Genomic DNA, 57,671 nt, shown 5'->3' with positions numbered 1-57,671 from the left:
GCATCACGCATCATCCCTCCGGAATCGTGGTGGCCTGCCAGAGCGAACGTTCGCAGCACAAGAACCGGGCGACGGCCTGGAACATGCTGCGGGCGCGCCTCTACGAGATGGAACTTGAAAAGCGCGAGGCGGCCGCCAATGCCGATGCCGCCTCCAAGACGGATATCGGCTGGGGCCACCAGATCCGCTCCTATGTGCTGCAGCCGTATCAGCTCGTGAAGGATCTTCGCACCGGCATGACATCCGGCACGCCGGCCGAAGTGCTCGACGGCGACATCGATTCTTTTATCCAGGCGTCGCTGGCGCACCGGTTGACGGGGCGAAAGGACGATGTGGAGGATGTCGACTAGGGGCAGGTGTCGGGGACGAAACCGTAAGGGGGCGGCCCGACATCTCTGTCTCGCAGATCCGCCATCCCAGGCCACGGGACATGTGCCCGTGGCCTGGGATGGCGGCCTTTAAACCCAGCCCATCAGTTCGCGTTTGACGATCGCCTCGATCACCGCCATGCCGCCCGCCGAGTCGTTGAGGCAGGGAATGCGAGCGAACTTCTCGCCGCCGCCATGATGGAAATATTCGGCATTCTCGCCGCCGATCTCTTCGATGGTTTCGAGACAATCGGCTGAAAAACCCGGCGTGATGACGGCGAGCCGCTTCACGCCCCGCTTGGCCAGGGCCTTGATGGTCTCATCCGTATAGGGTTGAAGCCATTCGGCACGTCCGAAACGGGACTGGAAGGTCAGCCGGAAGGTGTCGGTGGTCATGCCCATGGCCTCGCGCAACAGCCGCGCCGTCTTGGCACATTGGCAGTGATATGGGTCGCCCTTGAGGAGATAGTCCTTCGGCACCCCATGGAACGATGCGATGACGACCTCCGGTTCGAAATCGAGCGCAGCGAGGCCTTCGCGCAGCGACACCGCCAGCGCGTCGATATAGGCGGGGTCGTCATGATAAGGCGGCGCCACCCGCAAGGCCGGCTGCCAGCGCATGGCCATCAGGGCTTCGAAGACCTTGTCGCAGGCGGTCGCGGTTGTGGCGGCGGCATATTGCGGGTAGAGCGGCACGAGCAGGATGCGGTCGCATCCTTGCGCCTGAAGTCGCTCCAACGCCGACCGGACGGAGGGATTGCCGTAGCGCATGCCCCAATCGACCGCGACGGCGTCCGCCGCCTCGGGGCCGAGGAGCCCGGATCGGACGGCGGACCCAAGCTTGTCCGATTGCGAGCGAGTGATGGTCTTCAGCGGGCTCTCGTTGAGCTCGCGGTTCCAGATCGTTTCGTAATCCTTGCCCTTGCGGCCGGGCCGGGTGGTGAGGATGATGCCGTTGAGGATCACCCACCAGAGCGCCCGCGGGGCCTCGATCACGCGCTTGTCGGAGAGAAACTCGGCGAGATAGCGCCGCATCGACCAATAATCGGTCGCGTCGGGTGTGCCGAGATTGCTGAGGAGAACGCCGATTTTTCGGGGCTTGACGATCGGGTGGCCGCTCGGGAGAGGGCCCGTCGCCATGGCGGCCGTGCGGCGCAGATCGACCTGAACGTTCACGTCGGACACCGCAAGCCGGCGCCTATCCGCCGGATTTCGGCCAGATCAGGCCGACCCGCCACTTCGTCCTGCCAGTCAGCCCTGGGGGCAGCAGGAAACACTGAGAGACACTCGATCATATGGCGCGCTTCATCTCGATGATGGCGTGGCGGGTGGCGGGCTGCCGTAGCCGCAATATGGGGCCGTTCGGCTCTCGCGTCATCTTGGGACTGATCAGCAATCGCCGGGCGCGTCACTGTAGTCGTTCGTGGTCGGTTTCGGGCCACAGCGCGTGAAAATGCTGCACGGGGCCATGGCCGCCACCGACCTTGAGACTGCCGCTGCGCAGAAGAGCCTCGGTGAGATAGTCTTTGGCGGCTTCGATGGCTTCGATCAGGTTCGCGCCCTGGGCCAGGCACGCCGCGATGGCGGCCGACAGGGTGCAACCAGTCCCATGCGTGTTGGGGGTTTCGACCCGCTCGGCCGAAAACACCGTGTGCTCGTGTCCGTCGAACAGGATGTCGGTCGATTCAGGGCCATTGAGATGGCCGCCCTTGATCAGCACGGCAGCGCCACTGTTTTCATGGATGATCTCGGCTAAATTCCTCATGCCGGCTACGTCATGAGGAATGGGCCGCTCGGCAAGGCGCGCCGCTTCCGGCAGGTTGGGCGTCACCAGGGTCGCGAGCGGCAGAAGGTCGCGCCGCAGGGCCTCGACGACATCGGGGGCGCCAAGACTGTCTCCGCTCGTCGCGACGAGTACGGGATCGATGACGATCAGGTTCTGCCCATACGTCTTCAATCGATCGGCCACGACGGAGACGATGGCGCCGGTGGCCAGCATGCCGATCTTCACAGCATCGACCCGGATATCCGCATAGATCGCGTCGATCTGTGCCTTGAGGAATTGCGGCGGGGGAACATGCACGGCGGTGACGCCGCGGGTGTTTTGCGCCGTGAGCGCCGTGAGCGCCGCCATGCCGTAACACCGGAAGGCCGAAAAGGTCTTGAGGTCCGCCTGGATCCCGGCGCCGCCGCTCGGGTCCGATCCCGCGATCGAGAGAAGGTTGGGGGTCATCGCGAGCCTGTGTGAGATCTTTCTGCCATTTGGCCCTCCTAGCATCCCTCGCCGTGGCCGCCCAGGGCCGAGCGCTTCATGTCCCGCGCTCGCGCCACCATAGATACAGGCCGGCCAGCACCACGATGCCGGCACCCGCAAGCGTCGATGGTTTTGGCACGTCGCCGAACACGACAAGGCCGGAAAGAGACGCCCAGATCAGTTGGGTGTAGGTGAAGGGTGCCAGGATCGAGGCCGGTGCCCGTGCATGAGCGAGGATCAGCAGCCAGTGCGCGAAGGCACCCACGACGCCGATGAAGACCATGACGGCCGTCACCTGCAGGCTGTCCGGTGCGACCCAGTGCGTGAGAACGATCGGCGTCAGCAGGATAGCCCCGACCAGCGTCGAATAGATGAGCGTCGTCAGCGCGCGGTCGCGCTGTGCCACGACGCGCGTCAGCATATTGTAGCCTGCCGACACGATCACGTTGGCGACGCAGAGGCCCATCGCGGGATGGAATGTTCCGGTCCAGGGGCGCACCACGACGAGCACGCCCGTGAAGCCCACAAGGATCGCGGCGAACCGCCGCGGGCCCACCCATTCACCCAGGATAGGACCCGCCGCGAGCGCGATGGCGAGCGGCAGTGCAAAAAAGATGGCCGTCGTTTCCGCGAGTTGCAGATAGCGCACGGCGATGAAGCTCAGAATCGTCGAGGTCAGCAGGAACAGGGAGCGCACCAATTGCAGGCCGAGCCGCTCGGGGCGCAGCATGTTGGGGTGCTTGATCGGATTGGCGAGGCAGAGTGCGAAAAGCGTGGCCCCGAGATAGCGCGCCCAAACGATCTGCCAAAGCGGCAGGTGAGGTGCCAGGAATTTCGCCGAAGAATCGGTCGCGGTGTAGCACGCCATGGTGACGCACATGAGCAGGATGGCGATCCGGCGCGAGCGCCGCTCTTCCCCGCTCCGGGCATCGAGCGAGGCGAGCGGAACGGCTTGAGTGGACATCGACCTGTCGGGGCACGAAGCGCGTCAGAGAGCCGCGCGGTCCGCGTGGTTTACGCCCCTAATTCGGGCTTGACCAGCTTTGGAGCCCGCGTTCCATTTTATTCAGGAAAGTGGCGCGTCGTTCTGGCGTGGTGTGGTTCATGTCGTAGCAGGCCAGATAGGTGCAAGGCTTGTTGAGGGGAATATATCCCCGCATGCCCCGCGTCATGAATTTGCGCGGCGGGTCCCCCATCAGGAAGGCCGTCCAGCGCGAGGCCCCGTAGGTGCAGATCGCGCCGTAGCGCTTCACATGGGTCAATTGTGGGGACAGCTTCCCATCCTGGTCGAGCCCGAACCCGATACCCGGAACGAAGACCCGATCGACAAAACCCTTGAGGATCGCCGGGAACCCGAAATTCCACACCGGATGGATGAACAGCAGAGCCTCCGCGTCCTGCAGCCGTCGGACATAGGGTGCAACGTTCCGGACGTTCACGGCCGTGTCGTGGTAGTCGATCCGATCCTGTCGCGACAGGATCGGATCAAAGGCTTCGGCGTAAAGGTTGCAATCGTCGACCACGTGCCCGCCGGCCCGCAAGATCTGCACCGCGCGGCCATGCAGGGCCGACACGAAGCTCGTTTCGACCGGGTGTGCCGCGACGACCAGGACCCTCATGCCAGCGTGGCTGCGAGGCTTGGATAAAGATAGGTCTTGCCGGTCGCGAAATCGAAGGCCGGATCGTCCCAGGCCACCATCTTGCCGGGGTTGAGCAGTCCCTGGGGGTCGGCCTCGCGTTTGAAGGCGAGCTGCAGCGCATCCGTCTGCTTCATGCCGCCCTCTTCCAGGGTGTAGCGGTGCGGGTTGAAGATCGGTGCGCCCATGTCCTCATGGATACGAATGATTTCGTCGAGGCGCGGCTCGGTGGTGAAGCGGACGAGCGGCAGGCCGAAACAGGTGATCTTGCCGTCGAAACGCACGAATTCGAGGTGGCCCATCACCTCGTCACCGAACCGCGCGTGGATCTTCGTCACGAGGTCGAGCTGATGCGGGAACGGGTAGAGCACCTGCAGATAGGTGATGGCCGGATCGACGCGGAGCGCCCGCAATGTCGTGTGGTTCCACGAGAGCTCGTTGTTGACCGGCAGCCCTTCACGATCCTGCTCCGGGATCTGGCTCGCATCGAACAGCACTTCGGCTTTGGAGAAGCGCCGCAGAAAAAGGTTGAAAGCGTCCTTGGCGTGATCGGCCACCATGACCAGGACAATCGATTTGCCGTCGGGCAGAAAACGCTTGTGGCGCAAAAAGTATCGCTGCGGAATGGGTGCGGCGATCGGTGTGATCAGCTTGGTGAGAAGGCCGTCCTGCTCGCCCAGCGCGTTGCCGAACCGCGCCGCCTCGGCGAAGTCGTCGAAACCGACGATGACGTCGACCCAAGGATAGGCGGCGGTCAGGGGCATCTCGACTTCGGTGATGATACCGTTCGTGCCATAGGCATGGGTGACCTTGGCCAAGTCGGCGCCGGTGAGGCGCAGGACCCGCGGCGCGGCTTCCATCGTGACGACTTCGACGCTGAGGATGTTGCCGAGATCGCGCAGGCCGCCCCAGTTGATCGAGCCGATCCCCCCTGAGCCTCCTGCGATGAAGCCGCCGATCGAGGCGGTCGCGTAGGTCGAGGGATGCATGCGCAGCTCCTGGCCCGAATGAGCCCGCGTCGCGGCATCGATGTCGGACAGGATGGCGCCCGGCTCACAGGTGACCCGGCCGGGAGCGATGCGGGTGATGTTGCGCATCTCTGCAAGGTTCAGGATGACGCCGCCCGAAAGCGGCATCGCCTGACCGTAATTGCCGGTGCCCGAGCCGCGCGGCGTGACCGGGACGCCAAGCCTGTGGGCTTCCGCAAGCGTCCGCACCACCTCGTCCCGCGTGCGCGGCGTGACGACGAGGTCGCCGACCACATGCTCCAGCTGTCGCTTGAGGACGGGTGAATACCAGAAGAAGTCGCGACTCTTCTGCTTCACGAGCGCAGCATTGTCTTCCGTCTTGATCCCGTCGAGGGCGGTCTTGAGGGCGGCGATATCGTACCGTGCGGTCATGGGCGCAGACCTACGAGGTGGTCGAGTGCGCTGTAGTCCGGCACGCGCGCCGTCAGCGTTTGGCCCTGCCGGATGACGGAGCGCGGCATGCCGGGCCGGGCCATGAACTCGGACAGGGAACGCGCCGGGAACACGACGAAGTCCGCGGATGCCCCGACCCGCAGGAGGCCCGCGCCATCGAGCCCGAGGGCTTCGGCTGGCGTGCTGAACACGGCGGCGGCCCAATCCCCGAACGGGTGATCGAACTGCGTGATGCGGGTGCCGACGCGCCAGACTTCCGCCATGTCGAGATCCCCATAGGCGTAAAAAGGGTCGCGCGTGTTGTCGCTCGCAATGGTCACAGGCACGCCGGCGGCCTTCAGCTCGTGGAGCGCCGTGATACCGCGCCAGCGCGGGGTGCGGCCGGGGTAGCGATCCTGCAGGTACATGTTGCACATCGGGAGCGACACGATGCCGATGCCGGCCCGGGCCACGAGATCGATGGTGCGTTTCCTTTCCTCCTCCGGCAGCAGCGAGAGCGTGCAGCAATGGCCGGTCAAGATGCGGCCGTTGAACTTGTGGTCGAGGGCCGTCTGGGCGATCACTGCGAGCGTGTTGACGGAGGGATCGTCGGTTTCGTCGACATGGAAGTCGAGCTCCCAGCCCTTGTCGCCGGCCAGCTGGAACAGAGTGTCGAGGCCGGCCTGCAAACCGGGACCCGGAAAGGTCGCGGCGCCGAGGCAGTGGCCGAACTCATAGACCATTTCGGTCACGTCGCGCAGATGTGCCGCGTCGAGCGCGAGGTCGATCGGAAACAGCGGGCTCGCCTGGAGATCGACCCGGTCGCGCCACTCCTCCCGGAGTGCGGCGAAGACCGGCCAGGAGATCCGCGTCTGCCGGTCCTTGCAATCGAGATGGGTGCGGATCGCGCGAGTGCCGTAAGCGTAAGCGGCCTCGATCGCGAAGCGCATGCGGGTCTCGACATCAGGTGCCGACCAGTGCGCCTCACGGTCTCGTGGGACGGCCTCGAGGGCACCCGCGAAAGTGCCGGACGTCGGTGCGCGGGGTGCGATATGGCCTTTGTCGAGATGGGTATGCGCATCGACGAAGGCCGGCACCACGAGGCCCGGCTGGATGAAGGCCGGGATTGCGGCGGGCTCAGTTGAAGCCGGGCTGATCGATTCGATCGTGCCATTGGCGATGATCATGTCCACGTCGACGAGCCCTTCCGGGTTCGGCGCGGCCACCGGTTTTTCAAGAAGGCAACCGGGCACGCGAGCGCCCTTCAGGCTCCAGCGGCGAAGGTGTGGGGGAACCCGGAGCGCGTCCGTCATTCAATCTGCTCCATCAGACGCCGCGTGAGCGGGCGCTGTCGTGCCATCGATACAAGAGCGCATAGCTCAGCATCGCGAAGGCCACATAAATCAGGATGCCGGTCAGTGAAATCAGAGTGAGGGCCGCGAACATCCGCGGGATGTTGAGCCTGAACCCAGCCTCGACGATCCGGAACGCCAATCCCGACCCTTGGCCGGCCGAGCCGGCCGCGATCTCGGCCACGATGGCTCCGATCAGCGCAAGTCCGCCCCCGATTCGAAGGCCCCCGAGGAAGAACGGCAGGGCGGCCGGTAATCGCAACAGGAGGATCTGCCGCCACTTCGGCGCCCTGTAGAGCTCCATCAGTTCGATCAGGTTGTGGTCGGCCGAGGCGAGGCCGAGGGCGGTATTCGACAGGATCGGGAAGAAGGCGACCAGAAAGGCGCAGACCAGCACGGCGGTTCTGGAATCGAGATAGATCAACAGAAGCGGCGCGATGGCGACCACCGGCGTCACCTGCATGACGACCGCGAAGGGGAAGAAAGACCGCTCGATCCATTTCGATTGCGCGAAAACGAGGGCCAGGCCCAGGCTTCCCGCCACCGCGATCAGCAAGGCTTCCACGGTGGTCCACAGCGTCACGATGAGGGAGCCGGACAGGATCGGCCAGTCCTTGACCAGGGTGGCGCCAATCAGGCTCGGGGCGGGCAGGATATAGGGCGGGATGCCACGAAGCCGGACGACCACCTCCCATGCCACCAGAGCCAGGATGAAAATGAGGGCCGGCAGCAGGATCTCGACCACTTTCTGCGGCCATAACCGACGCATGCCACGCGACGGTTGAACCGCGAAGCCTGCAGGCGGCTCGATTGCCGGATCGGCGGGATCGAGCGCACTCACAGCTGATCCTCGTCGGTCATCGCTTCATGCAGGGCCCGGGAGGCGCGCCGGCAGGTCTCGGTATAGACAGGCGTCGACCGGAAATCCTCGGTGCGCTCCAGCGGGGCGTCCACCCCGATTTCGGCAACGGCGCGGCCAGGGCGCGCCGCCATCACGACGATCCGGGTCGAGAGGTAAACGCTCTCGTAGACCGAATGGGTCACGAACACGACTGTGGTGCCGAGTTCGGCCGCCAAGCGGATCAGGTCGTTGTTGAGCTTGAACCGAGTGATCTCGTCGAGGGCGGCGAAAGGCTCGTCCATCAGGAGAAGGGGCGGGCGGAGCACGAGGGCGCGGGCGATCGAAACCCGCATCTTCATGCCGCCCGAGAGTTCGCGCGGGTAGCTCTTCGCAAAGGCACTGAGGCCGACCATGGCCAGCGCCTCGTCGATGCGCGTGCGCGCCTCCACCTTGCCGACGCCGCGGAGCCGTAGCGGAAGCCAGACATTGTTGAACACGCTCGCCCAAGGCATCAGTGTCGGCTCCTGGAACACGAAGCCGATCTCAGGCCGCGTTCCGTGCCACGCGATCTCGCCAGACGACGGCTCGGTCAGCCCGGCCAGCATGCGCAGAGCCGTGGATTTTCCGCATCCCGAGGGGCCGATCAGCGACAGGAATTCCCCGGCTCGCACGTCGAGATCGAGACGGCTGAGCGCGACAGTCCCGTTCGGAAAGGTTTTGGACACGCTGCGCAGGCTGACAAGACGTCGACCGACGTCCGACGCGTCGCCCGTCGGTGAACGTTCCAAGACGGTGGTCATCGTCGAAAATCCCACCGGGTCAGCGGGAGGCGGGACCGGTTCAATCACTTCGGCAGCAGATCCAGGCCAACCTTCTTGTTCACGAACTGCAGCGTGTAGGCTTTCCTGTAGTCGATGCCGGCCGGCAGGGCGCCGGCCTTGGACATCTCGTCGTAGAAGGCCTTTTGGCGGTCGTCCGTCATCGCGCCGATGCCGAGCGTCTTCGTGTCTCCCGAATCGACGATCCCGTAATCTTTCATCTTGGCGATCGCGAAAGCCAGTTGTGCGTCGGTGATGTCCGGATTGTCCTTTTTGATCGCCGCATTGGCCTTGGCATTGTCGTGGTAGAGATAATTGTACCAGCCAATTGCCGAGGCATCGACGAAGCGCTGCACGATATCCGGGTTCTTGGTGACGGTGTCGAGCCGCGCCTCGATGGTGGTCGCGTAGGTCGAGAAACCCTGGTCGGCCAGCAGGAAGATGTTGGGCTTGAATCCACCCTGTTGCTCCACCTCATAAGGCTCTGACGTCACGTAGCCCTGCTGCACGGAGGATTTGTCGGCGATGAAGGGTGCCGTGTTGAACGTATAGGGCTTGACGTCGTTCTCGGAGAAGCCGAAGGCGGACTGCATCCAGAGATAGAACGATGCAAGGCTTTCCTTACCAAGGAAGATCGGCGCGCCCTTCAAGGACGTGAACGTGTCGTGCCCGACGCCCGGATGGGCCATGAGGCACTGCGGATCCTTCTGGAAGAAGGCCGCGACGACCAGTGTCGGCACGTTCTGCTCCACGGCCGAAAAGGCCTGGATCATGTTGCCGCCCATATAGAAATCGATCTTGCCCGTGGGCAAAAGGAGCCCGTTGTTGGCTTGCGGGCCGCCTGGAAGGATTGTGACGTCGAGGCCGTATTTCGCGTAGGTGCCGTCGACAACGGCCTGGTAGAAGCCGCCATGTTCGGCCTCGGCCAGCCAATTCGTCCCGAAGGTCACCTTGTCGAGCGCCAATGCGGCGCCGGTCGGCAGAAGGCCCGCCAGCATCGCTGCGCCAAGCACGATGTTCGTCAGCTGTCTCACGTGATCTTGCCTCCTCGCACGCGCACGCTCCGACATGGCGCGTCGATGAGGTGCGGTCAAGCAAGGTGCATGCCTTGTGGAACTGAATGAAGGCTCGTTCAGCAGAGCTCGGTCGTACCGGCAAACCCTAGACCGCGTGCCGGCACACTTCTCGATGCCGGCACGTGACGTTCGATCTCGGCATGCCTCGTGGGATGGACGGCTTTCAAATGCGCCAGATAGGCAGCCAAAACCGCAGGCTCGGTTTCCGGTACGTCGTGTACGACCGGATTGCTTCCGGCCAGGTAGGCGCTTGCGGGATCCCGCTCGAGTTCCTTGGGAAACAGCGCGACGGCTGTTTCAGGCGGCAGCAAGGCCGTGTGCCCGTCCTGGGCCTGGCCCCTCACAAATGCCCTCACGAGATCATGCCCGAACAGCCGCCCCAAATGCGTGCTGCCGATAGGACGGGGGTTCATCTCGATGAGAAACGCACGGTTCTCCGCATCCACGATGAAGTCGAAGCTGACAAAGCCCGAGCAGCCCAGGGCCGCGACCATTCGCCGTGCCGACTCGGCCATCTCGGCGTGGATCGTGGCGCGAAGGATGGTGCTCGCCCGTTTCTGCGGATGGATCTCCACGGCCTCGAAGCCGATGCAGTCGATCACGTGCCCGTCCCGGCACGCAACGGTCTGCATCGCCAGGCGTCCCGCGACGACGTGCTGCAACAGGACCGGCGTGAGGGCCTGCCGGAACCCGGCAACGCGCATCAACCCTACTTTGGCGGCGGTCTTGAAACGCGCAGACCTGAGAGCCTTTTTGAGGTCTGCCTCGTTTTCCACGCGGAGAACACCTCCTGACCCTGAGGATTGGTCGCGCTTGACCATCAAGGGAAATGGGGGGCGTCCGATGTCACGACTCGAACTGAAAGCGGGTATTCGAACGCCTACTTTTTCAGCAACTCGCATCAGGGCGACACGCTGGCAGGCCGCGGGATAGCCTGCAGGCGCGCCGAACGACTCGATGAGCAGGTTGCGAAGAGGAGCTGGCGTCTGGTGGTCGCCGCCGATCGTTCGCAGCAGAGTCGCTGCGAGATCGTCGAGGGGGATCACCCGATCCGGACACCAGACATCGACCGCGGATTGAAGCGATCTCGACAGGTCGAATGCGGCGGCGATGCCACCCAATCCTCTCTGCAGTGGAAAATGCGCCATGACGCTTCGGACGAGCGTCGCGAAGGCACCCGGTGGAGCCAGAACCGCACAGCGCCCGCCCGCCCGCCTCATGTCGCCGATGAGGCGGTCTGAGCCGACGTCGTTCGTCATCGAGACGAATAGGACGCGAAGGCGGCGCATGTTGGTCAGGCCTCGCTTAGCGGCATGGCGCCGCGGGTGAGGGCCTGAGTGGCGGGCATGCGCTGGGCACCCTCCCGACGGCAAATCTCGCCGGCCGTTCTGCGGGCCGCGAAGGCGCTGCCGCAGACGAACCGGAGCATGGGGCCGAAGCTCGCAGCGGCAGGCGTGCCCACAACGTGGAGACCCTTGACGCGCGTCTCAAAGGCAGAGTTGAGCCGCAACGATTTGCCATCCTGCTGCAGGTCGGCACGCAGCGACGCGTCGAGGAGCGTCAGCCGGTCGATATCCACATCGTAGCCCGTCGCCGCGATCACGTGATCGACCGCGAGTGTCGTTGTGCCACCGGAGGCTGCGTTCATCGTGAGCGTAACTTGGTCGCCCGTGACTTCGGCCCGCGTCAAATGCGTGCTGAGGCGCAGGTCCACATGGTCGCGGACGATGTCGCGGACCGACCAGGCAGGGGAGGGACCGAGATAGCGGGCCACGATATCGAGCCGGACGCGCTGTGGCAGCGCGTGGAACAGATCGGGCCATTTGCAGCAGAGCTGCTTCTTCCAGCCCGGTCCCAGCGGGGTCAACGGTGCCAGGAAGCGGTCTCGGAAGCCGTTCGGTGCGTAGAAGCGGACCTCCGGGCGATGCGTGATGGCAACCGCCGTCGCGCCTGAGCGGTGCAGCGCGGCGGCGGCGTCCATCGCCGAGGCCCCGCCGCCGATCACCGCGACCTTGCATCCGCGAAAGCGCTCCATGTCGCCTTGATCGCCGCTATGTGTGACGCGGTCGGACGGCAGATCGGACAACAGCTGGGGCGAGGTCCTTGCGTAGGGGCGAATGCCCGTGGCCAGCACCACGTGGCGTGCCTCGACGGTTTCTCCCGTCGCCAGCGTAAGGGCCAAGCCATGATCCCCGCGGGCGATGTGGCGGACCTCGGTCTCTTCCAGTTGCGGCACGAACCGCTTCTGGAACGTTTCGCCATAGCCCGCGAAGACCTCGACCGGGACCGGCCATCCCGTGGCCTGGTAGGGAATCGATTGGTCGCGGCAATGCGCTTCGAGCGTGTAGCTTCCACTCGGGTCGGAAAGGTTCATGGCGAACCCCTCCGATTTAAGCACCATCCCGTTCGGCATGAAGGATCGCCATGTCTGCATGGCATCTCCAAAGATCCGCGGCCTCAAACCGGCGCCCGCAAGATGCGCTGCGACCGACAGCCCATAGGGGCCTGCACCTACAATCGCGACGGGGGTGGATGATCGCATGGCGCGGGGTCCGGAGATTGCCGAAAGGACAGCAAAGCTCCAAGACGGGCGGGTTGCAAACGGGTTCGGAAAACAGGCTCAAGGGCTGGTTGATGCGATCGATGCAAATGGCGTTAAACTGTGTTCACCATGCCGCTTCAACCTAGATGCCGGCACAATGGCGAGCGGATTGCAATCGCTCGCGGCGGTTTTGGTTACCTAAACCTTAAGATTGGTGAGATCGACGGAAGCGTCGTTTTGGGACCTTGGGGCAATCCGCATCTGTCGCCCGTCATATCAAGCCACCGGGTTGCGCCCCTCCCAAGCGCCGAAAGCCAGGAAATGCTGCAGCGGATCCACGCCAGCCGCCGCAACGTCGGGATTGGCGGTCTCGTAGCCGTGCGTGCTGAAAGCCGCGGATGGGTTTCGCCCCTCGTGCCACCCCGATGCTTCGTAATGGGTCAAGGGATCGACGCCAGCCGCAGCCACATCAGGATTTTGGGCGAGGTAGTAGTCCGTGTTGAAATAGGCGTCCGGGTTCCGGCCTTCATGCCAGCCTAAGGTACTGTAGTGCTGGTACGCGAAAGCATCCGGGTTTCCGGATGCCATGGCGGCGCGTGCCACGTCGGGATTCGCGAGCAGATAATAGTGCGGATCGAAGTCGCCGATCTCGTCGCCATGCCCTATGGCAGGCAAAGCCGTGCGCCCTTCCGCTTCGCCGAACGAGAGATAATGGCTGAGGGGATCGATGCCTGCCGCGGCCACATCGGGGTTTCGTTGCTCGTAGAGGATCGTGGAAAACTCTGCGGAAGGATCGCGCCCTTCCTTCCAGCCTGACTGGTCATAATGCTGGACCGGATTGACGCCGGCTCTTGCGACATCCGTATTGGTGTCGAGATATCCGTTCGTCGAGAATAGCGGATCTGGGTCTCGGCCTTCGTGCCACCCGGAGCCATTGTAATGAGCCACGGCCGAAACGCCCGCGTTTTCGACATCCGGATTGTTCAGGAGATAATAGGGGACATCGATCAAAGGTGATGGAAAGTCATCCGCATTGACCCAACCCCGGATCAGGCTCGCCGCCGCGGACGTGATTTGGGAATCATATCCGTTCGTGCCGTCGCCCGAGGAGACCACGCCGATGACCGTGGCCGCGCCGTTCTGGTCGTACCAAAGTGGACTGCCGCTCGATCCCGACCCGGTGTCTACCCCGTCGAAAAGGCTGTAGGTCGGATCCTTGCTGACGATTTCGTTGATGGTCGTCTGCGCACCTGCCGCGCTTGCCGGATAGCCGCTGACGTTGACATAGCCGCCCGGCACGTTGACGCCGAGTTGCATGGTGCCGGCCGCGACCGGGCGGCTGAGGTGGATGACGGCATAGTCCGACTGCGAGTCGGCGAGGCCGATGAGATCGTTGGCGTCGTTGACGGCATTGTAATGAAAATTCGTGCCTTCCAGGACGCCGTAAGGCTCGCTACCCTGATTGTAGCCGGGAGCGACCAGGACCGAGCTCGCCGTGCCAACCCCAGCCTCATAGACAACGTGCGAGGCCGTCAGCAATTCATCCGGAGAAATGAGAACGCCCGAGGCTTCGTAGGTTTGGCCGCCGATCTCGTCCTGCACCAGGGCGACGGTCGAATAGGGATATTCGGAGGTATAGGGCATCTGGCGCACCATAGCGTCGAACGTCATGCTTCTGATTATTGGGCGAGAATCTCGCCTAACAAGTTCACCCGGCCGGTCGACAGGGGTGAGAGTTTAAGGAGATCGCAGGCCGAGAGATCCCCGCAGGCACTAGTGCAGGCAGGCCAGCCATTGGTCGGCCGAAGCGGCCCGGGCCATGACGGTCGCGGTCAGATTGCGCTGCAGGCGATTCGGATGAGCCGGGTTGCGCAACAATGGGTTGGGCAGCGCGGTCGCGAGCAGCGCGGCTTCACGCGGGGTCAATTGGCTCGCGGCTTTCTTGAAATGAGCGCGGGCGGCCGCCTCCGCGCCAAAGATGCCGTCGCCCCACTCGGCGATATTCAGATAGGCCTGCAGGATCTCGCGCTTGCTCCAGATTTTTTCGAGCCCCAGCGCGGTCGGGATTTCCAATCCCTTGCGGATGTAGGACCGCCCCGGCCAAAGGAAGAGGTTTTTGGCGGTTTGCATCGTAATGGTCGAGGCTCCGCGCGAGGGGCCATCCGGGTCGTGCAGAACGCTGTCGATACTGTCCCAGTCTACACCGTGGTGGGCGCAGAACTGTCCATCCTCCGACATGACGACCGCGGCGATGAGGTTCTCCGAAATACCGGACAACGGCACCCACCGGCGGTCCACCGGCTCTCCACGGAGAAACCGGACGGCCATCAAATTAGAAATCGGTGGGCGGTCGCTGTCGTAGATCACCGTCGCCGCGATCAAACAGGCCAGGAGGATCACGAGGGCCAGACAAAGCCGCAGAAGCAACCGCAATCGCCGGAACACGCCAATCCCGTTTCGAGCTGCCGGTCATACCGGTCTTGCTCCCGACCATTGCCGGTTCCGCGCAGGAAGTCGAGGTTGCGTTCGAGCCGGGCCGCGACTGGACTTCGCTCCAACGCGGTCCACGACAAACCCGCACTTGCACGTGGGCCTCCGTCTTCCGAGCCGCGCGCAAAGGCCGGCCGGCCTCGTTCAATGAACTGCGGACGCCCCTGATCGAAGCTTGCTTCAGTGGCGCTGCAGCACCGCGTAGAGTCCGCGGGTCGGCACGCCGGCTTCCAGCCGGATATCGTCCTTGATCAAATCCAGCACCATGAAGTCCGAGGCCGCGAGCCTCGCGAGGTAATCTGGCGTGTGTGCGAAGCGTCCGGATGGCAGCAAGGTGAAGTCTGCGTCTTTTCCAATTTCGAGGGTTAGCGCGAGGAGCCCTCCGGACACCAAACTGCGAGCCGCGGCGGCGAGCAGTGGCGAGAGATCGCCGAAATAGATCAAAACATCAGCGGCAAAAATCAGATCGAACCGGGCTTCGCTTCGGGTCAGGAATTCAACGATTTCCGATTTGACGAGTTGGGTGTAGCGCCCCTTCTTTTCGGCCTCCGCCAACATGCCGGAAGAGAGGTCGACCCCGATCAGCACGGGGCCACCTGAGGAGAGAGCCTCGGCGGCGAGGCCGGTGCCGCATCCAAGGTCCAAGATGCACGAGAAGCGGGTCCGATGCTGGCGGACGCGGTCGAACAGCACGGTCGGCCCGATGTAGTGAAGTGCCTTCACCAACCTCTCATCGAATTGCGGGGCGAAGCGGTCGAAGTAGCTCTCGATATAGTCTGCAGGTGCCGCCGTGACCGCGGTCCCGCTCACGGCATCGAGCAAATAGCGGCGGACGGGGTCGTCAGGTTGTTCTGCGAGTCGAATCCGGCCAAGCTCCGCCGCGGCTTCAAGGTGGCCGCTGGCGCTAAGGACCGAAAAGGCATCACGAATGATCAGTGTCATGTCTTCTGGGTCACCGTCTGCCAGCGTCGGATAGTTCAAGAGCGCTTGCGCAACACTCCCTTCGATCATGGCCTGGAAGGTGAGCGCCCGGGCTCGCTTGCGTTTGCTTTCCGGGTCGAGCGGCCCCAAACGTGCCGCCGCATCGAAGGCTTGGGCGCTTCCCTCGAAGTCTGACCGGATGAAGAGCACGTGGCCGAGGCAGGCCTGGACAAGCCCGTTCTCCGGGTCGCGATCGGCGGCGATCGAGAGCGCGTGCTGGGCCTTTTCAAAAGCTTTCTGCTTGAAGTGCAGAAGCCCGAGACCGAAGTGCGCGGCGGCAATCGTCGCATCGAGGGCGATGGTGCGACGATAAGCGGCTTCGGCCGCGGCGGGATCATGGCGTCGGTCGCAGATCCCAGCCAGGATGAGCCAGGATTGGGCACTTTGGGGATCGAGCAGGAGCGACCTTCTGATCGCCGAATCCGCCGCGTCGATGTTCGCGGACGCGTTGTAGACGCTTGCGAGGTCACGCCACATGTCGGAGCTTTGCGGCTGGAGCGACAATGCCGCGAGAAGAGCCTCGATCGACGAGCCAAGTCGGCCCATCTGCCATTGCGTCAAACCGACATGGCGCAACGCCACGGCCGCATCCGCAAGCTCGTCGACGAGCGCACCGAATTCGGGCGACCTCTCGCGCAAGTGACCCACGAGAGCGAGGCTGGCTTCGGCGGTGGGAAGTTCAACGTTCGTCATGGCAAACCCGGTGACTCCCCGGTTTCGCGACGTGAGTCCCCCCGCTCCGGTGTCCGTTCTTCTACGTTCCGGGCGTCCCCGAAGTTACCGAGTGTCGATGAAACAATCGCAAGCACGGCCGCACCGAGGTTGCGCATGTCCCGGGCGATTGCTCCCGTTTCATCGAAGGAAGGAGACTGCGATCGGCGATTGGGCATTGTCTTGACGCCTCGCCTGTGAAGACCTGCTGCGCGAAGCTGACGCTTCTTTCATGTGAAATTGGTTGTTACATAGGCAGGTGGCCTTTGGCATCGCGCATACCAAATGGCTGTCGATCCCGAGGTGGGTATGCCCGTCGTTTTTGATCTGTTGCAACGAGACACCCGCGCGAAGCTCGATGGGCCGCGCCATCCCGAGAAGGCGCACCGGCCCGATCAGCCTGTGTTGAAAAAGCCGGACTGGATCCGGGTCAAGGCGCCGGGGAAGCCCGGCTATGCCGAGACGCAGGCGATTGTCCGTCAGCACGGGCTTGTGACCGTCTGCGAGGAGGCGGGCTGCCCCAATATCGGTGAGTGCTGGGACAAGAAGCACGCCACCTTCATGATCATGGGGGATACCTGCACGCGCGCCTGCGCGTTCTGCAATGTGCGCACCGGAATGCCTGGCGCGCTCGATGCGGACGAGCCCGCCAGGGTCGGCGATGCGGTCGCGAAGCTCGGGCTCGGCCATGTGGTGGTCACATCGGTCGACCGTGACGACTTGGCGGATGGCGGAGCCGAGCATTTCGCTCGGACGATCCGAGCCATTCGCGACGCGGCGCCCACGACCACCATCGAGGTGCTGACGCCGGACTTTCTTCGCAAGCCGGGTGCGCTGGAAAAGGTGGTTGAAGCCAAGCCCGATGTGTTCAATCACAATCTGGAAACCGTGCCGTCGCTCTATCTCACGGTTCGGCCCGGCGCCCGCTATTTCCATTCGATCCGCCTGCTGCAGCGAGTCAAGGAGCTCGACGCGACGATCTTCACCAAATCCGGGATCATGGTCGGACTTGGCGAAGAGCGAAACGACGTGCTGCAATTGATGGACGACCTTCGGACTGCCGAGGTCGATTTCCTGACAATTGGCCAATATCTGCAGCCGACCAAAAAACATCATCCGGTGATCAGGTTCGTGACGCCGGAGGAATTCGGCAGCTATGCATCGATCGCGACCGCGAAGGGATTTTTGCTCGTTTCGGCGTCGCCCCTGACACGGTCATCGCATCATGCCGGAGAGGATTTCGCCCGACTGAAAGCCGCGCGGCTCGAAAGAGCGCGCTTCTGATCAGCAGCGCCGCGGGATCAGGCGGCGCGCGTTTGAGCTTCGGGCGCTTCTTCGACCTTCTGAGGCAGCCGCGCAAAGACATCCAGCAAGGCGCGGTCGGCTATGAGGGCCATGCGCTCTTTGCGTTTCAGCCATTGTGCGGCTTCCTCGGCGGTCCGGGCTTCGCCGAGTTTGACGGCCGCCAGAGCGTGGTCGACCTCGATCTGTCCTCTTGGGCGCGGCTTGCCGTCGGGCAGGTAGGCATCATGCGCTTCCCGTAGGCGTGGGTCCGCGTGCAGAGCCGCAAGGCCGTCGGCGCCATCGAACCCACTGCGACTCAATTCGCGTGCGAGCGTGTTGGCCCGCACTGCGATCGGCGGCGGCAGCTTCTCTTCCGGGGTCTGCAGAAGGCCGAGGCGACGCAGTCCCAGACCGATGAAGAGTTGACCGCTTGCCCAGGACAACAGGATAGCCAGCAGAAGCCCGGCGATAGTTGGCGACATCCAGGCCACGAGGGACGGCGAAATCGCCAGACCGGCCACCAGCGACACTAGACCGAGCACCACATGCGACCGGTGCCGGCGCACGATATCGGCAAAAGGGATCGACCCATCGTCGCGGCGTTGCGGATTCCATCCCGTGTCGCGGCCGAAGACGATCTGCATGACCGAGCCTGATTGGATCAGCATCATGATGGGCGCAAAGAGAGCCGACATCACGACTTCCACCAGCGCGGAGATCACGAGCCGGATCGCGCCGCCACAGGCACGCCGCGTGACGCCATCGAAGAGTGCGAGCAGCAGGCCGAAAAGTTTCGGGGCGAGGAGAACCGCCATGGTTACGCCGAAGAGGTTCAGGGCCCGCTGTGCGTCGAAGCGCGGCCAAGCCGGGAACAAGGTGAATTCCTGCGTGAAATATTCCGGCCGGATATAGGCGGCCTGCAGCACAAGCACGATGCCGACCAACAATTGCATCATCCAAAGTGGCGACGATACGTAACCCATGATGCCGGTGGCAAAATGCTGTCGCGACGCGAGATGGAACCCCGAGGCGAACATCACCCGAATGTGCTGAAGGTTCCCCTGGCACCACCGCCGATCGCGGGTGCCGACGTCGATGAGCGAGGGTGGGCTTTCCTCAAAACTGCCGCCGAGGGTCGGCAGCATGTAAACCGCGTATCCGGCCCTGCGGATCATGGCGGCCTCGACGAAATCATGACTGAGGATGTGACCACCGAATGGCGGTTTCCCTTTAAGATCGGGCAAGCCGCAATGGGCCGCGAAGGCAGCCGTGCGGATGATCGCGTTATGGCCCCAGTAATTGCCGTCCCGTCCCATCCAGAGCGAAAGGCCCGAGGCAATGACGGGACCGTAGATCCGCGCGGCGAACTGCTGCAATCGCGCGAACAGCGTATTGCGGTTGATGATCAGTGGAAGCGTCTGGATAATGCCGGCATCGGGGTCCGCTTCCATCGCGGCCGCAAGGCTCACCATCGAATGCGCGGTCATCAGGCTGTCGGCGTCGAGAACCAGCATATGGTCGTAGGCGCCACCCCACCGGGTCACGAAGTCCGCGATATTGCCGGCCTTGCGGCTCGAATTCTTGGAACGATGCCGGTAAAAGACATTGACGCCGTCACCCACGCGGTCGCGCATGGCCAGAAAAGCGCGTTCCTCGGCCACCCAGGCATCCGGATCCGTCGTGTCCGACAGGAAGAAATAATCGAAGGCGTCCCCGAGCCCTGTCGCCTGCACGTCTTCGATCATGGCTTGCAGGGCGCCGAAAACCCGTGCCGTGTCTTCGTTGTAGATCGGCATGACGACGGCCGTCCGGGCAGACAATCGCGCAGGCAGTTCCGGTGCCTTCGGGGCGCGCACCATGAGCCACACGAAACCCGCGATGGCGCTCGTGAAGGCCAGGGCGATCCAAGAGAAATTCGCTGTGAACAGGATCAGCAGGATCCATTTCAGCAGGGTCACGCCGCCAACGTTGACCACGCGGTACATTTCTTCGATGCCATAAAGCGTCAGCAGCAGGGCGCCGCCGAACACCCACAATCGTGGCAAAACGGTGGTCGATGAGGATCGGGCTGGAACCCTCCGTTGTGCCGTGTCGTAACGCCGCAGCGATTGCACCGGCATTGCGAGGGTGGATTCAGGCGGCATCGCGGGTCGGATCGTGTACGACGCGCCGAACGGCGTGGCTTCGGCTGACCGTTCGACACTCATGCTGTCCATCGGTAGAGCCATGTTTCGCTGACAGGTTTGCCGTTTTGCTCGAGCACAAGACGCATTTCCGCCAAGCCCTCACTCCCGGGATCAAGCTCGAACAGGACGCGACAGGTTTTTCGTTCCTTGGAATAAAAAGTCTGGGTGGAGGTAATCGTTCCGACACTGGCTGAAAGCATCTGCTTCAGATTGGCCCAGGATTGATCGTTCGCAAAAATATCGCCGGTGAACTCGACAATGAACCGACGTCGCTTGCCTGTCGCGCCCTTCCCGCCGCGAGTCGTCGTGACGATGGCAAGAGGCGGTCGCGTCGGCGGCGACCAGCACCAGAATTGCCGGTACGCGAAGACAGTCTGGGCGCCGGGTTGCACGGGGGCCTTTGGCCGCCAGAAGCAAATGATATTGTCGTTCACCTCTGAATCGGTTGGGATCTCGACCAGCTGAACGCTGCCCTCACCCCAATCGCCGATCGGCTCGATCCACAGCGAGGGACGAAGTTCCCAATGCTGGTCATCATCCTGGTAGTGTGCAAAGCCGCGCTCGCGCTGCAGGAGCCCGAATCCACCCGGATTTGTGTCGACGAAGGCGGAGACCTGAAGGGTTTCGCGGTTCGATGCCGGACGCCAGATCCACTCGCCCTTGCCGTTCAGCATCTGCAGGCCGGAGGAGTCACAGACGGCGGACCGGACGTCGTCGATATTGCGCCGGTCGATCGCATTGAACAGGAACATGGCGGTCGTTCCGCCAAGGCCGTAATTGTCCACGGCGGCTCGGGCGAAGAGCGTGCATTCGGTGTCTACGATCGTGACGTCGCCTGGCCGCAGCGTGAACCGGTAGGCACCGGTCATCGTCTCGGAATCGATCAAAGCATGCACCACGAGCGCCGGCGTCGCCATCGACGGCCGCTCGATCCAGACGGTCCGGATAAACGGAAAGTCCTCGCCCTTGGGATCTGCCGTCCGGATCGAAAGGGCACGTGAGACGAGGCCGAAGCGCTGGCCTCGCGCGACAGCCCGCATGAACGTGGCGCCCTGGAACAGCGCCACCTCGAACGGAGGATCATTGTCGTGGGTTTGGAGCACGCGAAAGCCCGAGAGGCTGATCGGGGTCGTGGGGGCGGGCGCCTGGAGCTTGCCGAAATCGAAGGCGCTTGCCGTCAGCACGACCGGCTTCGCTACGCCATCCTCGACGACGTTCAGGGCGACCGGCGTTGTGAAGATGAACCCACGCGCCAAGGGCTCGATCGCGAAGCCCACATTGTCCTTCGCCCAGATGGCCGCATCCCTGTGCAGCGTCAGCCCGATATATTGGTCATAGGTCAGGTTGGCGAAGGGAGCCGGCACGTCGGTCGAGGGTGCCTTGTGCGGCTGCTTGGCCAGCAGACGTGCTTCCTCGACCACGGCGGCGGCGCTGAAAGGCGCCGGTGGCGCGGAAGCCGGAGATGGCGCCGGCTGTTGCGCCGATGCGGGATCGTCGAGGATCGCCAGGGCACTGACGCCGGTTGCGGCCCATACCAAAAAGTCGCGACGAGGGATCATGAACCGGGTGGAACGCCAGAGAACGCGGGGCCGCAGGGTTAACTCGCTTCTATACGGAAATTGCTGCATCAGCGAGGCCTTTCGCCGTGCCGCGTGCGGTTGCACAAGATTGGCCGATGACTCATGGTGCGGTTGCAACAATCGACCTGGCCGCCGGCCGCTTCAGGGGTTTTCTGATCATGACCGATCTGCCGTCGCGCCGCTGCCTTGCCGTCGTCCTGGCGGCCGGCGAGGGCACGCGGATGCGCTCCGCGATCCCCAAAGTGCTGCATGCCGTCGCGGGTCGGTCGATGTTGGGCCACGTCCTGGCCGCGGTTGCGGACGTGGGTGTCGATGGGGTCGCGGTCGTGATCGGGCCGGGTCGGCACGATGTGGCGCAGGCGGCCGTGAAAGCGTGCCCTACCGCGCGGATCTTCGTCCAAGCCGAGCGTCGTGGGACCGCCCATGCCGTGCTGGCCGCCCGGGATGCCCTCGACGAAGGGTACGATGACGTTTTGGTGCTCTATGCCGACGTTCCCCTGATCGAGGCCGACACACTGCGGCGCATGCGGTCGGCTTTGGCCGAGGGGGCCGCTGTCGTGGCTTTGGGGTTCGAAGCTGCGGACCCGACTGGCTATGGCCGTCTCATCACCCAGGAGGGAGCCCTCACGGCCATCCGGGAGCACAAGGATGCAAATGCGGCCGAACGGGCTGTGACGCTTTGCAATTCCGGTCTGATGGCCATCGACGGTCGCAAGGCCCTCGATCTGCTCGGCCGGGTTCGTCCCCATAACGCGCAGGGCGAGTTCTATCTCACCGATGCGGTGGAGATCGCATGTGCGGACGGCGAGCGCTGCGCGGCTCCGATCGCGAGCGAGGCCGAGGTGATGGGGGTCAATGACCGGGTGCAATTGGCCGCCGCCGAAGCCGTGGCGCAGATCCGACTGCGTGAGGCCGCCATGCGGGCCGGCGTCACCATGCAGGCCCCTGACACCGTACACCTCTCCTTCGACACGCGGCTCGGCCGCGATATCGTGATCGAGCCGCATGTTGTGATCGGTCCAGGAGTGGCGGTGGCGGATGGTGCCGTGCTGCACAGCTTCTCGCATCTCGAAGGCGCGACCGTCGCCGCAGGGGCGAATGTCGGCCCTTATGCGCGGCTGCGTCCCGGCGCGAAACTCGCCGCCGGCGCCAAAGTCGGCAATTTCGTCGAGATCAAGAATGCCGATGTGGGCGAGGGAGCCAAAATCAGTCACCTCAGCTACATCGGCGATGCTTCGGTCGGGGCAGGGGCGAATATCGGTGCCGGCACCATCACGTGCAATTACGACGGCTTCAACAAGGCTCACACGGCCATCGGCGCGGGAGCTTTCATTGGATCGAACTCCGCCCTTGTGGCCCCCGTCACGATCGGGGCAGGGGCTTTCGTGGGGTCTGGCTCAGTGATCACCGACGACGTGCCGGCAGACGCGTTGGCTTTGGCACGCGGACGGCAATTCGTTAAGGAAGGCTGGGCCAAGGATTTTCGGGCGGCGCGCGCCAAACCGAAGTGAGCCTTCGGGTCGGGAGAAGAAGATGTGCGGCATCGTTGGCATTCTCGGGACCAGACCGGTCGCGGCACAGATCGTCGACGCCCTCAAGCGGCTCGAGTACCGGGGCTATGATTCGGCCGGCGTGGCAACGCTGGAGTCGGGCCGGCTGACCCGCCGGCGCGCCGAAGGCAAGCTCCGCAATCTCGAAGTTCTTCTCTCCGAAGCGCCGCTGAGGGGCGCCATCGGCATCGGCCACACCCGTTGGGCGACGCATGGGCGGCCGAACGAGACCAACGCCCACCCGCACGCCACTGAGCGCCTCGCCGTGGTCCATAACGGGATCATCGAGAATTTCCGGGAGCTCCGTGAAGAGCTCACCGCCAAGGGGCGCGTCTTCGCCACGGAAACCGACAGCGAGGTCGTGGCCCATCTGGTCACCGACCTGATGGATGAGGGGAAGGCCCCGATCGACGCGGTCGCGGCGGCTCTCCCGCGCCTCAAAGGCGCCTTTGCGCTGGCGTTCCTGTTTGCCGGCGACGACGACCTCCTGATCGGTGCGCGTCGTGGGGCGCCCCTGGCCGTGGGGCATGGCGATGGCGAGATGTTCCTTGGCTCGGACGCCCTCGCGCTCGCGCCTTTTACCGACGAGATCACCTACCTCGAAGACGGCGATTGGGTCGTGCTCCGGCACAACGGCGCGAGCTTCCGCAACGAAGCAGGCCAGATCGTCGCGCGGCAGAAGCAGAAGACGGCGGCGAGCGCGCTGCTGATCGACAAGGGCAACTACCGTCATTTCATGGCCAAGGAGATCCACGAGCAGGCCGAAGTGGTCGGCCGCACGCTCGCCCATTACGTCGATCCGGCGGCCCTCAGCGTGCAACTGCCTTTCGTGTTTCCGTTCGACCCGGTCAAACTCGACCGGATCACGATCCTGGCCTGCGGCACTGCCTATGTGGCGGGCCTCACTGCCAAATATTGGTTCGAAAGCTTCTGCCGCATCCCGGTCGAGATCGATGTGGCATCCGAATTCCGCTATCGCGAAGCACCCATGCGGGCGGGCGGGCTGACGATCGTCGTTTCGCAATCGGGTGAGACGGCCGACACGCTGGCATCCTTGCGTTACGCGCGGCAGAACCGGCAGTGCATCGTGGGCGTCGTCAATGTGCCAACCTCGACCATGGCACGCGAAAGCGACATCCTGGCGCCGACGCTTGCGGGCCCCGAGATCGGCGTGGCTTCGACCAAGGCCTTCACGTGCCAGCTCGCGGTGCTGGCCTGCATCGCCGTGGGCCTCGGCCGGGCGATGGGCACGCTCGATCGGGAGCGTGAGCGCAGCCTCGTGGGCGAACTCATGGCGCTGCCGGGCCTCATCGTCGAAGCGACCAAGCGGGAGCACGAGATCGAGCACCTCGCCCGCACCCTGTCGCATGCCCGAGATGTGTTATATCTCGGCCGCGGCACCAGCTTTCCGCTCGCCCTCGAAGGCGCCTTGAAGCTCAAGGAATTGAGCTACATCCATGCCGAGGGCTATGCGGCCGGTGAGTTGAAGCATGGGCCCATCGCGCTGATCGACGAGGACATGCCGGTCGTCGTCATCGCGCCCCCCGATGCCGTGTTCGAGAAGACCGTGTCCAATCTCCAGGAGGTGTCGGCCCGGGGCGGGCGCATCATCCTGATCGGCGATGCGGGTGCGGCCGAAGCGGCCTCGGTTCATGTCGAGGCGGCCGTCGCCATGCCGCCCATGGCCCCGACCTTCACGCCGATCGTCTATGCGGTGCCGGTGCAACTCCTCGCCTATCATGTGGCGGTCGTCCTGGGGAAAGACGCCGACCAGCCTCGCAACCTCGCGAAGTCCGTGACGGTCGAATAGGCGAGCCGCGCGCCTCGACGAGGCGCCGGCGATGATCGACAAATTCGAATATTTGCTGGCGCTGTCCCGCGAGAGGCACTTCGGGCGTGCGGCAGAGTCCTGCGGGGTCACGCAGCCGACGCTGTCGGCGGGGCTGAAGTCGCTAGAGGAAGCTCTCGGCGTGCTGATCGTGAACCGGGCGTCACGGTTCCAAGGCTTCACGCCGGAAGGCGAGCGCGTGCTCGCCTGGGCTCGGCGGATCGTCGCCGACACGCAGGCAATGCGTCAGGACATCGGCTCGCTCAAACGCGGGCTGACCGGGCATCTGCGCCTCGCAGTAATTCCGACAGCCCTGCCGGTGGTGGCGCGCTTGACGGTTCCTTTCCAGGCCAAGCACCCGGACGTGCAGTTTTCGATCCTTTCCACGACATCGGACCGGATCCGCCAGCTCTTGCAAGATTTGGAGATCGATGCCGGGATCACCTATCTCGACAACGAGGCGCTGGGCCCGATGCGGACCGTCCCGCTCTATGCGGAACGCTACCGTCTTGTCACGTCCCTCGACGGTCCGTTCGCGGGCCGCGTTTCCGTGACCTGGGCGGAGGCCGGGCAGGTTCCGCTCTGCCTCCTCACCCCGGACATGCAGAACCGCCGGATCATCGACGACACGTTGCGGGCCTGCGGACGCGAGCCCGTGCCAACCCTTGTCTCGAACTCGACCATCGTCCTCGTTTCACATGTCAAGACAGGACGTTGGTCGACGATCCTGCCGCCCATCCTTGCCGAGAGCCTCGGCCATGCCGAACCGATCCGTGCCATCCCGATCACGGACCCGGACATCGCCCATGCGGTGGGGCTCGTGGTCTTGCGGCGGGAGCCGGCCACGCCGCTGGTCACGGCGCTTGTGGCCGAAAGTCGGGCAGCTGCACCGGCTCTGATGAAAACCTACACTTAATAGAATTTCTCTATCGCAACACGCGAGCATCCTCTTGATGTCGCGACGCGATCCGTGCCTCTTCCTTAGACCTGCTCTCATCTGGACGGCTTATGTCGCACGAAAGCTGGGCGCCTGAACGCGCCGCCGAGGTCATAGCCGCGCATGTCTCCCTCGACGGTGCAACGCTTCCGATCCTGCATGCGCTTCAGCACACATTCGGATATGTGCCGACGGACGCTGTCCCGATGATTGCCGAAGCCCTGAACCTGTCCCGTGCCGAAGTTCACGGGGTCCTCACCTTCTACCATGATTTCCGGCGCGAGCCGGCCGGACGCCACGTGGTGCGACTATGCCGGGCGGAGGCCTGCCAGGCAGTGGGCGCGGTTGCGGTCGCCAACCACGCCAAGGCACGGCTCGGCATCGACTGGCATGGGACGACGGACGACGGACGCTTCACGCTCGAACCCGTATTCTGCCTTGGCCTTTGCGCCTGTGGGCCGGCGGCGCTGATCGACGGCGAGCCGGTGGCCGGGCTCGATCCGGCCGCGCTCGACCTCTGTCTGGAGGCCTGCGCGTGACCCGGATCTACATCCCGGCCGACGCGCAGGCCGTCGCGCTTGCAGCCGATCGGGTTGCGGCCGCATTCGAGCAGCGGGCGCAAGGTCGCGATGTGACGATCGTCCGCACGGGCTCGCGCGGCCTGTTCTGGCTCGAACCGATGGTCGAGGTGGAAACGAAGGACGGGCGCGTGGCCTATGGGCCTGTGAAGCCGGGCGATGTCGGTGGCCTGCTGGAAGCCGGTGTGCTCGAAGGCGGTCCGCACCGCCTCCGTCTGGGCGATCCGGCAGCGATCCCCTATCTGGCGCGGCAGACGCGGCTCACCTTCGCGCGGTGCGGCATCGTCGATCCAGTGTCGGTCGAGGATTATGTCGCGCAGGTCGGCTATCGGGGTCTTAGCCAGGCGCTGTCCATCGAGCCGGTCGAGATCGTCGACATCGTCAAGGCCTCTGGCCTGCGAGGCCGGGGCGGAGCGGGGTTTCCAACCGGGATCAAATGGTCCACCGTGCAGCTCGCGGAGGCCGATCAGAAATACATCGTCTGCAACGCGGACGAAGGTGACAGCGGCACCTTTGCCGATCGCATGCTGATGGAAGGCGATCCTTTCGCGCTGATCGAAGGCATGACCATCGCGGGTCTCGCGGTCGGGGCCACGAAGGGTTTCATCTATATCCGTTCGGAATATCCGCATGCCATCCGGACGATGGATCGTGCCATCGCAACTGCCACTGCGGCCGGGTATCTCGGGCCATCCGTGGCGCAATCGGGTCGGGCTTTCACGATCGAGACCCGCACGGGAGCAGGCGCCTACATCTGCGGTGAGGAAACGGCGCTGCTCGACAGCCTGGAAGGCAAGCGCGGCATGGTACGGGCTAAGCCGCCGTTGCCCGCCATGAAGGGCCTGTTCGGCAAGCCGACCGTCGTGAACAACGTCCTGTCGCTCGCGACCGTGCCATGGATCCTCGATCACGGGGCGCAGGCCTATGCCGACTTCGGCATGGGCCGATCGCGCGGCACACTGCCGTTCCAACTCGCCGGTAACGTCAAACGGGGTGGGCTGATCGAGCTCGCCTTCGGGACGACGTTGCGTGAGGTCGTCGAAGAGTTCGGTGGCGGCACCCGCTCCGGCCGCCCCGTGCGGGCCGTGCAGGTGGGTGGGCCGCTCGGCGCCTATTTTCCGCAAAACCTTCTTGATACGCCGCTCGATTACGAGGCCTTCGCGGCCCAGAAGGGGCTGCTGGGCCATGGTGGCATCGTCGTATTCGACGACACGGTCGATCTCGCCGAACAGGCCCGTTTCGCATTCGAGTTCTGTGCCAAGGAAAGCTGCGGAAAGTGCACGCCGTGCCGCATCGGCTCAACGCGCGGCGTCGAAACGGTCGACCGCATCCTGGCGGGGATCGAGCGAGAAAAGAATCTCGACGTTTTGGTGGACCTCTGCGAGGTCATGACCGATGGCTCGCTCTGCGCGATGGGGGGGCTGACGCCCGTGCCGGTGCTGAGCGCCTTGACGCATTTTCCTGAAGATTTCCGGCGGTCGCCCGCGCGCGCCGCGGCAGAGTAGGGCCCATTATGGCTTTGATCCAGGAACTCGACACCGGAACCCCGATCCGCGTCGCCGACAGCATGGTGACGCTGACCATCGACGGCGAGGCCGTGAGCGTGCCGGCCGGCACCTCCGTCATGGCGGCGGCGTCGCTGATGGGCACGAAGATCCCCAAGCTCTGCGCGACGGACTCGCTCGAACCCTTCGGCTCCTGCCGGCTGTGCCTCGTCGAGATCGAGGGGCGACGCGGCACACCCGCCTCCTGCACCACGGTCGCCGAACCCGGCATGGCGGTGCGGACCCAGACCCCAAAACTCGCCAAGCTGCGGCGCGGCGTGATGGAACTCTATATTTCCGATCACCCGCTGACCTGTCTCACCTGTTCGGCGAACGGGGATTGCGAGTTGCAGGACATGGCGGGCGCGGTCGGCCTGCGCGAGGTGCGCTACGGCTACGCCGGCGAGAACCACCTCGATGCGCCGACCGACGCGTCCAACCCCTATTTCACCTTCGAATCCTCGAAATGCATCGTCTGCAACCGCTGCGTGCGGGCCTGCGAGGAAGTGCAGGGCACGTTCGCGCTGACCATCGACGGGCGCGGCTTCGCATCGAAAGTCTCGCCCGGCGGCACGGATTTCTTCGGCTCCGAATGCGTGTCCTGCGGGGCCTGCGTGCAGGCCTGCCCGACCGCGACCCTCAATGAGAAGTCCGTCATCGTCATGGGCAAGCCGGAGCATTCGGCGGTGACGACCTGCGCCTATTGCGGCGTGGGCTGTTCGTTCAAGGCCGAGATGCAGGGCGACAAGGTCGTCCGCATGGTGCCCTTCAAGCACGGCAAGGCGAACGATGGCCATTCCTGCGTCAAGGGCCGCTTCGCCTATGGCTATGCGACCCACAAGGATCGCATCACCAAGCCGATGATCCGCGAGAAGATCACCGATCCCTGGCGCGAGGTGACCTGGCCGGAGGCCATCGAGCGTGCGGCCTCCGAGTTCAAACGCATCCAGGCGAGCTATGGGCGCGAGGCCGTCGGGGGCATCACCTCGTCGCGCTGCACCAACGAGGAAAGCTATCTCGTCCAGAAGCTGATCCGGGCCGGGTTCGGCAACAACAACGTCGACACCTGCGCCCGCGTCTGCCACTCGCCGACCGGCTACGGGCTGAAAGTCACGGTCGGGACCTCGGCCGGCACGCAGGATTTTGCGTCCGTCGCCGAGTCCGATGTCATCCTGGTGATCGGGGCTAACCCCACCGATGGTCATCCGGTGTTCGGCTCGCGCATGAAGAAGCGGCTGCGTGCCGGGGCGAAGCTCATTGTGGCCGACCCGCGCCGGACCGATATCGTGCGTTCGCCTCATGTCGAGGCCGATTACCACCTTCAGTTGATGCCGGGCACCAATGTGGCGCTGATCAACGCGCTGGCCCATGTCGTGGTCACCGAAGGACTGATCGACGAGGACTATGTCCGCGCCCGCTGCGACCTGCGCGACTTCGAGGTCTGGGCGCGATTCGTGGCCGAGGCCCGCAATTCGCCCGAGGCGAGCGAGGATCTCACCGGTGTGCCGGCCGCCGACATGCGCGCCGCGGCGCGCCTCTACGCGACGGGCGGCAAAGCGGCGATCTATTACGGCCTGGGTGTCACGGAGCATAGCCAGGGCTCGACCATGGTGATGGGCATGGCGAACCTTGCCATGGCGACCGGCAATATCGGGCGGCCCGGCGTCGGCGTGAATCCATTGCGTGGCCAGAACAATGTGCAGGGCGCCTGCGACATGGGTTCGTTCCCACATGAACTGCCGGGCTATCGCCACGTGTCGGACGACGCGACGCGCGAGATGTTCGAAAGCCTATGGGGCGTGCCTCTGCAGAACGAGCCGGGCCTGCGCATTCCCAACATGCTCGACGAAGCCGTGCAGGGCCGCTTCAAGGGCATCTACATCCAGGGCGAGGATCCGGCGCAATCCGATCCCGACACCCAGCATGTGACGGCGGGCCTGCGCGCCATGGAATGCGTGGTGGTGCAGGATCTCTTCCTCAACGAGACGGCCAAATACGCCCACGTCTTCCTGCCGGGCGCATCGTTCCTGGAGAAGGACGGCACCTTCACCAATGCCGAGCGCCGCATCAGCCGCGTCCGCAAGGTCATGCCGCCGCTCGCAGGCTATGCCGATTGGGAGGTCACCTGCCTGTTGTCGGAAGCGCTCGGCTATCCCATGCGCTACGCTCATCCGGCCGACATCATGGATGAGGTTGCGCGCCTGACGCCGACCTTCGCGGGCGTGTCCTACGCCAAGCTTGATGAGCTCGGCTCCATCCAATGGCCCTGCAATGAAGCGGCGCCGAACGGCACGCCGATGATGCATGTCGACCGTTTCGTCCGCGGCCTCGGCAAGTTCATGATCACCGAATTCGTCCCGACGGAAGAACGCACCGGCGCGCGGTTCCCGTTGATCCTGACCACCGGCCGCATCCTGTCGCAATACAATGTCGGGGCGCAGACCCGGCGCACGGAGAACTCGCGCTGGCATGAGGAGGATGTGCTGGAGATCCATCCCTTCGACGCCGAGGTGCGCGGCATCGTGGAGGGCGATCTCGTGTCGCTGGAGAGCCGGTCGGGCGATATCTCCATCAAGGCCCGGATCAGCGAACGCATGCAGCCGGGGGTCGTCTATACGACCTTCCACCATGCCAAGACCGGCGCCAACGTGATCACCACCGACTATTCCGACTGGGCCACCAACTGCCCGGAATACAAGGTGACGGCCGTGCAGGTGCGGCGGACCAACCGCCCTTCCGACTGGCAGGCGAAGTTCTATGAGGAGGATTTCAGCCTGACCCGGATCGCGGCGGCCCGCCTCGATGCGGCCGAGTAGAGCCATGGACGCCGGAGCCAAGCTCGACCATATGGCGAACCAGATCGCCACCTTCTTCCGCTCCTACCCGGAGGCCGAGGCGGTGGCGGGCGTGCACGATCACATCGTGTCGTTCTGGTCGCCGGTGATGCGCCGCGACCTCATGGCGCGGGCCGAGACACGTGTCGGGAACCTCGACCCGCTGGTGGTTGCGGCTCTTCACACGTTATCGACTCGAAAAAGCCCGGCTCAAAGAGAGGCTGCAGGACCAAGCGAAGTGGGCGAGATCGGCGCGAGCGACGCGGGTTAGTCGCCGGGCTTTCAAGTTTGCGCACGACAATACGGTGCAAGTTCGCGGATCCGCGTTCCTTAACGGGAAATGAATCTTGCCCTGTAGTCTGTTTGCACCATGCCAGCCTGCGCCGTCTATGCGACGTTCCGTCTTGTTTCAGATGCTCATTTCATCACCCGGATCCCCGCCACCCGGAAGGATGGCGGGGATTTTTTCATCCGCGCAGTCAGCTGCTTACTGAGTTGCCGTCGTGGATTGCTGTTGCGCCTGGGCGGTTTGTTGCTGGGTCTCGGCCGCGGCCTGCTGGTCGTGGAACGCACAGGCCAGGGTCGGAGCCGCCGTGGCGGCGACAAGACCCAAGCCAAGGACGATGGTGGCAATTTTCGAGCGCATCTTCGACACTCCTGCGATCCCCTCGCCGGTCCAGGCTAACGCCGATCTCGTGCGACGCAAGATCATTGCGTCTCGGCCCGGCAGTACGGCGACGTCTTGAAGCGCCCGTCATGACGCCGAGCCGCCTTACAGCCCCGAAAGCATCGGCAGAGCCGCCCGGATCACGTCGTCCTGATGCGGCTGCAGGTCCTGACCAGGATATCGGCTGAAACTGCCGAGAAACGGGTCGACGACCGAAGTCCTGATCCCGCTGAGCTGTTCCATGACGGCGAGACCGCAATAGGGCACATAGGAGGCGGAATAGCCGCCCTCATGCGACATCGCGATCCGTCCGCCGCAGAGGTCGTCGGCCGCCTCCATGAGAAGCCGGGTCAGGCTCCGATAGCCGTCGCTGTGCAACATCATGCGGCCGAGCGGGTCGAGCGCCGATGCGTCGAAGCCCGAACACACGACGATCAGGTCGGGCCGGAAGCGCCTGAGCGCCGGAACCACAAGGCGCTCGAAAGCGGCCTCATAGGCGCCGACCCCCGACCCAGCCGGCAACGGGAGGTTGATGTTGAAGCCCTGTCCGGCTCCCGCACCCCGCTCGGCAAGCGACCCTGATTCCAGCGGGAAGAGGCCGTCCTGATGCAGCGAGATCGTCAGTGTCTCGGGGTCCTCATAAAAAGCCTGCTGGGTTCCGTTGCCGTGATGCACGTCCCAGTCGACCACGGCGACACGGCCGAGCTTGTGCGCCGCCCGCGCCTTCATGATGGCGATCGGAACATTGCCAAAGAGGCAGAAGCCAAGCCCGCGTTCGCGTTCGGCATGGTGGCCGGGCGGCCGAACAAGCGCATAGCCGTTACGCACCCGTCCGGTGACCACCGCCTCGATTACCGCCGTCGTGCCGCCGACCGCGAGACGGGCGATCTCGTAACTGCCTGGACCGAACGGCGTGAGATGGCTGGCGTCTCCACCTCGCCCAGCGCTCGCCTCCTTGATCCGCGCGATATAGTCGCCTGTGTGGAAGAGGGCGAGATCGCCCTCGTCGATCGGCACTGAGGGAAGCACCGCCAGTTGGTCCAATAGACCCGAAACCTCGAGGAGATTGCGGAAGCGCCTCTTGGTGGCGGCGTTTTCGGCATGTTCGCCGGGCTCGATCGTCAGACCGGCCGGATGAATCGACGCGGCATTGCCGGTGTCGTGCCAGAGGTAGAGTTCATGAAAATTCCAGCCCGTCGCCATGCCGGCTTCTCCTGCAGTCTGAATATCGTGGGCGTCAGTTGAAGGCCTCTGGATGGGCGGTCTCGAAGGCCTGCGCATAGTCGAGGACGCGCGCGTCCTCACCACGTGGCGCGATGATCTGGAGACCGACCGGCAAACCCGAGGCGGATCGTCCGCATGGGACGACCGCGGCCGGCTGCTGCGACAGATTGATCGGGAAGCTGAAGCCGGCCCACTCGACCCATCGCGACAGGCCGCCGCCCGGGGGCACTTCATGGCCGACCGCGAATGGGAGCACGGCGGTCGCCGGGGAGATGATGATGTCGAAGCGCGCCGCGAGCGACTCCATCTCGCGGCCGAAGTCGGCCCGCGCCCCCATGGCCTGGACGTAGCGCACCGCATCGAAGCGCTCGCCGGCCGCAATCACCTCGCGCAGGCCTGGGTCGAGTTTGGACCGTGCCTCAACCGGTAACGCGGCGGCACGGGTGGCGGCGCCTGAATACCAGAGCACGTTGAAGGTTTCGGTGACGTCACCTGCTGGCAGTTCGATCGGCACGATTTCAGCCCCGAGACGCGTCAGGCTGGCAACGGCCGCCTGTACCACCCTCGCGATCTCAGGCTCGACCGCGCCGCAGGGAGGCGTCGCCCAATAACCGATTCTGGCACCCTTGAAGTCGCGAGGCGCGGTATCGAGTGGCGGCCATTGGGCCGGCCCCTGCAGCCAGTCCTGCGGATCGGTTCCCGACATGACGCCCAGCATAGCGCGGCAATCGGCGACGCGCCGCGTCATCGGTCCGAGATGGGCGACCGTTCCGAAGGCGCTCGCCGGAAAGGCCGGCACCCGCCCATAGGTCGGCTTCAATCCGACGAGGCCCGTGAAGGCGGATGGCACGCGGATCGACCCGCCGCCGTCTGTCCCGAGATGGAAGACGCCGGCGCCCGTGATCGCCGCGACGGCGGCCCCGCCCGACGAGCCGCCGGGCGTGACATCCGGGTTCCAGGGATTGCGGGTGACGCCGGTGAGCGGCCCGTCGGTCAGCGCCTTCCAGCCGAATTCGGGCGTCGTGGTCAGGCCCAGGAATGTCAGGCCGGCGGCCCGCATCCTGGCCACGGCGGGGGCGTCGCGGCTGCACGGCGTGTCAGAACTGCTCGGGCTGCCATAGCGCACCGGCCAGCCCTCGACCCAAACAATGTCCTTGATTGTCGTCGGCACCCCGTCGACCTGCGACAGCGGCGTGCCGCTGCGCCAGCGGGCTTCCGATGCACGGGCCTGCGCGAGCGCATCGTTGTGTTCGATACAACGAAAGGCATTGTAGAGCGGCTGGATCGCCTCCGCCCGGGCGAGCGCGGCCCGGGCCACCTCGACAGGAGAAAACCGGCCCGTCCGGTAATCGGTGCAAAGGTCCGCTGCACTCATCCGGCAAAGCGGATCGGCATCCTCAATCGGCTTCACCCTGTTCGCTCCTCACTGCTTCACGCCGAATGGCTTTGGGTTTCCTGCGCAAGCTAACCAGGGCTGGAGCGCCCCGATAGCAACTTTTTCATCGGATGGCCGCCGAAGGTCGAAGGACCAAAAGGCGATGATGCGACTCTGCATGGACGGGAGCAGATCTTTTTCCGACATCGACCGAATAAACCGGAAGGCTGCCGTGTTCTCCGATCATCACCAGCAGGAGACCTGACGCATGCTTCTTCCCATTTTCACTCCGGTGGCGCGGCGACAAGTGAGTGTTTGTTTCGCGATCAGCCTGATGTGTTCGACCGGCGCCATGGCTATGGGCGGCGCTTCGGACACATCGAGCAGCAGTGAGCCCAAGGGTGCGGCGCCTCAAGGTAACGCGGCCGCAAGCGACCCCGTCGACCAGGACCTGACCACGTGTCGCAAAGGTGAAATCTGGAGCACGAGACAGAAGAAATGCGTCAAGATGCGCAGCGAGGCGCTCCCGGCCGACGAGATGACACACTATGCTTATGCCCTGGCCAAGGCGGAACGCTACGACGAGGCTCTGGTCGAACTCGATCTCCTCGCCGATCCCAACACGCCCGAGGCATTGAACTATCGCGGCTATGCCACGCGCAAGCTTGGCCGCACCGATGAGGGCATCGGATATTACTTGAAATCCCTGAACCTCGCGCCGCACTATGCGCAGGTGCGCGAATATCTTGGTGAGGCTTACGTGATCAAGGGCCGGATCGACCTCGCCAAGGATCAGCTCTCGACCATCGCGACCATCTGCGGTCGCGATTGCGAGCCCTACCGCGACTTGTCGGAAGCGATCGAGCATGCGCCAACGCTCTGACCCCGCCTGGAACACGCCCGGTCGACCCTCATGCCATCCATGCCCACAGATGTCGTGAGGGCCGGCCTCCGGGACCATCTCAAGCGGCTCTGGCGCTATGGCCTCGTTCTCAGTCATCGGCGCGACGTGGCGGACGACCTGGTTCAGGCCACCTGCGTGCGGGCGATCGAAAGGGCGGCGCAATTCCAGCCGGAGACGCGGCTCGACCGGTGGCTCTTCGCAATCCTGCATTCCATCTGGCTGAACGAAGTGAGGGCCCGCCAGATCCGCCAGGGTGCAGGTTTCGTGGACGCCGCCGAGGTCTTGAGTTTTGACGGTGCGGGACAGATCGAGACCGGGATCATGGCCGCGCAAGTGATGCGCGAAGTGCAGAACCTGCCGGAGGCACAGCGAAGCACCGTGTTCCTGGTTTACGTCGAAGGGCTGGCCTATCGCGAGGCTGCGGACGTTCTGGGCGTGCCGATCGGAACCATCATGAGCCGGCTTGCGGCCGCGCGCGAAACGCTGGGCCGCCGTACTGGCACCAGCGGCCCTTCGACCGTTGAGATCAACCGCCGATGACCATGACCACCAAGCCCGCCATGCCGAGCGATGCCGAACTTGTGGCCTATCTCGACGGTGAACTCTCCCCCGCCGACAGTGTACGGATCGCGCAGAGCGTCGCGGCCGACCCAAAGCTCGGCGCTCGCCTCGATTTGATGATGAAGGGGGCGCGGCCCTTCCGCCAAGCCTTCGAGCCCCTTTTGGCGCAGGCGCCCGCCGACCGGCTGGACTCGATGCTGGATGCCGTACTGCAGCGTCCCGCTCAACCTGCCGGGCGGGTCATGTCCCTCGTTCGTCAACACAGGTTGGCCGCGGTCGCGGCGAGCTTTGCGCTGATGGTGGCAGGGTCGAGTCTGGACCGGCTCGTCGTGTCACCGCTTCTCGCGACGGTTTCCCCTGTCGACGCGCAGGCCGACTGGCGTCGCGCGGTGGCGCAATACCTCTCGCTCTACACCACCGAAACTTTGTCCATCATCCCTGCTGGGACGGCTCAGCGACGGGAGTTGGCGAGCCTCGGACAAAAGCTCGGCCTCGACATGACCGATACACTCGTCAGCCTGCCTGACCTGACACTGAAACGCTCGGAGATGCTCGACTATGATGGCAGACCGTTGGGTTTTATGGCCTATCTCGATCCCGTGGCCGGCCCTTTGGCGCTCTGCATCATGACTGGGGTCGCTGGCGACACGATGCCCCGGGTGGAGCACCGCCGCGGGTTGGGCGTGGTTTATTGGTCTCAACACAATCGCGGCTTCATGTTGATTGGTCACGCGGGAGACGCGCGGCTGCAAGCGCTTGCGGCGACGGTCGCCGATCGGTTCGCCGCCGCCGCCCCTCTCCGACAGGGCGAAGACCGAGGCTGACCGAACTGACCTGCGTGTGACCGGGTTCAGGGTAAGTAAAGTTCTCCTCCATCTCCGGAACGTCAGAGATCCGCCTCCATTGAAGCCGAACGGGCACATATCGGTCGCGGACCCAAGTCGCGCGTTGACGTGAACCGGCGCGCAGCGGATCGATGCCGATCCGAAGCGCGTGTCGGCGCTCGCACCTTGGAGTGGCGTTTGAACAAATCCCGCAACCGACTCCGCCCGTCCCGGATCGGCTACGCGCTTGGAGCGGGCTTTCTCACCTTGAGTTTCTTCATCGCGAGCGCGGTCATCTTCTCGGTGCAGCAGCAAAGCAGCGATGCGGTGGTTCGCCGCGCCTTGGGCATCGAAATCGACCTCGCCGGAGTGTTTTCCGCTCTGCAAGACGCGGAGATCGGTCAACGCGGGCTTTTGTTGACGGGAGATGATGCGTTTCTCCAGCCCTATCGTTCGGCAAGCGCGCTGATCGATGCCCGGCTCGAGGCCCTTGGAAACGCGGTCGCGGGTATCGAGCAACTCCACGCGCCGTACCTGGCGCTGAAGGCGCTCGCGGCCGAGAAGCAGACCGAAATGGCGCACACATTGGCCTTGCACCAGGCCGGGCGGCAGGACGAGGCGCTCGCCTTCGTCCGGGCTGGCGGCGGGAAGCGGCTCATGGACGAGATTCGCGACCGCATCGCGGCGATGGATCTGCGCGAAGACGGGATCGTCGAGCAGCGGCAGGCCACGCTGCGGCGCATCGGGCTTCTTACTGCCATCAGCACCACGATCGCGGTTCTACTGCTCGGCGGCGTGGCGCTCGCGGCGATGCGTGAGGTCCGCCGGCGTGGCGAGTTGTCCCGCTTCTTGCCGGCCGAGATCGCGCCCCGCCTTGCCGAAGGCGACCGCTCTCTCACCGATGGGCGCGAAGTGCCAACCGCCATCGTCTTCGTCGATATTCGCGGCTCGACGGAACTGGCTGAGCAATTGCCCGTCGCTCAACTGTCGCGTCTGCTGTCGCGGTTTCGCGGTCATGTATCGACCGCAGCCCTGGCCCACAACGGACTGGTCGATAAATTCATCGGCGATGGCGCGCTCGTGGTCTTCGGCGTTCATGATGCCGAGCCGCGGGCCGCCGCCCAGGCGCTTGCCTTCGCGCGGGAACTGCGGCTCGACCATGCCGCCGCGCGCGGCACCGGGAACCTGCCTGGCTACGACATCGGCATCGGCATCCATTATGGCATGGTTTTCTGCGGCATCGTCGGAGCGCAGGATCGACTCGAATTCACGGTTCTGGGCGATGCCGTCAATGTGGCGGCCCGGCTCGAAAATGAGACCAAGACCCACGGCGTCGACCTGCTGGTCTCCGAAGCCGTCCTGCGCGAAGCCGAGGAGCCGCTGGAGCAATGGCGCAAGCTTGGCTGTGACGCCTTGCGGGGACGTCGGGAGCCTGTCGGCATTTACGCGGAGTGCGGAGCCTAAAGGAGCGCGTGTCCCTACGAGGACGTCGGCCACCACGGCATGTTATGGACGACGACGGCCTCGTCGCCGTGCGTTCATGCCGATGGATCGGGGCGCCGGTCCCAATGAAGATCGTCAGGGAGTCTCTTATGCGTGCTGTCGTCGTCCATGCCCCCAAGGACCTTCGCGTCGAAGAGGTGCCTGAGCAGGCGCTTGGGCCGAACGAGGTTCGGGTCGCCATCGCGGCGGGCGGCATCTGCGGATCGGACCTGCACTACTACAACCATGGTGGCACGGGCGCGATCCGCCTGCGTGAGCCGATGGTGCTCGGCCATGAGGTGGCCGGCACGGTTGTCGAGATCGGCCCTGACGTCTCGCGCGTCGCCATCGGCACTCGCGTAGCCGTCAACCCCAGCCGCGCCTGCGGGCGGTGCGTCCGGTGTCAGGAAGGCCTGCACAATCACTGCCTCGACATGCGATTTCTGGGCAGCGCCATGCGGTTTCCCCACGTCCAGGGAGGCTTCCGGGAAGATCTGGTGGTTCACGAGGTGCAAGCCGTTGCCATCGCGGCGCATGTGACGATGGGCGAGGCCGCCATGGCCGAACCCCTGGCGGTCTGCCTGCATGCCGTCGAACGGGCAGGCGCGTTGAACGGCCGCCGGGTTCTGGTCACCGGCTGCGGACCGATCGGCGCCCTTGTCATCATGGCGGCGCGCTTCGCCGGCGCAGGAGTCGTGGTGGCCACGGACGTGCAGGATTTCGCCCTCTCGACCGCGCGCGCGTCGGCCGCCGATGTCGCGATCAACACGGCGGCCGATCCGGACGCACTCGACCGCGAGGTGGCGAAAGCCGGACCGTTCGATGTCGCGTTCGAGGCGTCGGGCAATGCCGGCGCACTGCGGACCGCGCTCCTGCATCTGCGTCCGCGCGGTATCCTGGTGCAGCTCGGCCTCGGTGGCGACATCCCGCTACCGATCAACAGCGTGGTGACGCGCGAAATAGATCTTCGCGGGACCTTCCGGTTCGACACGGAATTCGATCTCGCCGTCGCCCTGATGAACGCCAAGCGTCTCGACGTCAGGCCGCTGCTCAGTGCCACGATGCCGTTTTCCGACGCCGAGGCCGCCTTCGGGCTCGCCGGCGACCGGTCGCGCGCCGTCAAGGTGCAATTAAGTTTCGTCTGAGGCGCGACGCCTCGGAAAATCGCCTCGGTCGTCAGCGCGGCTTCGGCCGCTCAGTCGTCCACGCCCTCGACGATCCGCATGTCGCGCTCGGCCCCGTCGCCGAGGGCCGCCAAAGCCTCCTGATAAGCTGGGCTTTCATAAAGCGAAAGGGCGGTCGCCAGATCTGGGAACTCGACCACGACGGTTCGTTGCGTCAGGCCGGCCTCGTAGGCCGCGCGTGCGGGAGCCCGCGCCAGAAAGCGTCCACCGACGGCCTGGACCGCGGGCGCGGCGAGTTTGGCGTAGGCGGCCACCTTGTCGGGGTTGGAAACCGCACGGTATTGCGTCACCAGATAGGCTTTGGGCATGGGCATCCTCCCTTTGGATTGACTCGGATGGGTTCGCTCGGCCTCGCGCGTTCAATCGTCCGCGTCGAGCGGCGTGACACCTGTCGGCGCCCCGTCTGCACCTAAGGTGATCTTCTCGATCCGCATTTCGGCGCTCTGTAGAAGCCTCTCGCAATGTTTGCGAAGCGCTTCCCCACGCTCGTAGATGAGGATCGAGTCTTCCAGCGTCACACTGCCTTTTTCCAGGCGCGTCACGATCTCTTCGAGCTCCGCCATGGCTTTTTCGAAAGGTAGCGCCGCGAGCTCGTTGGCAGGGTCTGTGGCCGACATGCTGTTCTCATGCGGGCAAGCGCGAGAGGCCGTCAAGCGCCGCAACCACCTTTTGCACCGGCGGACGCTCCTGGCCGAGGGCGAACTCCCGCTGTAAGCCGCTCCAGATCGGTACAATGGCGCGACCCACCTAGTCCTTCAAACCTGACCGCCGCAGCAAACTGCTTTATGGAAGTGCTCGGCAGACATCGGCATCAGGTACTTTCCAACGTTGTCCAGATCAAACCGTTCGTTATCGGCACCGCAATCTGTCGGTCTCGCCCTGACACATGAGGGTGATCGGACCCGGCGTGTGTCCGGCTTTTCGGGCAAGTTCGACCGGATCGCGAGTCTCCCAGGCCCGACCAGCGAAGCCGCACCAGAGGCTTTGGACGGGAATGCGGACCCGCGTGCGGTTGAGAACGTAGACTTCGCCGGTGGCCACCGATGCCCAAAGTTCGGCCTTCACCTCACCGCCCGGCGCGGCCGTGCCGAGATCGACGGAATAGAAGTGGGCGGCCGCGATCTGGCAGTCGATGGGCTCCGTCCCGCTGTTCCGGGCGTTGAACGGAATGGGGCTCAACCCGTTCGTGCCAAGCGGATCGATGACCAACTCGGCCGCATTGGCCGACAGAGCCCCGGTCGAGCCGAGCGCGATCCCGAACGCCGTGAGAATGGACCGACAGCGGGTGATATTCAGCACGGATGTCGATCCACCCTCTCTCTACCGCGACCTCAAATGCACCAGTATTGTGATGAACATGTGTGGAACCAATGAGGACGAGAATGCGCCTGCTAACCCGTAGTATCCTAGGTTCTGTCTTCGCCGTCTCCATCGCTCTTTGTGGTTCTGTTCACGCCGCCGACGTCAAGGCCGTGGCGATCCTGACGCCGGAGCAGGGGACCGACTTCGGCTGGAACCAGCAGGGCGTCACAGCCCTGAAGGAGGCGGCCGCGAAGGAGGGCGTGAAAGCCCTCGTGGCCGAAAATCTCGGCTATGGCGATGTGCGTCCCACCTTGCGCGAAATGGCCGAGGACGGTGCCAGCCTGATCATCGCCCATGCGAGTGGCTACAACACAGCAGCGCCCGAGATCGCCGAAGAAACCAAAGTGCCCGTGGCCGTCACGGACAAGCCGGAGGCCATGAAGCCCGGCCTCGTGGCCGACTATACGATGAGCGGTCATCAGGGCGCCTATCTGGCGGGGCGCCTCGCGGCCAAGATGACACGAACCGGTACCGTCGGGATCGTGGTGTCGGGCGAGCCGCCGGGGTGGAACTCGCAATCCGCCGCCTTCGCCCAGGGTGCCAAGGCGGAGAAACCGGGGATCACGATCCGCTATGCGGTGATCGGGCCGGCGGCCTATAGCGATGCGGCCGGCGGCAAGCGCGTGACCGAGGCGGTCATCGCGGCTGGCGCCGATGTGATCTTCGGCCAGGGCAACGGATCGAGCTTCGGCATGCTTGAGGCCGTCGAGACCACCAAGGCCGCCGATGGCGGCAAGGTCTGGTTCATCGACGTGATCGGCGACAAGTCGAGCCTCGATAAGGGCAATCTCCTGAGCTCCGTGCTCTGGAACCTCACGCCGGTCTTCACCGCCATGATCGATGACCTCAAGGCGAACACGTTCGGCACACATGGCTATGCCATCAAGCTAGCCGACAATTCCGTAGGACTGTTGAAGACGAGCCATATCCCCGACAAGGTCTGGGCCGAATTGCAGGCGTTGCGCGAGGAGGTCATCAGCGGCAAGATCAAGGTCGAACCGCAGTTCGACGCAAGCGCGGTTCATGCTCTGGTCACGGCAGTTGCGGCGAAGTAACGACGTCCGGACCGAGTGGGTCTGACCCAGTCTCTAAAGCGGAAACCCATGACGGCCGCGCAGCCTCGGCGTGATCCCCTTGTCTCAATGCGGGGTATCACCAAGCGATTTCCCGGCGTGACCGCCAATGAGAATGTCGATCTCGTGCTTCGTCCGGGCGAGGTTCATGTGCTCCTGGGCGAAAACGGCGCCGGCAAGTCGACCCTCGTCGGCATGCTGGCGGGATTGCAACAGCCCGACGCTGGCACAATTTCCATCGGAGGCCGGAGCGAACGGATCGACTCTCCCGGCCGTGCCCTGGCGTTCGGGATCGGGACGGTATTCCAGCATTCGATGCTGGTGCCGTCGCTCAGCGTCCTTGACAATCTGGCCTTGGGGGGCTCGTGGTGGCGGAAGCCCGACCGGGCCGGCCTCGTGGCCCGCCTTCGGGAGATGTGCCGCGACATCGGGATCGAGGTCGATCCGGACGTCGTCGTGGGGTCGTTGTCGCTCGGAGAGCGTCAGCAGGTCGAGATCTTGCGGGCTCTTCTGCGTGGCAGCCAGGTGCTGATCCTCGACGAGGCGACGGCCATGCTGACCCCGAAGGGCGCCGAGGACCTCGGCGTGCTCATGCGCCGCCTCGTCGCGCGCGGCCTTGGCGTGGTGTTGATCACCCATAAGCTCAATGAGGCCGTGACGTATGGAGACCGTATCTCTGTCCTCCGGCTCGGCCGCAACGTCGGCGAGATCGGACCAACTGCCCTGGCGTCGCTCGATCGCAAGAGCGCGACGGACGAGATCGTGCGGCTGATGTTCGGGGTGGATTCGAGGTCGACGACCGAAGAGGCGTCCGATCGGCGGGACGCTCACGCAATCAACACATCCAACCCTCCACCTGTCTCGGAAGAACAGCCGGAATCCCCCTCTCCCTTGTGGAGAGGGGTGAGAGGTGAGGGTCGCGACGCCCTTACAGATGCTTTTCTTTGCCCACCCACCCAAGTGTTCCAACCCTCACCCCTCACCCCTCTCCACAAGGGAGAGGGGAATTCCTTCCATGCTTCCGAGATATGTGCCGCCTGCAGCGCGGCGCTCTCCGTGGAGCACCTGTCGGTCGACGATCCTTTGATGCCGCTCGCCGACATCAGTCTGCGCGTGGCGCCCGGCGAAATCCTCGGGATCGCCGGAATCGACGGCAATGGGCAGAAGCAATTTGCCGAGGCTCTGGCGGGACAACGCCCGGTGCGCGCCGGCACAATCCGGCTCGATGGGCACCAGGTCGGGCAACTCGACGTCGCCGCCCGGCACGCGCTCGGCCTTCGCTATGTGACGGACGACCGCCTGGGCGAGGGAACCGTCGCGGCTTTTCCCCTTGCCATCAACCTCGTGCTGAAGGAGATCGGCGCGCGGCCGTTCTGGGTCGGCGGATGGCAGCGATCCGCGACGATTGACACTCACGCCCGCAAACTCGTGGCCGACTTCGACATCCGCACACCGGACATCCAGACCCCCATCGGCAAGCTCTCGGGCGGCAACATTCAACGGGCGCTCCTGGCCCGTGAACTCGAGGGTCCGGCCCGTGTCGTGATCTTCGCCAAGCCGACGTCGGGGCTTGATGCGCAGAATGCCCAGGCAACCCGTCGCCGCATCCGCGACGCGGCCGCGAGCGGCGTTGCCGCGCTTCTGATCTCGACCGATCTGGAAGAACTCCTTGCGGTCTGTGACCGCATCGCCGTGATGCGGCAAGGACGCATCGTTGGCGTGGTCCTCAACGACGGCATGGCGCGCCAGTGCGTGGGCGAGATGATGAGCGGCGCATGACGACCGGACGGGTTGAAGCTCCAACCAGAAGGGAGGCCGACCTGTACGCCACGTCGTCGCGAACGATCCTGCTGGCGCTGGCTCCCATTCTCGTGGCGCTTACTCTCGCGGGTGCCCTGCTGCTCGCGCTTGGCGTCGATCCGCTCACCTATTATGGCTACGTCCTGCAGCGCGGGCTGCTCTCGCCACTCGGGTTTGAGGGCACGATTACCCGGATGGCGCCATTGCTGCTGCTCGCCGCGAGCCTCATCGTCGCCTTCCAGGCCGGAATCTGGAACCTTGGGGGCGATGGCCAGTTCCTGCTCGGCGCCTTGACGGCCGCGGCGGCTGGACCACCGCTCGCCGCACATCTTCCGGTTTCGGCCGCTCTGCTGCTCTGTCTTATCGTCGGGGCCGGTGTCGGCGCCGTCTGGGCGCTGCTGCCGGCGCTGCTGCGTGCCTATCAGGGCGTCAACGAGATCATCACCACGCTGATGATGAGCTTCCTTGGCGTGTCGTTCGCGAACGTTCTGGTCAAGCTCGTCTTTCGTGACACGACCACGACGGTGCCGCAGACCCGCACCTTGCCGGTCGCAGACCGTCTTCCGCGCCTCTTCGACACCACCGTGACGAGCGGCGTCCTGATCGGCCTTGTGGCGATCGTCGTGGTGCAACTCGTCATCACCCGCACGGCGTTTGGCCTGCGCCTTCGCGTCGTCGGGGCGAATGCGCGTGCTGCTGTCCATGCCGGGCTGCCGGTGCCGCGCCTGGTCGTTGCGGCCTTCGTGATTTCGGCCGGGCTCGCCGGGCTCGCGGGAGCGGTCGAGATCCTGGGCGTCGAGGGCAATGTGCGGGCGGATTGGAACCCGGCCTTCAGTCTCACCGTCGTGCCTCTCGTGTTTCTGGCCCGCTTCAATGGCTTTGCCGCGATCTTTTTCGTGTTTCTGTTCTCCGTCCTTTCGATCGGCGGCGAGAGCGCGGCCCACCGTATGGGCGTGCCGAGTTTCTTCAACCTGGTGATCGTGGCCCTCGTTCTCGTCTTGCTGGCATTGGCTGAATATCTCGGTGGCCGGCGCTTGAGCGGGCCCGTCGCGTGAGCTTGTTCACCGAACCCTTTCTCACGGCCTTGGTCCTCGGCGCCGTCACGGCGGGACTGCCGTTGCTCCTGGCCGGTCTCGGCGAGCAGATGTCGGAAAGGGCGGGTGTGCTCAACGTCGGCATCGAGGGCATGATGCTGGCGGGCGCCTATGGAGGGTTCCTGGTGGCTTACCGGTCGGGCTCGATCCCGCTCGGTTTGTTCGGCGGCGCGACCTGCGGCGGGCTGGTCGCGGCCCTGATGGCGCTGTTCTGTGTGCGGCTCGCCCTCAGCCAGATCGTCGTCGGCATTGCTCTGACGCTCGCGGCGGAGGGGCTCACGGCGCTGCTGCATCACGTGCAGTTCAGCCAGACTTATCCTCGGCTGCCGGCCGCCGCCACTCTCCCGATTCCATTGCTCTCCGCCATGCCGGTTGTGGGCCCTGCCTTGTTCGATCGGCCTCTCATCGTCTATCTGGCGCTCGCATGCGTGCCGGCGCTCTCGCGTCTCTACCGCGAAACCCATTTCGGTCTGGCGCTGCAGGCTGCCGGCGACGCGCCCGCCGCGCTCGATGCGGCCGGGGTCGACGTGCTGCGGACCCGGATGGCCGCGGTGCTGGCGACCGGGGTCCTGGCGGGAACGGGCGGGGCCTTTATGGCGGAGATCGGGGCCGGTCTCTTCGTGCCTTTCATGACCAATGGGGCCGGCTTCATCGGGATCGTGCTCGCCATGCTGGCGCGGGGCCGCCCGCTGTGGGTGCTCTGGGGCGCCCTCCTGTTCGGCATGTGTCTGTCGCTCGCCACGGCCTTGCAGGTCGTGGGCGTCGACATACCGAGCGATGTGATCCAGATGATCCCCTTCGCGGCCGTCATGGCGGTGTTGGTCGCTTTCGGCCGCCGGGCGAGCCTTCCGGCCGCCCTGGGTGTCCCGTACAGACGCGGGGAGCGGTGACGCGCAAGCGACGGAGTCCGCCGTGCGGTCGCTTGTCATCGCGCCGTCAAAGAACCCCACGAAGTTGCCCCTCTTCCGTCATGTGAGTCGTCATGGATTACTTTCGCCGCTTCACCGTCCTCATGTGCGCTCCGAACTTCGATCCGGACGATCTCGAAGGGGTGCGGGTGCAGCAGATCATCACCTCGGTGCAGAATCTCGGTTTCGAGGTGATCCGGGCGCGGCGGGTGGACGATGCCGCCATCGCGGTGCAGACGGATGCCGCGATCGGCTGCATGGTGGTGGACTGGGGCAAGCGGGGCCTCGACGGCAAGGCCGCCGCCCTAATCGACCTGATGCGGCGGCGTGGCCTGGAAATGCCGATCGTCATCATGGTGCGCCGCAAGCGGCTCGAAGACATCCCGGTCGAGGTGCTCGATTTCATCGACGGCTATATCTTCCTGGCCGAGGAGACGCCTGACTTCATCGCCCGCAACCTCGTCAGCCGCCTCAAGCAATATGCCGAGACGCTGAAGACGCCCTTCTTCGGCGCGCTCGTCGATTATGCCGAGCAGGGCAACCAGCTCTGGACCTGCCCGGGCCACAACGGCGGCATCTTCTACAACCGCAGCCCGATCGGGAGGATCTTCGTCGAGCATCTGGGCGAAGCCATTTTCCGCGACGACATCGACAATTCCGTGCTCGATCTCGGCGACCTTCTTGTCCATGAGGGGCCGGCCTTGCGGGCCCAGAAGGAAGCCGCCGTCATCTTTGGGGCGGAGAAGACCTATTTCGTGCTGAACGGCACCTCGGCATCGAACAAGATCGTGCTGTCGTCGCTGGTGGCGGATGATGACCTCGTTTTGTTCGACCGCAACAACCATAAGGCGGCCGTTCATGGCGCGCTGGTGCTTGGCGGGGCGGTTCCGATCTTCCTGGAAACGGATCGCAACTGCTTCGGCCTGATCGGCCCGATCTTCCACGAGGCCCTCGACGAGGAGAGAATCCGCGAGAAGATCCGGACCAACCCGCTCGTGAAGGACAAGGAGGCCTGGCGGCGGGAGCGGCCGTTCCGGGTGGCCGTCATCGAGCAATGCACCTATGACGGCACGATCTATAATGCCGAGATGATCCTCGCGAAGATCGGACATCTCTGCGACTATATCCTGTTCGACGAAGCCTGGGCCGGCTTCATGAAGTTCCACCCGCTTTATGCGGGCCGCTTCGCCATGGGGCTCAAGGACCTCGACGAGACCTCGCCCGGCATCATGGCGACGCAATCGACCCACAAGCAGTTGGCGAGCTTCTCGCAGGCCTCACAGATCCACACCAAGGACCAGCACATCCGGGGGCAGACGCGACGGGTCGAGCACCGGCGGCTCAACGAGAGCTTCCTGCTGCACGCCTCGACATCGCCCTTCTATCCCATCTTCGCTTCGCTCGATGTGGGAGCCCAGATGATGAAGGGCCGCTCGGGCGTCGTCCTGTGGGATGACACGATCCGGCTCGGCATCGAGCTGCGCAAGAAGCTGCGGGCGATCCGGGCGGAATTCGAGAACAAGGAAACCAATCCTGCGCGGCGCTGGTTCTTCGACCCCTTCGTCCCCGACGAAGTGCCCGCCTCCTTCTCGAAGGATGGGACGACCGCCTTCGTGCCCTGGGAAAGCGTGCCGACCGACGATCTCGCCTCGGACCGGCGCTACTGGGATCTTTCGCCCGGCGCCGTTTGGCATGGCTTCACCCATGTGGCCGAAGGGTTCGCCATGACGGACCCCAACAAGCTCACGATCCTCACGCCCGGCTTCGACCGCGCCACCGGCGCCTATGCCGAGCATGGCGTTCCCGCCCCAATCGTCGCGCAATATCTGCGCGAGAACCAGATCGTGGCGGAGAAGAACGATCTCAATTCGCTGCTCTTCCTCATGACGCCCGGCGTCGAATCCTCAAAGGCCGGCACGCTGATCAGCGCGTTCGTCGCCTTCAAGAAGCTGCATGACGACAACGCGCCGCTTGAGGACGTGATGCCCGAGTTCGTTCGGCGCCGGCCGAAACGCTATGGCGGCCTGCGGCTACGCGACCTCTGCGCCGACTTCCATGCCTTTCATCGGGAGGCCGGAACCAGCACCTTGCAGCGCGCCCAATTCAAGCCCGAGCATCTGCCCGAAATGGTGATGCTGCCGCATGATGCGACGCGCCAGCTCACGCGCAACAAGGTCGACTATCTGCCGATCCATGAGATCGAGGGCCGCATCGCCACGACCCTCATGCTGGTCTATCCGCCCGGGATCGGCACGATCGTTCCAGGCGAACGGATCGACGGCCGTGCCAAACCGATGCTGGACTATCTGAAGATGTTTGAGCGAGGCACGAACCTGTTCCCAGGCTTTGACCCCGAGATTCAGGGTGTCTACAGGGAGGTGGGCGCCGATGACGCGATCCGCTTCTACACCTATGTGATGCGCGAAGGGCAGTGACTTGGTTCTGAACGGAGATGTGGTCATCCGTCCCTCGTCGGACGCCGATGTCACGGCCATGCTGGCAATCTACGAGCATCACATCGGGCGCGGCGTGGGCGATCTCGGCGGCTACGAGGCCGAGGCCCCGAATGTCGACGACCTGAAGCGGCGGCGGAAGTCGATGCGCAAGAAGCGTCTGCCGCATCTCGTGGCGGATTTCGAGGGCATCGTCGCCGGCTATGCCTATGCGGTGCCGTTCCGCAAACGTCCAGCCTATCGCTACACGTTGAAACACTCGATCTACGTGCACCATTCCTTCCTGAACGCCGGCATCGGCCGGCGTCTTCTCCCGGCTCTCATCGAGGCCTGTGCGGCGGGCGGCTACCGCCAGTTGATCGGCTATATCGACGGCGCGAACGAAGCCTCGCTGCGCCTGCACGAGTCCTGCGGTTTCCGCGAGGTGGGCCGGTTACCCTCGGTGGGCTACAAATTCGGCCATTGGAGCGACAGCATCATGGTGCAATGCGCGCTCGGAGACGGAGACACGACCCAGCCGAACGTGCGGAGTGAGCCGCGTGTGGTGGGTGGTGAGGCCGAGGGGGAGAGCTGAGAATCGGACGACCCTTCCGATCCGGCATTTCCAAACGTCTTCATCTGATCCGCAGGCCCTTCAGCATGAAGAAGCCTGATGGTGCAGTTTCGGTTTCTGAACTGGTGGAAGGCCGATCGGCGCGCACCCGCGTCACTTTCACCTGGTCACCGATCAACGCCGAAGCGGACCAGCACGCCAGTTTCGCCTCCAACATTCCTTCGATTCTGGGCGGTTGGAGTAACAGCTTCGATCATCTCGCGGCCCTGATCAGGGGCTAACGTCAACCCTTCGAGTGATCGCGTTTTAGAGTGACCGTTCGGCAAGGCGGTCGTCACCATGCAATCCCATGGCCAAATGGAGGACTCATGATGCTCACAAGGCGGTCTTTCGCAATTCGCACCGGATTGACCATCATGGCGGTCGGGTCGGAATCCAGATTGCGATTGGCCGCGGCCCCGGCCTCCGCTGGCTTCGTCCAGGCGCTTGCGGAGATCGAAGCCGGCAGCGGCGGACGTCTGGGGGTCGCATTTCTCGACACCACCACAGGCATCCAATTGGGGCAGCGCCAGGATGAGCCGTTTCCGATGTGCAGCACGTTCAAGGTCCTGGCCGCAGGCGCCGTTTTGACCCAAGCCGACACCGGTGTCGTGCAGCTCTCAAACCGGGTTCGGTTCACCCCTGACGACGTGGTCGCGAACTCTCCGATCACCAAGGACAGGGTCGGTGGAGAGGGCATGACGCTGGCAGAGCTCTGCGCCGCAGCGATCGACTTTAGTGACAACACGGCTGGCAACATGCTGCTTCGTCAGATCGGCGGTCCCGTCGGTTTGACCCGCTTCGCCCGCTCCCTGGACGACGCCGTTACCCGCCTCGATCGCGTCGAAACCGCATTGAATGAATCATTGCCCGGCGATTTGCGCGACACGACGACGCCGGGCGCCATGCTGGCCAACCTCTACAAGCTTGTCCTCGGTCCGGCGCTATCAGGCGGTTCTCGGGATCAACTTGTCACATGGTTGAAAGGCAATACGACCGGTGGAATGCGGCTTCGTGCCGGCTTGCCGACGACCTGGGTGGTCGGCGACAAGACCGGCGCAGGATCTCGGGGCTCGACCAACGACATCGCGGTGATCTGGCCGGTGGGACAAAAGCCAGTGCTGGTCACCGCCTACCTCACCGGGACGGACGCATCGGTCGAGCAGCGGAACGCCACCATCGCGTCCGTCGGGCGCGCGGTGGCCAATGCCCTGCGGGGCTGATCTTGAACCCGCGATGGAGATTTGGACGTCTTCACCAAGGGTGACCCGTCGATTGTGGGATCGCGGAAAGTGCGAAACGCCCGACAGGACGATGGAGGTTATCATGCGACATGTGGCCATGTTCATTCTGGCGCTGAGCCTACCCAGGCTAGCCTTCGCGGCGGCAGGGCCGTGCTCCGAACCCATGCCGCAACAGGACATGAACGTCTGCATGAGCCGTGCGGTCAATGAAGCCGATAGCATCCTCAATCGTGTGTATGAACAGCTCAAGAACAAGCTTGACGATAACGGCAAGCGGAACCTTGTGTCAGCTGAGTGGGCCTGGATCACTTTCCGTGATCGTGAATGCGAGCTGCGCTCGGGCTATGACGCCGAACATCTTGATCGTAACGGAACCATCGTTCCTTTTCTGGTCGGCGAGTGCAAACTCGATCTTGCAAACCAAAGAATGACTGACCTCGTCAAAGAGCTGAAATGCCCAGGAGGCGACCTATCCTGCCCGCAGTAATGAGGCACTTCTTTGATTTTGCCTGTTGCCATTTACCTTCGGATTCACATCTAGCCAGAGATTAATTCGCAAATTTCGACACAAGAATGTTCGAAGTATGAGATTTCGTTGTTGATTGATACTCATCCAAGCGTACCGGAAAATTCCAAAGGTTCTTATTAAAAAATTCGAATTAGCGACATATGAAATTCGAATTATTGTTCATCGGTAGACGTGAATATCTTCGGCTCGCGTCGTTCGGCCGGACGTCAGGTCCTTGACCTTCATCCTCCGATCAGCTTCGCAGACCTGGTGCCTCCTGGCCCGTCCGTGCCACGTATTCCGTGTAACCGCCGCCGTATTTGTGGATGCCGTCCGGTGTGAGCTCCAGCACCCGGTTCGACAAGGCCGCCAAGAAATGTCGGTCGTGCGAGACGAACAGCATGGTGCCCTCGTATTGCGACAGCGCCGTGATCAGCATCTCCTTGGTGGTCATGTCCAGATGGTTGGTGGGCTCGTCCAGCACGAGAAAATTCGGCGGGTCGAAGAGCATCGTGGCCATGACGAGCCGGGCCTTTTCGCCGCCCGACAAGACCCGGCATCTTTTCTCCACATCGTCGCCGGAAAAGCCGAAGCAGCCGGCGAGCGAGCGCAGCGAACCCTGGCTCGCCTGCGGGAATGAAGCTTCGAGCGACTGGAACACCGTGTGCTCGCCGTCGAGCAGATCCATCGCGTGCTGGGCGAAATAGCCCATCTTCACGCTGCCGCCCACCGCCACCGTGCCGCTGTCGGGAGTCGTCGACCCGGCCACCAGCTTCAGCAGCGTCGACTTGCCGGCGCCGTTGACGCCCATCACGCACCAGCGCTCCTTGCGGCTCACGACGAGGTCGAGCCCGGCATAGATGCTGCGGCTGCCATAGCCCTTGTGGACGTTCTTCAAACTGACCACGTCGTCGCCGGAGCGGGGCGCGGGCAGAAAATCGAACGCGACCGTCTGACGACGCTTGGGCGGCTCGACCCGCTCGATCTTGTCGAGCTTCTTCACCCGGCTCTGCACCTGCGCGGCATGCGAGGCGCGCGCCTTGAAGCGCTCGATGAACTTGATCTCCTTGGCCAGCATCGCCTGCTGGCGTTCGAACTGCGCCTGCTGGTGCTTTTCGCTCAGCGCGCGCTGCCCCTCGTAGAATTCATAATTGCCCGAATAGCTCGTCAGCGTGCCACCGTCGATTTCCACCACCTTAGTGACGATACGGTTCATGAATTCGCGGTCGTGCGAGGTCATCATGAGGGCGCCGTCATAGGCCTTGAGGAAGCTTTCGAGCCAAATCAGGCTTTCGAGATCGAGATGGTTGCTCGGCTCGTCGAGCAGCATGACGTCCGGCCGCATCAGCAGGATGCGGGCCAGCGCCACGCGCATCTTCCAGCCGCCTGACAGCGCGCCCACGTCACCATCCATCATCTCCTGGCTAAAGCTCAATCCGGCCAGCACTTCGCGTGCCCGGCCCTCCAGCGAATAGCCGTCGAGTTCCTCGAAGCGCGCCTGCACCTCGCCATAGCGCTCGATGATCGTCTCCATCTCATCGGCCTTCTCTGGATCGGCGAGATCGGCTTCGAGCGCCTTCAGTTCAGCCGCCACCGCGCTCACCGGACCCGTCCCGTCCATCACCTCGGAGACCGCGCTGCGGTCCGCCATCTCGCCGACATCCTGGCTGAAATATCCGATCGTGATGCCGCGGTCGCTGGCCACCTGGCCCTCGTCCGGCGGCTCCTGGCCTGTGATCATCCGGAACAGGGTCGTCTTGCCTGATCCGTTGGGTCCGACGAGACCGACCTTCTCGCCCTTCTGCAGAGCAGCCGAGGCTTCGATGAAGATGATCTGGTTGCCGTTCTGCTTGCCGATCTTTTCAAGACGAATCATGTGGTGTGGGGACCCTGGGAGCGTTCCCGGGGCCTTAAGCCATGGGCCACGCCAGCGGAAGGGGACGCGAGGTCGATCGTTGAAGGTCCGGCGCGCGAGGATCTCGTGCTTGGCACGGGCGGCCAGATCCTGAGACAGGCGTGATCCACCAGTCGGTGCGATCACCCCTGACTAGATTGAAGACATAGAGAAGGTTCCGCTTCCGCAGAGAGCGAGCCTTTCACCGTGGCAGAACAACCCCGGTTGACCCTCCCTCCTTCATCTTTTATACACCCTCAAGTGGCATTAATAGCGAGACGATAACTTGAGCGTGCCGCGTAGGCGGGGCCGTCCGACAGGAGAAGGGATGCACGCCAAGGGATCGCGGTTCGTCATCATCTCCGGCTATCACGACTATCGGTCGAAGCGGAAAGCCAACCTGCATTTCATCGCCGACGAACTGGCCCGACGGGGTTCGATCTTCTTCCTGTCGCTCCGGTTCAGTTTCCTGACACGGTTCAAGGAAGATCCGCGGCACGATCTCTGGAACCGGGCCAATCGCGTCGAGACCGTAAACGGCGTGACCGCCTATTTGTGGCGCACGCCCGTCCACGCCTTTGGGTTGCCGCGCCGGCTGGCGTTGGCCGAGCGCGCGCTCTTCGCCCTCTTCGCGCGGGGCTTGCCCGGTCCGGCCCAGGAGGCCGTGTCCCGAGCCGATGTCGTCTTCATCGAAAGCGGGATCGCGGTGATCTACCTGCCGCTTCTGCGGCGGCTCAACCCGGCGGCACAGATCGTCTATTTGGCGTCTGACTCCCTGGGCGCGATCAATCAGGCCGAGACCATCAAGTCCGCCTTCCAGCGCCATGCGCCTCTCGTCGATAGCGCGCGCCTGCCGTCCCCATATCTGCGTAGCGACGTCCCGTCCTCGATCCCTTGCCATTTTGTCCCGCACGGGATCGAAAAGGAACGGTTCGCCGCGATCGGTCCGTCGCCCTATCGCCCCGGCACCTGCAATGCGGTGTCGGTGGGGTCCATGCTGTTCGATCCCGAGGTCTTTGCCTCGGCGGGGCCGATGTTCCCGCATGTGACATTCCACGTGATCGGCAGCGGCCATGCGGGGCCAAGCGTCGGGAATGTGATCTATCACCCCGAAATGCCCTTCAATGACACCTTGCCTTTCATCAAGCACGCCCATTTCGCCATCGCGCCCTATGGGGAGGGCGTCGCGCCTTATCTGACCCACACGTCGATGAAGCTGATGCAATATGCCTTTCTCGGCGTGCCGGCCGTGTGCCCTGAGATCGTGGCGGGTGGCGACCGCGGGCGATTCGGCTACCGACGCGGCGACGAATCCTCTTTGCGAATGGCCATCGAGGCGGCGCTGCGGGCACCACGGGGTCAATCGCTGCCACAACTCGATTGGAGCGATGTGACGGACCGCTGGCTCGATCCTGGTTCTTTCGCGGATACGGTCATCGCGCCGAAGCAGGAGGCCCGACCCGTCGGGTCTTCGCAGCGCGGCGCGCAGGACAGGGTGATTCTGGCATGACCAAGATTGCACGCCCCTGCGTCTCGGTTGTGATCCCGGTCCGAGACCGCCTCGATCTTCTCAAACGCGCCCTGCAATCGGTCGATAACCAGACCATGGGCGATATCGAGATCGTGGTCGTCGACGACGGCTCGGATGAGCCCATTCGTGCGACCAGTCTCGACTGTCGCTTCCCGATTCATGTCGTTCGCAACCCGCAAAGTCTCGGTGCCCAGCGGTCACGCCTCATCGGTGCGCGGCACGCGACCGGCGCCTATGTGGCGCTCCTCGACAGTGACGACTGGTGGAACCCGGCGAAGCTTGCGGCACAATTGGAAGCCGCGATCGAGAATCCGGATGCCGTCGTGGCGTGCCGTGTCGTCGCGGCGCGGGGAACCCTCCGGAAGGACGCACCCTGGAGGCCGATGCGGGCTGGCGAGCGGGTGGAGGATTTCCTCTATGTCAGCCGTGGCATGCTGCAGACCAGTACGGTCTTCGCGGCGCGTGACACCGTGGTGAACCTTCTGGAAAGCAGCGCGGAAAGCCGCGTGCACAACGACACGATGCTGTTCCTTGAAGCGCAGGGCCGCGGCTTCCCGATCCTGCAACTCGCCCAGCCCCTCTCGTTCTTCGACGACAATCCGCGCCCGGACCGGGTCTCCTACGACCTAGGGCGCGTGCAGGCCTCGGAGGAGTGGTTCCGCGCCGTTTCCCACGATTGGTCGATCGAAGCGCGTCGCGGTTTCATGTTGACCGATATGGTGACCCGCTACGTGAATACGGGGCAGCGCGGCAAGGCGATCGGATGTCTGTTCCGGGCCTATCATCCAAAACTTGGCTTGAAGCAATATCTCAAGAAAACCGCCTATGTGATTTTCAATGGGTCTCCGTTGCGTTTTCTCGGAGCATTGCAATTATGCCTTCTCGCGTTGCATTAGACGTCGTGCTTACTGGCCAGTGCGTTTCGATCATCATGCCGATGTTCAATGCCGCGCGGACGGTGACGCGCGCCATCGACAGCGTTGTCGCGCAGACTCATGGCGACTGGGAATTGATCTGCGTGGATGACGGCTCCACGGATGGCACCATCGAGCTCGCCGCCGCCTATGCGCCGCAACTGGGGAACCGTATCTTGACCGAACGCCTGGACCGCAACGGCGGACCAGCGCGGGCGCGCAATCACGGCCTTGCGCGTGCCACCGGGACTTGGGTCGCGGTGCTTGATGCGGATGATGCGTGGCGGCCAGACCGCCTCCACATGCTGCTGACCACGGCGGCACCAAGCGGCGCTGATGCCGTCTGCGACAATCTGATCGGCTTCGACGATCATCACGGGCGTGAGACGGTTCCTCTCTTCCAGAGCCTTCCGGCACGGCTGGATCTCCCCACCGCGGTCGCGGCGGAATATCAGGGACGCTACAATCTCGGGTATCTGAAGCCCGTGGTGCGTCGCGCGTTTCTCGACCAGCGAAAGATTCGCTACGACGAGAGCCTCAGGACTGGAGAGGATCTGCTCCTGCTGCTGGATATTTTGGCAGCAGGAGGGAGCGTGGCTTGTTCGAGCCGCGCAACCTATATCTACACAACACCCGTAGGAGAGGGGAGCCGCAAGCTCTCTCGCAGCACCAACACGGCGCCGCGCGACGCCGATCTCGCGAGGGCACTGGAACGATTTGCCGAACGGCACCGGATGCGGCTCAGCGACCACGATCGTCAAGCCCTGTCGCGTCGAACCGGCTATCTCGCCGCCATCGCATCGATCTCGCATTTCCGCCACGCCCGGCTGACCCGCGACTGGCCGACCGTTCTTCGCCTGTTCATCGAAAGGCCGGAGATCCGCCGCCACGTCTGGCTCTTCCTGCGGCCCAAGCGGCCCTCATTCTTTCAAACCCATTGAGCCCGCAGGTGGGACAGGAGTCCTCAAAGCTGCTCCGGACGAGCATCTACGTCATCAACCTCGAACGGTCGATCGAACGCCGGACGATGTTCGAGGCGCACGCGGCCGCCTCCCAGACGAGCCTATCCTGGGTCTATCATCGGGCACACACCGAACTCTCGGACGATCTCCATTACGATCCTCGCGATGCGCTGATCGCGAAAGGGCGCGAGTTGTATCCAGCCGAACTCGGCGTCTATTCCAGTCATCATTCGGTCTGGAAACGATTTCTCGCTGAGGGCGCCGATCAGGCGCTGATTCTCGAAGACGATGTCGTGCTTGACTGGGATTTCGTCATTGAACTCACCCGGATCGACCTCGGACAGATGGGTCTCCGCTATTTGAAGCTCTTCAACAAGAACATCACACCCTATCGGCTTGTCAGCGAACACTTCTGTCGCCGCACCCTGATCGACTGCCGCGGATTCGCGCATGGCATGCAAGCCTACATGGTCACACGGAGCGGTGTGGCGCATTTCGCGGAGTTCTGCCGACAGGTACGCCGGCCGATCGACGACGAGCTCGACCGGACTTGGGCGCATGGCATTCCCAACATAGCGGTATTTCCGTTTCCGGCTTTCGAGCGTCATGGTCCAACGACGATCGGCACCGTTCGGTATGAACCCCATTCACTGCCACGCAAACTGAACCTACCTCGCTTCACCATGCGCCTCGCCGAAAAGCTTCGTCGAGGCCGACAGCGGGTGGCCGGCTACGGGTTTCAGCCGCCTTTGACGAACTGACGGAGATGCGTGTCTGGTGAATATCATCGTAGAGGATTTCAAGCAGCATCGGTGCGATCCTTTTGCCTGGGGGTTCTGGGCTCTGCTCATCTATCGCCTGGGCTACGCCCGGACTCGCTTCAAAAGCCCGCTGATTCGCAAGCCCTGGGGCGCGATCCACAAGCTCGCCGCCAAATGGGCCGAGCTCGCTTTTGGGATCTCGATCGGCATCAACGTCAAGATCGGCCGACGTTTCACCATCGAGCACTTCGGCTGCATCATCATCCACAATGATGTGGTGATCGGGGATGACGTGATCATCCGGCAGGGGGTGACGCTTGGGAATCGCCGTCTCGACGCGCCTCTCGATGCTCCGGTCATCGGATCTCGAGTAAACATCGGAGCCGGCGCAAAAATTCTCGGATTCGTCAAAATCGGAGATGATGTGAATATTGGAGCCAACGCAGTGGTGTTGGCGGATGTCCCAGACCAGTGCAACGCTATCGGAGTGCCGGCGAAAAGTGTTGCCAAATCCCCAAGTCGATCTATGACAGTAACTACACAAGCTTGAATATTGTCCTGCGCGGATGTGTCCACGTCGACCTATGTCGAATTCACAAAAATAATGCGCGCAATAACATTTAAAGCTCTGCGGGCCAAATTACTTCGGAGAGACTGGCGGTGAAACGGAATATGATCGATTCTAAATGTCGCTTGATCATATTATTCCGCGCATCTCCCAAACATGCCAGAATTAAAATATGTAGACGGAAATAATCGCATATCAGTCCACAGGGGAGGTTCAAATCAAGCATCTTTGTCTTTGAGGTGTCTATGTATCGGGCGAAAACGATCAAAATCGTCTTCTGTATTGAAATTGCTGAGAACAAAATCTAGGAGAAAGTCTTTACAGCCCCGTGGTGAAATTCCATAAGCTTTAAATCTCAGCGCGGAGGCAAGGCGCATCAACCGTTGTGATGTTTTCCCGGCTCGATAGATCTCGCGCCTCCGCCCGAGATTTGAAGACAGGCCTTTGTACCTTGCGATATTTTTATCAATTACAGAAGCTTGCTGCGCCACACAGCTTATTCGCTTCATCTCTTCAAGCAACACAACTCTATTTGCCGACGCTGCTTCGCGTCCATCAAGCGCGGCGAGGACGAGATTGCGTTTATTGATCAGCTTTGACTGAAAAGCATGTAGTCTTGAAGTAGGTTGTGGCGGTGAATGTAGAATGTCAGTTGTCCGGCTTATGGCTGACTTTATTCCATATGTGTTGTCATCATGCTGTCTATAGCCAAGCAGTCGGCGATTACAATAATGCGTTGAAGAAAATGTATGCGCGACGAACAAAAACCATTGGTCATGTGCAAGCCGTTCTGCTGGTTTTTGGGGATCAATTGAAAGCAACCAAATGTCCTGAAAGATCAACAATTCACGGCGAAAAACCTGCGTGAGCCCTGGAATTACTGTGAAGTCGCCGACTGCGGCGATGTTCGATCGCTTGCTAGCCCGGATTATGCAGGCCAATAAGCATTGAGGTGGATTTTCTCTACCGGACCGTGCCGTTTGTCCGATTTTGCG

General features: G+C 63.7%; 51 protein-coding genes and 1 pseudogene (1 of these 52 running past the window's edge). 28 read left to right on the top strand and 24 right to left on the bottom strand.

The genetic code is table 11. The features are described from left to right. Positions 1–350, top strand: a protein-coding gene (prfB, locus tag M8523_RS27155; protein ID WP_282588014.1) for a peptide chain release factor 2; it begins 779 nt to the left of the window's first position. Within the gene, positions 1–350 belong to an annotated coding region that runs on past the window's edge; the region does not span the whole gene. Positions 351–458: 108 nt separating this feature from the next. Here prfB and hemH read toward each other — a convergent pair. The 14 genes from hemH to M8523_RS27085 all read right to left on the bottom strand — a co-directional run bounded on the left by hemH (position 459) and on the right by M8523_RS27085 (position 16,452). Further along, a complete protein-coding gene (gene hemH / locus M8523_RS27150) occupies positions 459–1,508 on the bottom strand; it encodes a ferrochelatase (RefSeq protein WP_282588022.1) in 1,050 nt (349 codons plus the stop codon). Positions 1,509–1,776: 268 nt separating this feature from the next. Then, positions 1,777–2,601, bottom strand: coding sequence for a bifunctional hydroxymethylpyrimidine kinase/phosphomethylpyrimidine kinase (gene thiD, locus M8523_RS27145; RefSeq protein WP_282588013.1), 825 nt, complete (start codon positions 2,599–2,601; stop codon positions 1,777–1,779). Positions 2,602–2,677: 76 nt separating this feature from the next. Beyond that, complete coding sequence (locus M8523_RS27140) at positions 2,678–3,586, bottom strand: DMT family transporter (protein ID WP_282588012.1); 909 nt, start codon at positions 3,584–3,586, stop codon at positions 2,678–2,680. 58 nt (positions 3,587–3,644) lie between these two features. Continuing rightward, positions 3,645–4,241 (bottom strand): NAD(P)H-dependent oxidoreductase, encoded by a 597-nt coding sequence (locus M8523_RS27135; protein WP_282588011.1) that lies wholly within the window; start codon positions 4,239–4,241, stop codon positions 3,645–3,647. Then, entirely contained in the window at positions 4,238–5,659 is a 1,422-nt protein-coding gene (locus M8523_RS27130) for an FAD-binding oxidoreductase (RefSeq protein WP_282588010.1), read from the bottom strand. Before M8523_RS27130 ends, M8523_RS27135 begins: the two co-directional genes overlap by 4 nt. Continuing rightward, positions 5,656–6,972 (bottom strand): cytosine deaminase, encoded by a 1,317-nt coding sequence (locus M8523_RS27125; RefSeq protein ID WP_282588009.1) that lies wholly within the window; start codon positions 6,970–6,972, stop codon positions 5,656–5,658. The genes M8523_RS27130 and M8523_RS27125 overlap by 4 nt, the downstream gene beginning before the upstream one ends. A 13-nt stretch (positions 6,973–6,985) precedes the next feature. Continuing rightward, a complete protein-coding gene (locus M8523_RS27120) occupies positions 6,986–7,780 on the bottom strand; it encodes an ABC transporter permease (protein WP_282588021.1) in 795 nt (264 codons plus the stop codon). Between the two features lie 68 nt (positions 7,781–7,848). After that, a complete protein-coding gene (locus tag M8523_RS27115; protein ID WP_282588008.1) occupies positions 7,849–8,652 on the bottom strand; it encodes an ABC transporter ATP-binding protein in 804 nt (267 codons plus the stop codon). A 44-nt stretch (positions 8,653–8,696) separates the two neighbouring features. Next, entirely contained in the window at positions 8,697–9,668 is a 972-nt protein-coding gene (locus tag M8523_RS27110; RefSeq protein WP_282588020.1) for an ABC transporter substrate-binding protein, read from the bottom strand. A gap of 134 nt (positions 9,669–9,802) precedes the next feature. Next, a complete protein-coding gene (locus M8523_RS27105; RefSeq protein WP_282588007.1) occupies positions 9,803–11,035 on the bottom strand; it encodes an ATP-grasp domain-containing protein in 1,233 nt (410 codons plus the stop codon). A 5-nt stretch (positions 11,036–11,040) separates the two neighbouring features. Beyond that, the gene (locus tag M8523_RS27100) at positions 11,041–12,288 is read right to left on the bottom strand and encodes an FAD-dependent oxidoreductase (RefSeq protein WP_282588006.1); all 1,248 of its coding nucleotides are present in this window, start codon (positions 12,286–12,288) and stop codon (positions 11,041–11,043) included. Positions 12,289–12,564: 276 nt separating this feature from the next. Next, positions 12,565–13,959 carry a trypsin-like serine peptidase gene (locus M8523_RS27095; RefSeq protein WP_282588005.1) on the bottom strand — a complete coding sequence of 465 codons (1,395 nt, stop codon included), beginning with the start codon at positions 13,957–13,959 and terminating at the stop codon, positions 12,565–12,567. Between the two features lie 102 nt (positions 13,960–14,061). After that, positions 14,062–14,733, bottom strand: coding sequence for a monofunctional biosynthetic peptidoglycan transglycosylase (gene mtgA / locus M8523_RS27090; RefSeq protein WP_428351397.1), 672 nt, complete (start codon positions 14,731–14,733; stop codon positions 14,062–14,064). A 225-nt stretch (positions 14,734–14,958) separates the two neighbouring features. Then, positions 14,959–16,452, bottom strand: a complete 1,494-nt coding sequence (locus M8523_RS27085; RefSeq protein ID WP_282588004.1) for a methyltransferase domain-containing protein — start codon at positions 16,450–16,452, stop codon at positions 14,959–14,961. A 327-nt stretch (positions 16,453–16,779) separates the two neighbouring features. Between M8523_RS27085 and lipA the strand changes: the two genes are divergently transcribed. Then, a complete protein-coding gene (gene lipA / locus M8523_RS27080; protein WP_282588003.1) occupies positions 16,780–17,754 on the top strand; it encodes a lipoyl synthase in 975 nt (324 codons plus the stop codon). Between the two features lie 17 nt (positions 17,755–17,771). Here the strand turns inward: lipA and mdoH are convergent, their stop codons facing one another. Beyond that, entirely contained in the window at positions 17,772–19,961 is a 2,190-nt protein-coding gene (gene mdoH, locus M8523_RS27075) for a glucans biosynthesis glucosyltransferase MdoH (RefSeq protein WP_428351394.1), read from the bottom strand. Then, positions 19,958–21,568 carry an OpgD/OpgG family glucan biosynthesis protein gene (locus M8523_RS27070; protein ID WP_282588001.1) on the bottom strand — a complete coding sequence of 537 codons (1,611 nt, stop codon included), beginning with the start codon at positions 21,566–21,568 and terminating at the stop codon, positions 19,958–19,960. Before M8523_RS27070 ends, mdoH begins: the two co-directional genes overlap by 4 nt. Before the next feature lie 110 nt (positions 21,569–21,678). Here M8523_RS27070 and glmU point away from each other — a divergent pair, with 110 nt between their 5' ends. The 7 genes from glmU (at position 21,679) to M8523_RS27035 (ending at position 31,062) form a co-directional block, all read left to right on the top strand. Next, positions 21,679–23,031, top strand: a complete 1,353-nt coding sequence (gene glmU / locus M8523_RS27065) for a bifunctional UDP-N-acetylglucosamine diphosphorylase/glucosamine-1-phosphate N-acetyltransferase GlmU (RefSeq protein ID WP_282588018.1) — start codon at positions 21,679–21,681, stop codon at positions 23,029–23,031. Positions 23,032–23,053: 22 nt separating this feature from the next. After that, positions 23,054–24,880 carry a glutamine--fructose-6-phosphate transaminase (isomerizing) gene (gene glmS, locus M8523_RS27060; protein ID WP_282588000.1) on the top strand — a complete coding sequence of 609 codons (1,827 nt, stop codon included), beginning with the start codon at positions 23,054–23,056 and terminating at the stop codon, positions 24,878–24,880. Positions 24,881–24,911: 31 nt separating this feature from the next. After that, positions 24,912–25,814, top strand: coding sequence for a LysR family transcriptional regulator (locus M8523_RS27055; protein ID WP_282587999.1), 903 nt, complete (start codon positions 24,912–24,914; stop codon positions 25,812–25,814). A gap of 92 nt (positions 25,815–25,906) precedes the next feature. Continuing rightward, positions 25,907–26,374 carry a formate dehydrogenase subunit gamma gene (locus tag M8523_RS27050; protein ID WP_282587998.1) on the top strand — a complete coding sequence of 156 codons (468 nt, stop codon included), beginning with the start codon at positions 25,907–25,909 and terminating at the stop codon, positions 26,372–26,374. Then, complete coding sequence (locus M8523_RS27045; protein ID WP_428351391.1) at positions 26,371–27,918, top strand: NADH-ubiquinone oxidoreductase-F iron-sulfur binding region domain-containing protein; 1,548 nt, start codon at positions 26,371–26,373, stop codon at positions 27,916–27,918. Before M8523_RS27050 ends, M8523_RS27045 begins: the two co-directional genes overlap by 4 nt. Before the next feature lie 8 nt (positions 27,919–27,926). Further along, complete coding sequence (gene fdhF / locus M8523_RS27040; RefSeq protein ID WP_282587997.1) at positions 27,927–30,773, top strand: formate dehydrogenase subunit alpha; 2,847 nt, start codon at positions 27,927–27,929, stop codon at positions 30,771–30,773. Positions 30,774–30,777: 4 nt separating this feature from the next. Then, complete coding sequence (locus M8523_RS27035; RefSeq protein WP_282587996.1) at positions 30,778–31,062, top strand: formate dehydrogenase subunit delta; 285 nt, start codon at positions 30,778–30,780, stop codon at positions 31,060–31,062. 216 nt (positions 31,063–31,278) lie between these two features. Here the strand turns inward: M8523_RS27035 and M8523_RS27030 are convergent, their stop codons facing one another. From M8523_RS27030 to M8523_RS27020, 3 genes are all read right to left on the bottom strand, one after another. Next, positions 31,279–31,437 carry a hypothetical protein gene (locus M8523_RS27030; RefSeq protein ID WP_282587995.1) on the bottom strand — a complete coding sequence of 53 codons (159 nt, stop codon included), beginning with the start codon at positions 31,435–31,437 and terminating at the stop codon, positions 31,279–31,281. Positions 31,438–31,563: 126 nt separating this feature from the next. Beyond that, positions 31,564–32,661 (bottom strand): histone deacetylase-like amidohydrolase, encoded by a 1,098-nt coding sequence (locus tag M8523_RS27025; RefSeq protein WP_282587994.1) that lies wholly within the window; start codon positions 32,659–32,661, stop codon positions 31,564–31,566. A 34-nt stretch (positions 32,662–32,695) separates the two neighbouring features. Further along, positions 32,696–34,093, bottom strand: a complete 1,398-nt coding sequence (locus M8523_RS27020; RefSeq protein ID WP_282587993.1) for an amidase — start codon at positions 34,091–34,093, stop codon at positions 32,696–32,698. Between the two features lie 289 nt (positions 34,094–34,382). Here M8523_RS27020 and M8523_RS27015 point away from each other — a divergent pair, with 289 nt between their 5' ends. The 5 genes from M8523_RS27015 (at position 34,383) to M8523_RS26995 (ending at position 38,973) form a co-directional block, all read left to right on the top strand. After that, positions 34,383–34,940 carry a tetratricopeptide repeat protein gene (locus tag M8523_RS27015; protein WP_428351405.1) on the top strand — a complete coding sequence of 186 codons (558 nt, stop codon included), beginning with the start codon at positions 34,383–34,385 and terminating at the stop codon, positions 34,938–34,940. A gap of 30 nt (positions 34,941–34,970) precedes the next feature. Beyond that, complete coding sequence (locus M8523_RS27010; protein ID WP_282587991.1) at positions 34,971–35,501, top strand: sigma-70 family RNA polymerase sigma factor; 531 nt, start codon at positions 34,971–34,973, stop codon at positions 35,499–35,501. Further along, on the top strand, positions 35,498–36,346 hold the full coding sequence (locus tag M8523_RS27005) for an anti-sigma factor family protein (protein ID WP_282587990.1): 849 nt from the start codon (positions 35,498–35,500) through the stop codon (positions 36,344–36,346). Before M8523_RS27010 ends, M8523_RS27005 begins: the two co-directional genes overlap by 4 nt. 198 nt (positions 36,347–36,544) lie before the next feature. Then, positions 36,545–37,810, top strand: coding sequence for an adenylate/guanylate cyclase domain-containing protein (locus tag M8523_RS27000; RefSeq protein WP_282587989.1), 1,266 nt, complete (start codon positions 36,545–36,547; stop codon positions 37,808–37,810). A gap of 128 nt (positions 37,811–37,938) precedes the next feature. Continuing rightward, on the top strand, positions 37,939–38,973 hold the full coding sequence (locus M8523_RS26995) for an L-idonate 5-dehydrogenase (protein WP_282587988.1): 1,035 nt from the start codon (positions 37,939–37,941) through the stop codon (positions 38,971–38,973). A gap of 50 nt (positions 38,974–39,023) precedes the next feature. Here M8523_RS26995 and M8523_RS26990 read toward each other — a convergent pair whose 3' ends face one another. The 3 genes from M8523_RS26990 to M8523_RS26980 form a co-directional block, all read right to left on the bottom strand. Continuing rightward, positions 39,024–39,320 carry a DUF1330 domain-containing protein gene (locus M8523_RS26990; RefSeq protein WP_282587987.1) on the bottom strand — a complete coding sequence of 99 codons (297 nt, stop codon included), beginning with the start codon at positions 39,318–39,320 and terminating at the stop codon, positions 39,024–39,026. 51 nt (positions 39,321–39,371) lie between these two features. Next, the gene (locus M8523_RS26985; protein ID WP_282587986.1) at positions 39,372–39,629 is read right to left on the bottom strand and encodes an exodeoxyribonuclease VII small subunit; all 258 of its coding nucleotides are present in this window, start codon (positions 39,627–39,629) and stop codon (positions 39,372–39,374) included. Between the two features lie 232 nt (positions 39,630–39,861). After that, a complete protein-coding gene (locus M8523_RS26980; protein ID WP_282587985.1) occupies positions 39,862–40,311 on the bottom strand; it encodes a hypothetical protein in 450 nt (149 codons plus the stop codon). 83 nt (positions 40,312–40,394) lie between these two features. Between M8523_RS26980 and M8523_RS26975 the strand changes: the two genes are divergently transcribed. From M8523_RS26975 to M8523_RS26935, 9 genes are all read left to right on the top strand, one after another. Continuing rightward, the gene (locus M8523_RS26975) at positions 40,395–41,429 is read left to right on the top strand and encodes a putative B6 ABC transporter substrate-binding protein (protein ID WP_282587984.1); all 1,035 of its coding nucleotides are present in this window, start codon (positions 40,395–40,397) and stop codon (positions 41,427–41,429) included. Positions 41,430–41,477: 48 nt separating this feature from the next. After that, positions 41,478–43,226 (top strand): ABC transporter ATP-binding protein, encoded by a 1,749-nt coding sequence (locus tag M8523_RS26970; protein WP_282587983.1) that lies wholly within the window; start codon positions 41,478–41,480, stop codon positions 43,224–43,226. Continuing rightward, positions 43,223–44,302, top strand: a complete 1,080-nt coding sequence (locus tag M8523_RS26965; protein WP_282587982.1) for a putative B6 ABC transporter permease subunit 2 — start codon at positions 43,223–43,225, stop codon at positions 44,300–44,302. Before M8523_RS26970 ends, M8523_RS26965 begins: the two co-directional genes overlap by 4 nt. Next, positions 44,299–45,231 carry a putative B6 ABC transporter permease subunit 1 gene (locus M8523_RS26960; protein WP_282587981.1) on the top strand — a complete coding sequence of 311 codons (933 nt, stop codon included), beginning with the start codon at positions 44,299–44,301 and terminating at the stop codon, positions 45,229–45,231. The genes M8523_RS26965 and M8523_RS26960 overlap by 4 nt, the downstream gene beginning before the upstream one ends. Positions 45,232–45,323: 92 nt before the next feature. Next, the gene (locus tag M8523_RS26955) at positions 45,324–47,684 is read left to right on the top strand and encodes an Orn/Lys/Arg family decarboxylase (RefSeq protein ID WP_282587980.1); all 2,361 of its coding nucleotides are present in this window, start codon (positions 45,324–45,326) and stop codon (positions 47,682–47,684) included. A gap of 1 nt (position 47,685) precedes the next feature. Further along, positions 47,686–48,276, top strand: coding sequence for a GNAT family N-acetyltransferase (locus M8523_RS26950; protein ID WP_282587979.1), 591 nt, complete (start codon positions 47,686–47,688; stop codon positions 48,274–48,276). A gap of 65 nt (positions 48,277–48,341) precedes the next feature. Then, positions 48,342–48,536 carry an SRPBCC family protein gene (locus M8523_RS26945; RefSeq protein ID WP_282587978.1) on the top strand — a complete coding sequence of 65 codons (195 nt, stop codon included), beginning with the start codon at positions 48,342–48,344 and terminating at the stop codon, positions 48,534–48,536. A gap of 135 nt (positions 48,537–48,671) precedes the next feature. Then, complete coding sequence (gene bla / locus M8523_RS26940) at positions 48,672–49,517, top strand: class A beta-lactamase (RefSeq protein WP_428351403.1); 846 nt, start codon at positions 48,672–48,674, stop codon at positions 49,515–49,517. A 103-nt stretch (positions 49,518–49,620) separates the two neighbouring features. Next, complete coding sequence (locus tag M8523_RS26935) at positions 49,621–50,025, top strand: lysozyme inhibitor LprI family protein (RefSeq protein ID WP_282587977.1); 405 nt, start codon at positions 49,621–49,623, stop codon at positions 50,023–50,025. Between the two features lie 274 nt (positions 50,026–50,299). Here the strand turns inward: M8523_RS26935 and M8523_RS26930 are convergent, their stop codons facing one another. Next, positions 50,300–51,922: an ABC-F family ATP-binding cassette domain-containing protein gene (locus M8523_RS26930; protein WP_282587976.1), complete on the bottom strand. Its 1,623-nt coding sequence runs from the start codon at positions 51,920–51,922 to the stop codon at positions 50,300–50,302. A gap of 346 nt (positions 51,923–52,268) precedes the next feature. Between M8523_RS26930 and M8523_RS26925 the strand changes: the two genes are divergently transcribed. Genes M8523_RS26925 through M8523_RS26905 form a run of 5 tightly spaced genes read left to right on the top strand, consistent with a single transcriptional unit; the run spans position 52,269 to position 56,658 of the window. Further along, positions 52,269–53,450 (top strand): GumK N-terminal domain-containing glycosyltransferase, encoded by a 1,182-nt coding sequence (locus tag M8523_RS26925; protein WP_282587975.1) that lies wholly within the window; start codon positions 52,269–52,271, stop codon positions 53,448–53,450. Further along, entirely contained in the window at positions 53,447–54,367 is a 921-nt protein-coding gene (locus M8523_RS26920; RefSeq protein WP_282587974.1) for a glycosyltransferase family 2 protein, read from the top strand. Before M8523_RS26925 ends, M8523_RS26920 begins: the two co-directional genes overlap by 4 nt. Before the next feature lie 35 nt (positions 54,368–54,402). Continuing rightward, positions 54,403–55,326 (top strand): glycosyltransferase family 2 protein, encoded by a 924-nt coding sequence (locus M8523_RS26915; protein ID WP_282587973.1) that lies wholly within the window; start codon positions 54,403–54,405, stop codon positions 55,324–55,326. Positions 55,327–55,334: 8 nt separating this feature from the next. Next, a complete protein-coding gene (locus M8523_RS26910) occupies positions 55,335–56,108 on the top strand; it encodes a glycosyltransferase family 25 protein (RefSeq protein ID WP_282587972.1) in 774 nt (257 codons plus the stop codon). Between the two features lie 16 nt (positions 56,109–56,124). Next, positions 56,125–56,658, top strand: coding sequence for a serine O-acetyltransferase (locus M8523_RS26905; protein WP_282587971.1), 534 nt, complete (start codon positions 56,125–56,127; stop codon positions 56,656–56,658). A gap of 236 nt (positions 56,659–56,894) precedes the next feature. On the opposite strand, the pseudogene M8523_RS26900 reads toward M8523_RS26905, so the two are convergent. Then, positions 56,895–57,671 (bottom strand): annotated as a pseudogene (locus M8523_RS26900) (hypothetical protein); the annotation flags it as partial.

Origin of the sequence: Lichenifustis flavocetrariae (assembly GCF_026130545.1) — a bacterium.
Classification (GTDB): Bacteria; Pseudomonadota; Alphaproteobacteria; order Rhizobiales; family Beijerinckiaceae; genus Lichenihabitans; species Lichenihabitans flavocetrariae.
This window is presented reverse-complemented; position numbering and strand designations above follow the sequence as displayed.

What these genes read in the sequence shown, in the direction of transcription:
- M8523_RS27055 (WP_282587999.1), top strand. Translation starts at nt 24,912, where the DNA reads ATGATCGACAAATTCGAATATTTGCTGGCGCTGTCCCGCGAGAGGCAC.
- M8523_RS27105 (WP_282588007.1), bottom strand. Translation starts at nt 11,035, where the DNA reads ATGCGCCGCCTTCGCGTCCTATTCGTCTCGATGACGAACGACGTCGGC.
- M8523_RS26985 (WP_282587986.1), bottom strand. Translation starts at nt 39,629, where the DNA reads ATGTCGGCCACAGACCCTGCCAACGAGCTCGCGGCGCTACCTTTCGAA.
- mdoH (WP_428351394.1), bottom strand. Translation starts at nt 19,961, where the DNA reads ATGAGTGTCGAACGGTCAGCCGAAGCCACGCCGTTCGGCGCGTCGTAC.
- hemH (WP_282588022.1), bottom strand. Translation starts at nt 1,508, where the DNA reads ATGGCGACGGGCCCTCTCCCGAGCGGCCACCCGATCGTCAAGCCCCGA.
- M8523_RS27130 (WP_282588010.1), bottom strand. Translation starts at nt 5,659, where the DNA reads ATGACCGCACGGTACGATATCGCCGCCCTCAAGACCGCCCTCGACGGG.
- M8523_RS27140 (WP_282588012.1), bottom strand. Translation starts at nt 3,586, where the DNA reads ATGTCCACTCAAGCCGTTCCGCTCGCCTCGCTCGATGCCCGGAGCGGG.
- M8523_RS26915 (WP_282587973.1), top strand. Translation starts at nt 54,403, where the DNA reads ATGCCGATGTTCAATGCCGCGCGGACGGTGACGCGCGCCATCGACAGC.
- M8523_RS27100 (WP_282588006.1), bottom strand. Translation starts at nt 12,288, where the DNA reads ATGCGATCATCCACCCCCGTCGCGATTGTAGGTGCAGGCCCCTATGGG.
- M8523_RS27085 (WP_282588004.1), bottom strand. Translation starts at nt 16,452, where the DNA reads ATGACGAACGTTGAACTTCCCACCGCCGAAGCCAGCCTCGCTCTCGTG.
- M8523_RS27110 (WP_282588020.1), bottom strand. Translation starts at nt 9,668, where the DNA reads ATGCTGGCGGGCCTTCTGCCGACCGGCGCCGCATTGGCGCTCGACAAG.
- M8523_RS26965 (WP_282587982.1), top strand. Translation starts at nt 43,223, where the DNA reads ATGACGACCGGACGGGTTGAAGCTCCAACCAGAAGGGAGGCCGACCTG.
- M8523_RS27070 (WP_282588001.1), bottom strand. Translation starts at nt 21,568, where the DNA reads ATGCAGCAATTTCCGTATAGAAGCGAGTTAACCCTGCGGCCCCGCGTT.
- thiD (WP_282588013.1), bottom strand. Translation starts at nt 2,601, where the DNA reads ATGACCCCCAACCTTCTCTCGATCGCGGGATCGGACCCGAGCGGCGGC.
- M8523_RS26945 (WP_282587978.1), top strand. Translation starts at nt 48,342, where the DNA reads ATGAAGAAGCCTGATGGTGCAGTTTCGGTTTCTGAACTGGTGGAAGGC.
- M8523_RS26930 (WP_282587976.1), bottom strand. Translation starts at nt 51,922, where the DNA reads ATGATTCGTCTTGAAAAGATCGGCAAGCAGAACGGCAACCAGATCATC.
- M8523_RS26975 (WP_282587984.1), top strand. Translation starts at nt 40,395, where the DNA reads ATGCGCCTGCTAACCCGTAGTATCCTAGGTTCTGTCTTCGCCGTCTCC.
- M8523_RS26990 (WP_282587987.1), bottom strand. Translation starts at nt 39,320, where the DNA reads ATGCCCAAAGCCTATCTGGTGACGCAATACCGTGCGGTTTCCAACCCC.
- M8523_RS27135 (WP_282588011.1), bottom strand. Translation starts at nt 4,241, where the DNA reads ATGAGGGTCCTGGTCGTCGCGGCACACCCGGTCGAAACGAGCTTCGTG.
- M8523_RS27115 (WP_282588008.1), bottom strand. Translation starts at nt 8,652, where the DNA reads ATGACCACCGTCTTGGAACGTTCACCGACGGGCGACGCGTCGGACGTC.
- M8523_RS27005 (WP_282587990.1), top strand. Translation starts at nt 35,498, where the DNA reads ATGACCATGACCACCAAGCCCGCCATGCCGAGCGATGCCGAACTTGTG.
- M8523_RS27125 (WP_282588009.1), bottom strand. Translation starts at nt 6,972, where the DNA reads ATGACGGACGCGCTCCGGGTTCCCCCACACCTTCGCCGCTGGAGCCTG.
- glmU (WP_282588018.1), top strand. Translation starts at nt 21,679, where the DNA reads ATGACCGATCTGCCGTCGCGCCGCTGCCTTGCCGTCGTCCTGGCGGCC.
- M8523_RS27035 (WP_282587996.1), top strand. Translation starts at nt 30,778, where the DNA reads ATGGACGCCGGAGCCAAGCTCGACCATATGGCGAACCAGATCGCCACC.
- lipA (WP_282588003.1), top strand. Translation starts at nt 16,780, where the DNA reads ATGCCCGTCGTTTTTGATCTGTTGCAACGAGACACCCGCGCGAAGCTC.
- M8523_RS27120 (WP_282588021.1), bottom strand. Translation starts at nt 7,780, where the DNA reads ATGCGTCGGTTATGGCCGCAGAAAGTGGTCGAGATCCTGCTGCCGGCC.
- M8523_RS26970 (WP_282587983.1), top strand. Translation starts at nt 41,478, where the DNA reads ATGACGGCCGCGCAGCCTCGGCGTGATCCCCTTGTCTCAATGCGGGGT.
- M8523_RS26955 (WP_282587980.1), top strand. Translation starts at nt 45,324, where the DNA reads ATGGATTACTTTCGCCGCTTCACCGTCCTCATGTGCGCTCCGAACTTC.
- M8523_RS26995 (WP_282587988.1), top strand. Translation starts at nt 37,939, where the DNA reads ATGCGTGCTGTCGTCGTCCATGCCCCCAAGGACCTTCGCGTCGAAGAG.
- bla (WP_428351403.1), top strand. Translation starts at nt 48,672, where the DNA reads ATGGCGGTCGGGTCGGAATCCAGATTGCGATTGGCCGCGGCCCCGGCC.
- M8523_RS27010 (WP_282587991.1), top strand. Translation starts at nt 34,971, where the DNA reads ATGCCATCCATGCCCACAGATGTCGTGAGGGCCGGCCTCCGGGACCAT.
- M8523_RS27095 (WP_282588005.1), bottom strand. Translation starts at nt 13,959, where the DNA reads ATGACGTTCGACGCTATGGTGCGCCAGATGCCCTATACCTCCGAATAT.
- M8523_RS26920 (WP_282587974.1), top strand. Translation starts at nt 53,447, where the DNA reads ATGACCAAGATTGCACGCCCCTGCGTCTCGGTTGTGATCCCGGTCCGA.
- M8523_RS27025 (WP_282587994.1), bottom strand. Translation starts at nt 32,661, where the DNA reads ATGGCGACGGGCTGGAATTTTCATGAACTCTACCTCTGGCACGACACC.
- M8523_RS27030 (WP_282587995.1), bottom strand. Translation starts at nt 31,437, where the DNA reads ATGCGCTCGAAAATTGCCACCATCGTCCTTGGCTTGGGTCTTGTCGCC.
- fdhF (WP_282587997.1), top strand. Translation starts at nt 27,927, where the DNA reads ATGGCTTTGATCCAGGAACTCGACACCGGAACCCCGATCCGCGTCGCC.
- M8523_RS26935 (WP_282587977.1), top strand. Translation starts at nt 49,621, where the DNA reads ATGCGACATGTGGCCATGTTCATTCTGGCGCTGAGCCTACCCAGGCTA.
- M8523_RS27050 (WP_282587998.1), top strand. Translation starts at nt 25,907, where the DNA reads ATGTCGCACGAAAGCTGGGCGCCTGAACGCGCCGCCGAGGTCATAGCC.
- M8523_RS26925 (WP_282587975.1), top strand. Translation starts at nt 52,269, where the DNA reads ATGCACGCCAAGGGATCGCGGTTCGTCATCATCTCCGGCTATCACGAC.
- glmS (WP_282588000.1), top strand. Translation starts at nt 23,054, where the DNA reads ATGTGCGGCATCGTTGGCATTCTCGGGACCAGACCGGTCGCGGCACAG.